This is a genomic window from Microbacterium sp. Soil_C_42 (genome assembly GCF_057656735.1).
Map to the genome: position 1 here is coordinate 5,001 of NZ_JBDGJU010000003.1, position 55,815 is coordinate 60,815.

Below are 55,815 nucleotides of genomic sequence, written 5' to 3' on the forward strand. Positions count from 1 at the left end.
TCCACAGCGTCCTGCGCACGGCATCGGGAACATCACGCCATCGCCGGATGCCCCCCGACCGCACGCTGCTGTCCGGGTCGGCGGCCAGCCGCGCCACGAGCTCCGGCGGCAGATGGTCGTTCATGGTGAGGAACTGCCGCACCAGAGGATCCGGGTCCGCAGCCAAGCGGGCCAGCACCCCGGGCGGCTCGTCCCTGATGTGCGCGGCGACCGCGCACCGGACGGGCGGCTCCGGGTGCTCGACGAAGCGAGCACTCACCCGGGCCGGCAAGGAGCTGTTGGCTGCGAGCGTGCGTGCGGAGCCGAGCGCGATGATCTCCTCGACCATCTCCTCGGTCAGGTCCCGGCGCAGCAGCGCCGCCGAACTGCGAGCCCCCTGGTGCTGCAGCAAGCGGCGCAGCACATCGGGCGGAAGATCCTGCTGAGTTGCCAGAGCGCTGAGTTCGGCATCCAGTTCCATGGACGGCAGGTTGGGCCGCGGAATGGACGTCCGGGAGGCGCTACGGCATCGGGAGCAGCCGGACCAGCCGGAAGGCGGTCTCCGCGTTCGGCCGGACCGATGCGGCCCCGGACCGCGTACCGTCCGGGCGTCAGCTCCACCCCTGTGTGGTTGTCGGGCTCCGCCTCCGACTCGGCGGCCACCCACCGTACGAAGTCCCCGTGCTCCGGTAGGAACGTCGTGGACGAGGGCTCGTCTCCCGGCACCAACGCGCGGGACGGGCCCACCGTGAGCAGTCCGGTGCAACCGACCACCGCGCAAGCCGGTCGTGGTCGGACTCCGGGCCTTCGCCGTCCGCACCCTCCCACCGGTCGAGCACCTCGGCGGGGACCACCACCAGCGGCCCTCCGCCGGACTCCACCCGGTCGACCGGTCCTGGATCCGGATATCTCGCCATGCGGCGAGATGAGAGGTCGGCCGCTCCCTCAGGAGACCAGAACGATCTTGCCGAGGTTCCGGCGCTGCTCGATGAGCGCGTGGGCGCGGGCGGCCTCGGCGAGGGGGATCTCCATGTGCACGGCCGTGCGCAGGGTGCCCGCGGCCCGCAGCTGCCAGAGCTCGCGCAGCCGGCGCTCGTACAGGTCGGACTTGCCCGTGGCGATGGCCCGCATCTGGAAGCCGATCACCGAGGCACCGCGGACCAGGAGTTCGTACGCCTCCACCGTGCCGCCGCCGGAGCTGAAGGCCACCAGGCGGCCGCCCGTCGCCAGGGCTCGTACGGCGGGGCCGAGCAGATCGCCGCCGACGCCGCCGACGCCGACCCCGACTACACCCCGTACGCGGCCACCGGCGCCGCGGCGGCACCCGAGGGCGAGACGCTCGAATCCGCCGTGCCCGAGACCCAGGCGAACGACGACTTCGCCACGACCGTGATCCCGCTGGACGAGCAGGACGCCCCGACGGTCGAGGAGCCGGCACCGGTCGCCCCGAACGAGCCCGCTCAGGCGCGCGAGTCCTTCGAGCACGTCGAGAACCCGACGTCGACCGTGGAGCCCGCTGCGGCCACCGCGCCGCAGCACCAGGCCTTCTGGGCTCTCGTGCCGGAGGAGCGCGACATCGTCGACGAGATCGGCATCCCCGTGTTCCGCATCAGCCCGAGCGCGTGGGCTCTCGTCATCGAGGACCGCGGCGAGGTGTTCGTGGTTCGTCACGAGGACGGGCGCATCGGCTACCTGCACGACGTCTCGGGCGTCACGCGCGGCTGACCGCGATCCACCTCGCGATACCGTAGAAGGATGCTCCGGACGATCGACCTGCGCGGGCGTGCGCTGACGCCCGCGGAACTCCTCGCGACCGTTCCCCGTGCCGAAGCGGCGCGCTCAGAGGCCCTCGCGACGGCCGCGCACATCGTGGACGACGTGGCCGCGCGTGGCGAGATCGCCCTCCGCGAGCAGGCGTCGGACTTCGACGGCGTGGCCGAGCACGACATCCGCGTCCCCGCCGCCCACCTCGATGAAGCGCTCGAGACGCTCGACCCTGCCGTGCGCGCCGCGCTCGAGACGGCCATCGAGCGCGTGCGCGAGGCATCCGCCGCCCAAGTCCCCGCGCCGACGGTGACCGAGCTCGGTCCCGGCGCGCGGGTGACGCAGCGGTGGCAGCCGGTGCGCCGCGTCGGCCTGTACGTCCCGGGCGGCAAGGCCGTCTACCCGTCGAGTGTCGTCATGAACGTGGTGCCGGCGCAGGTCGCGGGAGTGGCCGAGATCGCTCTGGCCTCTCCGCCGCAGCGCGCGTTCGGTGGCCGCGTGCACCCCGTGATCCTCGGCGCCGCGAAGCTCCTCGGCGTGACCGAGGTGTACGCGATGGGCGGCGCCGGCGCGATCGGTGCGCTCGCCCACGGCGTGGCGTCGCTCGGCCTCGAGCCGGTCGACGTCGTCACCGGCCCGGGCAACAACTTCGTCGCGGCCGCCAAACGCGCCGTGGCAGGCCTCGTCGGTACAGATGCCGAGGCCGGCGCGACCGAGATCCTCGTGGTCGCCGACGACAGCGCCGACGCGCGCCTGGTCGCCGTCGACCTCATCAGCCAGGCCGAGCACGACGAGCAGGCCTCTGCCGTCCTCGTCACCACGTCGGAGCAGCTCGCGGCCGACGTGGTCAAGGCGATCGCGCCCCGCGCCGCGGCGACCCGCCACGCCGAGCGCGTCGCCGCCGCCCTTGCGGGCCCGCAGTCGGCGATCGTGCTGGTCGACGACCTCGCCGCGGCGACGGCGTTCAGCAACGCCTACGCGCCGGAGCACCTCGAACTGCACCTCGCCGACCCGCACCCGGAAGAATTCGTGCACGCGGGCGCCGTGTTCGTCGGCGCCGACTCGCCGGTGAGCCTCGGCGACTACCTCGCCGGCAGCAACCACGTCCTGCCCACCGGGGGACAGGCGCGCTACTCCGCGGGGCTCTCCGCCGCCACGTTCCTGCGCCCGCAGCAGGTCATCGAGTACGACCGCGACGCCCTCGCCGCCGTCCACGACGCGATCGTGACGCTGGCCGAGGCCGAGGCGCTCCCCGCCCACGGCGAGGCCATCACGGCCCGCTTCGAGGACTGAGTCCGGAATCCCGGCGTAGGCTGTCCCTGCCATGCACTGCCCGTTCTGCCGCCACGCCGATTCGCGCGTCATCGACTCGCGCACCAGCGACGACGGTCTCAGCATCCGTCGACGCCGTCAGTGCCCGCAGTGCGGAGGCCGTTTCACCACGATCGAGACCGCGAGCCTGAACGTCATCAAGCGCTCGGGTGTGATCGAGCCCTTCAGCCGCGAGAAGGTCATGTCCGGCGTGCGCAAGGCATGTCAGGGGCGGCCCGTGACCGATGCCGACCTCGCCGTGCTCGCGCAGACCGTGGAGGAGAGCATCCGCCAGACGGGCGCCTCGCAGCTCGACGCGAACGAGATCGGTCTCGCGATCCTCGGTCCGCTGCGCGACCTCGACGAGGTCGCCTACCTCCGCTTCGCGAGCGTGTACCAGGCGTTCGACTCGCTCGAGGACTTCGAGGCCGCGATCGAGCAGCTGCGTGTCGACCACGGCCGCGCCCGCGCACATGATGAGACCGCGCAGGCCGCCACGGAGTGACCGGATAGCCTAGGAGGGATGTATCCCCTCCTCTTCCGCACCGTCCTGTCGCGCATCGACCCCGAGTCCGCCCACCACTCGGCGATGGTCGTGATACGGATGCTGGGGGTCCCGCCGTTCTCGTGGGCCACGCGTGCGATCACCCGCCCCGCACCGGAGCTCCGGACCACCGCCCTGGGGCTCACCTTCGACTCGCCCTTCGGCGTCGCGGCCGGGTTCGACAAGGATGTGAAGGGGGCGTCGGGACTGCACGCCCTGGGTTTCGGTCACGTCGAGGTGGGCACCGTCACCGCGATCCCGCAGGACGGCAACCCGCGCCCGCGGCTGTTCCGGCTCATCCCGGACCGCGCCGTGGTGAACCGGATGGGATTCAACAACCACGGCGCCGAGGCCGCGGCCGCGCGCCTGCGCACGCTCCGCAAGCGCTCACGCCGCACGGTGCTCGGCGTCAACATCGGCAAGAGCCGGGTCGTCGACGTCGCGGATGCGACCGCCGACTACGTCCGCAGCGCAACGCTGCTCGCGCCGCTCGCCGACTACCTCGTGGTGAACGTGTCGTCGCCGAACACGCCGGGGCTGCGCGGTCTGCAGGCCGTCGAGACGCTGCGTCCGCTGCTGGACGCCGTGCGCGACGCCGCGGGCGCGACGCCGCTGCTGGTGAAGATCGCGCCGGACCTCCCCGACGACGAGATCGTCGCGATCGCGCAGCTCGCGGTCGACGCCGGTCTGTCCGGGATCATTGCGACGAACACCACGATCTCGCGCGACGGTCTCGTGACCGACGCGGCGACGGTGGCCGCCGCCGGCGACGGCGGGCTGTCCGGTGCGCCGTTGAAGGCGCGCGCGCTCGAGGTGCTGCGACTGCTGCGCCGGACGGTTCCCATCGAGTTCGCGGTGATCTCGGTCGGCGGTGTCGAGACGGCAGTCGACGTGCAGGAGCGGTTGGATGCCGGAGCCACCCTGGTGCAGGGCTACACGGGCTTCCTCTACCGCGGCCCGCTGTGGGCGCGGCAGATCAACCGGGGCCTGGTGAAGCTCAGGCCGGCTTCTGGCCGCGCTTGACCTGGGGCTTCGGGAGGCGGAGGAAGCGCATCTGGACGGTGCGCATGGCGGCGTACCAGCCCAGGCCCTTCTCGACCTTGCCCTCGCCGAACTTCTTACGGACGGCGCGCTTGACGGTGATCGACGTGATGACCATGTCGCCGATGACGAAGAAGATGAAGATCCACAGGCCGACGAACGCGTAGTACTGCAGGGCCGCGATCGGCAGGAATGTCGCGAGGATGACGAGCACCATCGCGGGCATGACCGCCTCGCCCAGATGCCACCCGGCGTCGACCCAGTCGCGCACGAACTTGCGCTGCGCACCCTGGTCGCGCGCGGGGAGGTAGCGCTGCTCGCCGTTGGCCATGCCGACGCGGGCCTTCTCGCGCTGCGCCGCGAGATCCGCCTTGGCGCGGGCCTTCGCCTCCTTGGTGTCGGGCACGAGGGGGCGCTTGCGGGCGGCCTCCTGCTCGGCGCGCGAGGGAGTGGGGCGCCCCTTGTTCGAGGGGCCGGTGGGGACGCCGTTGAGCACGGTGCCCTCCGACGGTGCGTCGTTGGACGAAGGAGCTGCAGGTGTCTTGGCCACGGGTGATCCTCGAAGTGCGGAGAAGGGGTGCACTTAAGATTACCCGCATGACCACTGAGCTCTCCCGACAGGATGCTGTGCGCGAAGCCGCGGCTTCCGGCATCCCTTCCGCCCTCGCCGATCTCGGCACTCTCGTGCGCATCCCGTCTGTCGCCTTCCCCGGTTTCGACACTGCTCAGGTGCAGCGCAGCGCGGAGGCGGTCGCCGAGCTCGTGCGGGAGACGGAGCTGTTCGAGACGGTGGAGATCCTCACCGCGGTCATCCCCGAGACGGGGGAGCGGGGCAACCCCGCCGTGCTCGCGACGCGCGCCGCCCGCAACGGCCGCCCGACGATCCTGCTCTACGCGCACCACGACGTGCAGCCGGTCGGCGACGAGTCGCTCTGGGAGTCGTCGCCGTTCGAGCCCACCGTCCGCGGCGGCCGGCTCTACGGCCGGGGTGCCGCCGACGACAAGGCCGGCATCATGGCCCACCTGGCCGCGCTGCGCGCGCTCAAGGAGGGGGTCGGCGACGACTTCGACCTCGGTGTCGCGCTGTTCTTCGAGGGAGAGGAGGAAGCGGGGTCTCGGTCGTTCGCGCAGTTCCTCTCCGACAACGCCGACGCGCTGCGCGCCGACGTGATCGTCGTCGCCGACTCCGGCAACTGGGACGACAAGACCCCCGCGCTCACGGTGTCGCTGCGCGGCAACACGCGCTTCACGCTCCGCGTGCGCACCCTCGAGCACGCCTCGCACTCCGGCATGTTCGGGGGCGCGGTGCCCGACGCGATGATGGCGACCGTCACCCTGCTGGCGACCCTGTGGGACCAGGACGGCGCCGTCGCCGTGGCGGGACTCACGGAACGGGATGCCGAGACCCCTGAGTACACCGAGGAGACGCTGCGCGACGAGGCCGGGCTGCCTGCCGGGGTCTCGCCTGTCGGCCGCGGCACGATCCTCAGCCGCATCTGGAACAAGCCCTCGATCACCGTGACGGGCATCGACGCGCCGAGCGTGGTGAACGCCTCGAACACGCTGAGCCCTGAGATCTCCGTCGTGATCAGCGCCCGCATCGCACCCGGCCAGCCGGCCCGCGAGGCCTATGCCGCCATCGAGGCGCACCTGCGCGAGCACGCGCCGTTCGGTGCGCAGCTGACGTTCAGCGATCAGGACTACGGCGACGCCTTCCTCGTCGACACCTCGGGCTGGGCCGTGGAGGCTGCCCGAGAGGCGCTCCACGAGGGCTACGGCGTCGAGTCTGTCGACATCGGCGTGGGCGGGTCGATCCCGTTCATCGCCGACCTCGTGCGGGAGTTCCCGGGCGCCCAGATCCTCGTGACCGGCGTCGAGGACCCGCACGCCAAGGCCCACAGCCCCAACGAGTCGCTGCACCTCGAGACGTTCCGCAACGCGGTGCTCTCCGAGGCGCTCCTGCTCGAGAAGCTCGACGCGCGTACGTCGCAGGCGTGACGCGACGGCTCCGGGATCGGCGCGAATGCGCCGGTCCCGGAGCCTTCTGCCAGCGGGCACGCGTAGAATCGTCGCATCCCGCCGCCTGAGTGGATGATCGATCCGGGGCGGCCCTTCCGGAGGAGTGCCATGACCGACACCGCACTGACGACCGAGCAGACCGCCCGCGAACACGGTGTGCTGCTGACCGACGCCGCCGCCGGCAAGGTCAAGAACCTGCTGGAGCAGGAGGGACGCGACGACCTGCGTCTGCGCGTGGCCGTGCAGCCGGGCGGGTGCAGCGGCCTGATCTACCAGCTCTACTTCGACGAGCGCTACCTCGACGGCGACAAGACGGTCGACTTCGACGGCGTCGAGGTGATCGTCGACGACATGAGCGTCCCGTACCTCGACGGCGCCACGATCGACTTCAAGGACACCATCTCGGAGCAGGGCTTCACGATCGACAACCCCAACGCGGCCGGGTCGTGCGCGTGCGGCGACAGCTTTCACTGATCGCTAACGATCCGATACTTTTCCGGCGGGTCCGGTGCGCTCCGATTAGCGCCCGGGCCCGCCTTTTTCCGTCTCTGCGACACGATCAAACCTGAGCGGATGGCCTGAATCGCCTGGGCGGTTGCCCTAGACTGACGTGAGTCCTGTTCGTGATCGGAAAGGTGCACCGTGCCTTCGAAACGCCGTATCCGCTGGGCCGTTCTCCCACTCGGGATCGCAGCGGCTGCAGTCCTCGCCGGATGCACCCCGACCGAGCTGCACGGCTTCCTCCCCGGATTCACCGAAGACGGCCAGCCGGCCACCAACCACGTCGACATGGTCGCGGGTCTCTGGGTGAACTCGTGGATCGTCCTGCTCGTCGTCGGCGTCATCACGTGGGGCCTGATGGGATGGGCGGCGATCGCCTACCGGCGTCGCAAGGGCCAGATGGGTCTTCCCGTCCAGCTGCGCTACAACATGCCGATCGAGATCTTCTACACGATCGTCCCGCTCATCCTCGTGGTCGGCTTCTTCGCCTTCACCGCGCGCGACCAGGCGATCCTCGAGACGCAGTACGACGAGCCCGATGTCGCGATCACCGCGATCGGCAAGCAGTGGTCGTGGGACTTCCAGTACGACGGCGCGAGTGACGACGAGACCGTGTGGACCATGGGCGTCCAGGCGCAGACCGACGAGCGCGGCGACGTCATCAGCGAACTGCCCACACTGGTGCTCCCCGTCGACCAGACGGTGAAGATCAAGCTCCAGTCGCGCGACGTCATCCACTCCTTCTGGATCATCGACTTCCTTTACAAGAAGGACATGTACATCGGCAAGGACAACTACTGGTCCTTCACGCCGACCCGCGAGGGCGAGTACGCCGGCAAATGCGCCGAGCTCTGCGGCGAGTACCACTCGATGATGCTTTTCAACGTCAAGGTCGTCAGCGAAGCCGAGTACGAGGACTACCTCGCGACGCTGCGCGAGGCCGGCCAGACCGGCGACATCAACGACGCCTACGACCGTCTGCAGAATGCGCCCGGGACAGGCGCTCAGGGCGAGGGATCCGAAGAGGGAGACAACTGATCATGGCGACGACGCTTCCGCTCCAGGAGACGACGCAGGGTCGCCCCACCACCCTGCCGCCGCGTCAGGCCGCACTGCTCAGCGCATCGCGCGTCGAGCAGAAGGGCAACATCATCGTCAAGTGGATCACCTCCACCGACCACAAGACGATCGGGTACCTGTACCTCATCTCCTCCGTCATCTTCTTCCTCCTGGGTGGAGTGATGGCGCTGATCATCCGTGCGGAGCTCTTCGAGCCCGGGATGCAGATCATCCCGACCAAGGAGCAGTACAACCAGCTGTTCACGATGCACGGCACGATCATGCTGCTGATGTTCGCGACGCCGCTGTTCGCGGGCTTCGCGAACGCGATCCTGCCGCTGCAGATCGGCGCCCCTGACGTCGCCTTCCCGCGTCTGAACGCCTTCGCCTTCTGGCTGTTCCTCTTCGGCTCGACGATCGCCGTCTCCGGCTTCCTCACCCCGCAGGGCGCCGCCGCGTTCGGATGGTTCGCGTATCAGCCGCTCGCGAACGCCTCGTTCTCCCCTGGCGTGGGCGGCAACCTCTGGATGCTCGGCCTCGGCATGAGCGGTTTCGGCACCATCCTCGGTGCCGTGAACTTCATCACGACGATCATCACGATGCGCGCGCCCGGCATGACCATGTGGCGCATGCCGATCTTCTCGTGGAACACGCTGATCACCAGCATCCTCGTGCTGATGGCGTTCCCGGTTCTCGCCGCCGCCATCCTCGCCGCCGCCGCTGACCGCGTGCTCGGCGCCCATATCTACGACCCCGCCAACGGTGGTGTGCTCCTCTGGCAGCACCTCTTCTGGTTCTTCGGTCACCCCGAGGTGTACATCATCGCGCTGCCGTTCTTTGGCATCGTGTCGGAGATCTTCCCGGTCTTCAGCCGCAAGCCGATCTTCGGCTACAAGACGCTCGTCTACGCGACGATCGCGATCGCCGCCCTGTCGGTCGCGGTGTGGGCCCACCACATGTACGTCACCGGCGCGGTCCTGCTGCCCTTCTTCGCCCTGATGACGATGCTGATCGCGGTGCCGACGGGTGTGAAGATCTTCAACTGGATCGGCACGCTCTGGCGAGGCTCGGTGACCTTCGAGACCCCGATGGTCTTCGCGCTCGGCTTCCTGGTGTCGTTCGTGTTCGGTGGTCTCACCGGCGTGATCCTCGCGTCGCCGCCGCTCGACTTCGCCCTGTCCGACTCGTACTTCGTCGTGGCGCACTTCCACTACGTCGTCTTCGGCACGGTCGTTTTCGCGATGTTCGCCGGCTTCTACTTCTGGTGGCCGAAGTGGACCGGGCGCATGCTCAACGAGCGCCTCGGCTACGTCCATTTCTGGATGCTGTTCATCGGCTTCCACATGACCTTCCTCATCCAGCACTGGCTGGGCGTCGACGGCATGGTGCGTCGCTACGCGGACTACTCGGAGGCTGACGGCTGGACCTGGCAGAACCAGGTGTCGACGATCGGCGCCATCATCCTCGGCGCCTCGATGATCCCGTTCCTGTTCAACGTCTGGATCACGTCGCGCAAGGCGCCGAAGGTCACCGTCAACGACCCGTGGGGCTACGGCGCATCGCTCGAGTGGGCGACTTCGTGCCCGCCCCCGCGTCACAACTTCACGTCGATCCCGCGCATCCGCAGCGAGCGGCCCGCGTTCGACCTGAACCACCCCGAGGCGGGTATCCCGGTCGGCGTCGGTCCCGCGAAGGACGCCCCCGAAGCCCCGGTCTCCGACCTTGCCGATGGAGAGGTGAAGTAAGGTGCGCACGAACACCGGACTCTGGTGGCTGCTGACCGTCTTCTTCCTGGTGGTGGCGGTCGCCTACACCGCGTGGAACATCATCGCCCACCCCGACGTGCCGTGGTACAACGGCATCGAGTGGGTCGGCAGCGTCGCGCTGCTGTTCACCGCCCTGATGGGCGCGCTGATCGCGTTCTACATCGGCAAGGTGCACAAGGCCCAGGGCGGCGAGCTGCCCGAGGACGTCCTCACGTCCGACATCGACGACGGCGACCCCGAGCTGGGCGAGTTCAGCCCGTGGTCGTGGTGGCCCATCGTCCTCGCGTTCTCGGCCGCACTCGGCATGATCGGGCTCGCGGTCGGCGCCTGGATGATGCCCATCGGCATCGCCGTCTTCGTCGTCGCGATCGTCGGCTGGGTGTACGAGTACTACCGCGGCTACTTCGCCCGCTGAGCCGGCAACGGCCGGCGCGCATGACATATCGCCTGATGCGCACGGGGACCCGTCTGTGACGGGTCCCCGTGTGTTTCTGCGGGCGGCTGCCTGCTCCGACATCGGCCCGCACCGCACGACCAATCAGGACGCTGCGTTCACGGCCTCCTGGGGTGCCGCGGTGGCGGATGGTGTCGGGGGAGGACCCGCGGGTGACCTCGCCTCCGCGGCACTCATCCATCGGCTGGCGGCAGGCCGTCTGGACGGCCTCGGGGCCGTGCAGCTCGCCGACGCCGTCCGGTCGGCCAACTGGGACCTCCGCGCCCATGTCGAGCGCGATCCTTCGCTGAGCGGCATGGCCACGACGTTCACGGGACTCTTCGCGGCGCGCGACGGCGGGCTTCTGCTGGCCCATACCGGAGACTCGCGGGCGTACCGCCTGCGAGGCGGCGAACTCGCGCAGGCGAGCAGGGACGATTCGCTCGTGCAGGCTCTGGTCGACCGCGGGATCGTGTCGATCACGGATGCCGCGTCCCACCCTCGTCGCAACATCATCACCGCCTCGCTGAGCGGCGCCGAACGCGATGCTGCGACGGTGACCGCGCACGATGCGCAGGCGGGTGACAGGTGGCTGCTGTGCAGCGACGGTCTCACCGATTACGTCCCCGATGACGAGATCCGCAATCTTCTTCTGGAGTTCCCGCACGCGGGAACGGCGGCCGAGGCGTGTGTGGCGGTGGCTCTGGAATCCGGCTCCTCTGACAACGTCACCGTGGTGGTGTGCGACGTCGTCCCGGACACCGGCGAGATCGGCGGCACGCCCGCGCAGACGGCGTTCTACGGGGCGGCCGCCGATCGGTTCATGGAAGGGCTGGAATCGGCCTGAGGCGGGGGCTCAGCCCGCGACGGGCGCGCGCACGACCATCACCTGCGCGTCGAACACGCGGGGGAGTGCTCCCTCGTCGTTCTCGGTCGGCTGTCCTTCGCGCACCCAGTACTCGTAGCCACCGATCATCTCTTTCACGGAGTATCCGAGCTTGGCGAACTCGATGGCGCCCTTCGCACCCGCGTTGCAGCCGGGACTCCAGCAGTAGACGACGACGGGGGTCGAGCTGTCGATCTCGCGCGGTGCGCGATCGGCGATCTCGCGGTACGGCATGTGGATCGCACCACGGATGCGTCCCTGCGCCCACGCCTCATCGCCGCGGACATCGACGAGGACGAACTGCTCGCCGGCCTTCTGTGCGGCGTACACATCAGAGGGGTCGGTCTCGAGGGAGAGCTTGGCGGAGAAGTACGAGAGGGCGTCGGTCATGCCTCCACGCTAAGCCAGCATCCGTGGCGGGACCGTCGAAAGCGCGGTCAGAAGTCGTCTGATTCCTGCCGATCGCGACGCGGGGCACGTATCGCTGCACGGAACGACGGATGCCCCGGCACGATCGTCGAGATCGTGCCGGGGCATCCGTCTGCGAAATGCGGCGACCCTACTGGTCGGATTCCTTCTCGCGGTTGCGCGGAGACTTCGTGCCCGGCTCGGGCTCGGGAACGATGACGTTCGAGGGGCGCACAGGCACCTCTCCGTGCTTCCCGTCGTCGAGCGGCTTGTGCGGTGCATCGGGAACGCCGGCGCGCTCGTGAGCCGCCTGGATCTCGAGGTCTTCCTCGGCCGCGATGTGGTCGAGGTCGTGGTGCTGGTGAGCCAGCGCCGCGTCGAGCTCGGCCTGCGTGACGGGGGTGAGGCGGTCCTCGAAGAACCAGCGTGAGATGGACGCGCGGAGGTTCTCGTGCCACGGGATCTGGCCCTTGGCGTTCGGACGCACCACGAGCGGCTCGTACGTGTCGAAGTCGGCCAGCTTGAAGCGCTCGTAGTCGTCGACGGGCTGGTGCACCTCGATGTACTCGCCACCGGGGAGGCGGACGATGCGACCCGACTCGTAGCCGTGCAGCGCGATCTCGCGGTCCTTCTTCTGCAGCGCGATGCAGATGCGCTTGGTGACGAAGTACGCGATCACCGGGCCCAGGATCAGCAGGGCCTGAAGCGTGTGGATCACGCCCTCCATCGTCAGCCAGAAGTGCGTGGCGATGATGTCGGAGGCTGCCGCGGCCCACAGCACCGCGTAGAACGTGACGCCTGCCGCGCCGATCGCGGTGCGGGTCGCCGAGTTGCGCGGACGCTGGGCGATGTGGTGCTCGCGCTTGTCGCCGGTGACCCACGCCTCGATGAAGGGGTAGATCAGGACGAGCACGATGAACAGGCCGAGCACGACGAGCGGCACGATGATGTTGAACGACCACGTGCGGTCGAGGAACACGATCTCCCAGCCCGGCGGAACCAGGCGCAGGGCGCCGTCCGCGAAGCCGATGTACCAGTCGGGCTGGGTGCCGGCGGAGACGGGGGACGGGTCGTAGGGGCCGTAGTTCCAGATCGGGTTGATCGTGAACAGCGAGGCGATGAGCACGATCACGCCGAACGTGATGAACAGGAAGCCGCCCATCTTCGACATGTACACCGGCATCATCGGGTAGCCGACCACGACGCTGTTCGTGCGGCCGGCACCGGCGAACTGCGTGTGCTTGTTGATCACCATGAGCATGAGGTGGAGCACCAGCAGGCCGACGAGGATCGCGGGCAGCAGCAGGATGTGCAGCGTGTAGAGGCGGCCGACGATCGCGTCGCCCGGGAACTGTCCGCCGAACAGGAGGAACGAGGTCCACGTTCCGATGATCGGGATGCCCTTGACCATGCCGTCGATGATGCGCAGACCGTTGCCCGACAGCACATCGTCGGGAAGCGAGTAGCCGGTGAAGCCCTCGCCCATCGCGAGGATGAACAGGATGAAGCCGATCACCCAGTTGAGCTCGCGAGGCTTGCGGAACGCGCCCGTGAAGAACACGCGCAGCATGTGCACGCCGATTCCGGCGACGAACACCAGCGCGGCCCAGTGGTGCATCTGCCGGACGAGCAGACCGCCGCGAAGATCGAACGAGATCTCGAGGGTCGACGCCATGGCGGCCGACATCTCGATACCGCGCATCGGCAGGTAGGCGCCGTTGTAGTGCGTCTCGACCATCGACGCCTGGAAGAAGAACGTCAGGAACGTTCCCGAGAGGAGCACGACGACGAACGCCCACAGGGCGATCTCGCCGAGCATGAACGACCAGTGGTCGGGGAAGATCTTGCGGCCGAGCTCCTTGACGAAGCCGGAGAGGCTCGTGCGCTCGTCGATGTAGTTCGCGGTGGCGCCGATGAAGCGGCCGCCCAGCGGACGGTCGCCGTTTCGTGAGGCGGGAGCCACAGGAGCCGCAGGCTGCTCAGTGACGGTTGAGGTGCTCAATGACGCTCCCAGAAGCTCGGGCCGACGGGTTCGAGGAAGTCGCTGCGGGCTACGAGGTAGCCCTCGTCGTCGACGGTGATGGGCAGCTGCGGCAGCGGGCGCGCCGCCGGGCCGAAGATGACCTTCGCGTGGTCGGTCACATCGAACTGCGACTGGTGGCACGGGCACAGCAGGTGGTGGGTCTGCTGCTCGTACAGCGCGACCGGGCAGCCGACGTGGGTGCACACCTTCGAGTACGCGACGATGCCGTTGTACGACCACTCCTTGCGGTCCTCGGCCTCGGTCAGCTGCTCGGGGAGCAGACGCACCAGGAGCACGAGCGCCTTCGCCTTCTCGTCGAGGTAGCCCTCGCTGTGCGACACCTCGGCGAGGGCCTCGGGGATGACGTGCACCGCGGAGCCGAGGGTGAGGTCGGCCGCCTTGATGGGCTCGCCCGACGGGTCGTGCGCGAGGCGCATGCCCTCCTTCCACATGGTGTGCTCGAGGAGGTACACGGGGTCGCCGGCGTGCGGCTTCTCCGGCGAGTTGAACGGCGCGAGACCGCGGAACAGCACGACGCCGGGCACGACCGATGCCACGAGGGCAGCGATCAGCGAGTTGCGGACCATCGCACGGCGGCCGAAGCCCGACTCGGCGTCCGCGTCGGCGAAGGCCTTGATAGCGGCCTCACGCGTTGTGTCGCGGCCGCGCGTCGCGTGACGGGGCTCGACGAACTCCCTGTCGGACATGACGGCCTTCGACCAGTGGATCGCGCCCACGCCGATGGCCAGCAGCGCGAAGGCGATGCCGAGTCCGATGAAGAGGTTGTTGTTGCGGATGTCGACGATCCGCCCGCTCTCGATCGGGAAGAGCATGTAGGCGGCGATCGCCCAGATGCTGCCGGCGATCGACAGGTAGAAGAGCGTGTAGATGGCACGGACCGCGCGCTTCATCGAAGCGGGGTCCTTGTCGGTCATCCGCTCGCGGTGCGGGGGGAGGCCAGGGTTGTGCACCGGGTCGGTGACCGCCACAGCGAGCCCGGGGGAGGGCTTCCAGGAAGCCCTCTCGTGCTCTAGCGGGTCGTCCTCGTGGGCCATGCTGCTCCTCGTCAAGTCTTACGTGTGTCGTTCGTCGATCAGTTGGACTTCGCCGTGATCCACACGGTGATGGCGATCAGCGAGCCGATGCCGAAGATCCAGATGAAGAGGCCCTCCGAGACGGGGCCGAGCGAGCCGAGCGAGAATCCGCCCGCAGACTCGTTGTCCTGCAGGTACAGCAGGTAGGTGATGATGTCGCGCTTCTCTTCGGTGGTCAGCGTCATGTCGTTGAACACCGGCATGTTCTGCGGACCCGTGACCATCGCCGCGTACATGTTCAGCGGAGTGGTGGTGTGCAGGTTGGGGGCGTACTTGCCCTCGGTGAGCGCACCACCGGCGCCGGCGACGTTGTGGCACATGGCGCAGTTGATGCGGAAGAGCTCGCCACCCTCGGATGCGCTGCCTTCGCCGTCGAGGACCTCGTCCTCGGGATAGCTCGGGCCGGGCGCGATCGACTGGATGTAGGCGCCGATCGCGGTGATCTGCTCCTCGGTGAACTGCGCCGGCTTCTGCGGAGCCTGCGGGCCCTGCATCTGCAGCGGCATGCGGCCGGTGCTCATCTGGAAGTGCACGGCGAGCTCGCCGACGCCGTAGAGCGACGGGCCGTCCTCGGTGCCCTGCACGTCCAGGCCGTGGCACGTGGCGCAGTTGGCCTGGAACAGCTTCTTGCCGTCTTCGACGGTGAGCGCGGAGTTCGTGACGGTCTCGGGGGTCGTGGCCGCCATCGCCGCGGATGCCCCGGCGTAGGCGCCGCCCGTGATGAGCAGGCCGATGCCGATCAGTGCGGCTGCGGCCCAGGGGCTGCGGCGGCCTTTCGAGCGGCGCGTGGTCTGTCGTGCCATGTCGGGTTTCAGCTCCGCTCTCACTTGAGGAAGTAGATGACGAGGAAGAGGGCGATCCAGACGACGTCGACGAAGTGCCAGTAGTACGACACGACGATCGAGGACGTCATCTCTTTGCGCCCGAAGTTCTTGACGGCGTACGCGCGCCCGATGACGAGGAGGAAGGCGATGAGACCGCCCGTCACGTGCAGGGCGTGGAAGCCGGTGGTGAGGTAGAACGCCGACGCGTAGGAGTTCGCGCTGATCGGCATGCCCTCGGCGACGAGCTGGGCGTACTCCCACACCTGGCCCGAGACGAAGATCGCGCCGAGCGCGAAGGTCAGCCAGAACCACTCGACCATGCCCCAGCCGAGCCAGCCGCGCTTCTTCGTCGAGTAGGGCTGGAAGCGCTCCGCGGCGAACACGCCCATCTGGCACGTGACCGAGGACAGCACGAGGATGATCGTGTTGACGGTCGCGTACGGGATGTTCAGCAGCTGCGTCTCCTGCGCCCACAGTTCGGGCGAGGTGTTGCGCAGGGTGAAGTAGATCGCGAAGAGGCCCGCGAAGAACATCACCTCGCTGCCGAGCCACACGATGGTTCCGACAGCGACCGGATCCGGCCGCTTGACGGACCGCATGGCCTGGGAGTAGGTCGCTGTGGAGGTCGTCACGCTCCCCATTATGGCCGATTCGGGGCGTCGATTTTCGCATCGGAGGGCATGTCTTCACCTCCTCCGGAACTTAGGGGAGCCTAAGAGGACCCTGCGACTTCGCCGTGAACCCGTGGTGAAGACGCAGAATCCCGCCGCCCGGGACGCCGTGTCACGAAACGGTTCCGATTCCCGAGCCCGGCTAGGCTTCTCGGTTATGGCGGAGCTGTACACCTGGCCGGGAATCCTCACCACGCTGCTCGAGCGGCGCGACCTCACCGTCTCGGAGTCGACGTGGGCGATGCGCCAGATCATGTCGGGCACCGCCACCCCCTCCCAGCTGGCGGGTTTCCTCGTCGCGCTGCGCGCCAAGGGCGAGACGGTGGACGAGATCGTCGGCTTCCGCGACGCGATCCTCGAGGCCGCGCTCCCGCTGCCCGTCGACGCCGCCGTCCTCGACATCGTGGGCACCGGCGGCGACCGCTTCGGCACCGTCAACGTCTCGACGATGTCGGCCCTCGTGGCCGCAGCATCCGGGATCCCCGTCGTCAAGCACGGCAACAAGGCGGCCAGTTCCTCGTCGGGGTCCTCCGACGTGCTGGGCGCGCTCGGGGTCGACCTCGCGCTGTCGCCGGACGCCGTGGCCGAGACGCTCTCGCGCACCGGCATCACGTTCGCGTTCGCGGGCGCCTTCCACCCCGGGTTCAAGAACGCGGCGGCGACGCGCAGCGAGCTCGGCGTCCCGACGGTCTTCAACTTCCTGGGGCCGCTGTGCAACCCGGCGCGCGCCGAGGCGAACGCCGTCGGCGTCGCCCACCTCGACCGGGTGCCGCTCATCACGGGCGTGTTCCGGACGCGTGGTGCGACGGCGCTGGTCTTCCGCGGCGACGACGGCCTCGACGAGCTCACGACGACCGGTCACAGCCGGCTGTGGGAGGTCAGTCGCGGCGACATCCACGAGCACGACCTGGACCCACGCGACCTCGGCATCCCGCTCGCCGACATCGACGACCTGCTGGGCGGGGACCCTGCCCACAACGCCGCCGTGGTGCGTCGGGTGCTCGGCGGCGAGCAGGGCGCGGTCCGCGACATCGTGCTGCTGAACGCGGCCGCGGGCATGGTCGCCTACCGCCTGTTCCGCGACGCGGCACAGGTGCAGCGGCCGATCCTCGAACGCCTCGCCGAGGCCCGTGACGACGCCGCCGCCGCGATCGACAGCGGTGCGGCGACGGCCACGCTGGACCGCTGGGTCGAGGCGACGCGCGCACTCGCCTCCTGAGTCGGGCGCTGGGTCGGGTTTTCCCCGGCGCGCGCTCTTCCGTCCCGATGCATGGCGCCGCTAGCGTGTGGCTCAACGACCCGCATCCGAGGAGGACGCATGAGCGAGGAAGAGCCCCGCAGCACCACCGACGTGATCGAGCCCCCCGAGAAGAAGGTCGGCCTCGTGAAGGCCGTCGGCATCCTCGGGATCATCGGCGGTGTGCTGCTGATCCTGGTCGGCATCATCGCCTGGATCGGCGTCACGAATCAGCTCACGGCGGAGAACATCACCATCCCCGACGACGCGGCAGCCTTCCAGGGCCAGCAGGTCACCGGCCCCCTCACGGCCTACGTGCAGGCCGACATCATCAACACCCACGCCCTCGAGGCGTCCGGTGGCAAGACGTATGCGGAACTCGACCAGGATGACCCGGTGCGGGCCACCGTGATGCAGGCGTCGTTCCTGCGCGCCTCGCTCTTCACCTCGGTCGTCGCCTACGGCGTCGCGCTGTTCGCCGCGGGCATGGGCGTGCTCGCGATCCTGTTCGGCTGGGCCATCCACCGGCTGGCGAGCGTGCCGGTGGTGATCCGGCGCTCCAACGTCGCCTGATCCGACGCCCGTCGCCCGTCGCACGTGAACCCCTTCGATGCGCTCACCGAGATCGCCACGCTCCTCGAGCGTGAGCGCTCGTCCCGGTACAAGTCGAAGGCGTTCCGTGCGGCGGCCGACGCGATCGAGGGCCTGAGCGACGCGGAACTGCGGGACACCGCCGCCCTGCGCCGCCGCAAGGGGATCGGCGACTCCACGTTCGCCGTGATCCAGCAGGCGCTGGCGGGCGAGGTTCCGGGGTACCTCGTCGACCTTCGCGAACGCGCCGGCGTGCAGCGCACGTCGTCCCTGCGGCCACTGCTGCGGGGCGACCTGCACTCGCACAGCGACTGGTCCGACGGCCTCACCTCCATCGACCTCATGGTCGACGCGGCGAGAGCACTCGGCCACGAGTACCTCGCCCTCACGGATCATTCGCCGCGGCTGCGCGTCGCGAACGGGCTGTCGCCCGAGCGCCTGCGCTCCCAGCTCGAGGTGGTCGCGGGCATGAGCGGCGACGGGTTCACCCTGCTGTCGGGCATCGAGGTCGACATCCTCGAGGGCGGCGCCCTCGATCAGGAACCCGACCTCCTCGCCGAGCTCGACGTCGTGGTCGCGTCCGCCCACTCCAAGCTGCGCATGGAGCGCGGCCCGATGACACGGCGTCTGGTGGCGGCGGTGTCGAGTCCCCACATCGACGTCCTCGGACACGTCACCGGCCGCCTCGTCGAAGGATCGCGCGGAACGCGGCCGCCCTCGACCTTCGACGCGCGGGTCGTGTTCGAGGCCTGCGAGGCCCACGGCGTCGCGGTCGAGATCAACTCCCGTCCGGAGCGTCAGGACCCTCCCGACGACCTCATGGCGCTGGCGCTCGAGATCGGATGCCTCTTCTCGATCGATTCCGACGCCCATGCGCCCGGCCAGCTCTCGCTGCTGGACTACGGCGCCGAGCGTGCCGAGCGCATCGGCGTTCCGCCCGAGCGCATCGTCACGACCTGGTCGCTGGACAAGCTACGCGAGTGGACCGGCCGCGACCGCGGCGCCTGAATCCGCCGCGGTACTCGGTCTCGTCGACGACGCCCTTCGCGAAGCGCTCCGCGAGCGGGGCCTCGCCCCGGCGGAACCGGATCAGACGGTGTCGAGCGCGTCGATGATGCGGTTCATCGACGCGCCCAGCGCCCACTGCTCGGCGAGGGACGCCGCATCTGTCTTCGCCTGCTCGGTGAGCGGTCGCAGGCGCGGGTCGGGCACGTCCAGCGGGAGGTCGCGCACGACGGCGACCACCCGTGGCGCGACGGCGAGATAGGGCAGGCCCGCGAGCACCTTGGAGCGCACGCCCGCGGACATGCCCTCTCCGAGCTCGGCCGCGGCGACGATTCCGGCGAGGTCGCCGTGGGTCGCGAGAAGCCCGGCCGCGGTCTTCTCGCCGATGCCGGCGACGCCGGGCAGACCGTCGGACGAGTCGCCGCGGAGCGTGGCGAAGTCGGCGTACTGCGAAGGAAGGACGCCGTACTTGGCGACCACGGACGCATCGGTGAGCACCTCGAGGTTGCTCATGCCCCGTGCGGTGTAGACGACGCGGACATCGCGCTCGTCGTCGACGAGCTGGAAGAGGTCGCGGTCGCCGGTGACGATGTCGACCGGCATGGTCGCAGTGGAGGCGAGGGTGCCGATGACGTCGTCGGCTTCGTGGGCGGCGGCGCCGACGATGCGGATCCCGAGGGCGTCCAGCGCCTCGCGGATGACTGGCACCTGCACCTCGAGGGGATCGGGCACCTCCTCGACGTCGGGCGCGCCCGCGACGACCTCGGCGACGCGATGCGTCTTATAGGTCGGGATGAGGTCGACGCGCCACTGCGGTCGCCAGTCGTCGTCCCAGCACGCGACGAGGTGCGTGGGGCGGTACGTCGTGACGAGCCGCGTGATGATGTCGAGGAACCCTCGGACGGCGTTGACGGGGGTGCCGTCCGCAGCGCGCACCGTGTCGGGAACCCCGTAGAACGCGCGGAAGTACAGGGACGCGGAGTCGAGCAGCATGAGGCGGTCGGTCACGCGTTCATCCTGGCATGCACCGCCGACGCGCACCGCCTGAACGCCGCAGCAGGGCACGCGGGCGCCGCGGTCGCGGCATCGCGCACTTCGCCACCCGCCGTTCACCTGCCGGACCGGTCGCGGTCGCACGGAAGGACCCATCGCGTTCACATCCGGCGCTCACCGTGGGGAGACAGCGCCGAGCCCGATCGTGAGGGCCGGCCGGGAGGAGGCGCCGCATGGGTCGCGAGGATGTGCTGGCGTGGGTCGAGTCGCCGCTGCAGCTCGTCGGCGCCGCGGAGTGGGCGGCTGCCCACCACACCACTGTTCCCGTCGCCGGACGCCTGACGCCGCAGATCTCGGCCACCGCCGACGAGCTGCTGTCGCGCGGCGCGCGCTTCGGCGAGCTCGAGCCCTACCTCGGCATCCCGTGGAGCCTGCTCGCCCGCCACGGCCACTGGCTCGTCGGCGACGGCTTCTCGGGCCAGTTCCGGCTCGCCGCGTCCGTACTGCGCCCGCACCGCATCACCTTCCTCGATGACGGCGCCCACGCGATCGCCTACGCCGACACGCTGCTCGGTCGCCGTCCGTACGCCCGCCCGAACATCGCGGAGCGCGGACTCACCACGGTCGCCGCTCCGTTCGCTGCCGAGCTCGTGCACCGCCGCGCCGGCGCGCGCCGCGCGGGGATGTTCACCGCGTTCGACCTCGGCGCCGAGCGCGTCGACGCGCTTGCGGACCACGGGTTCGGCATCCGCCGCCACGACTTCTCGTGGACGCGCCAGAGCGCGCCCGCGGCGCCCGAGCTCGGCCGTCGGGTCGTGCTCGGAAGCGCGCTGCCGGTGGACGGACGGATGCTGCTGCTCGACTATGTGCGGTGGGTGCGGGATGCCGCGGCCGCAGGCGCGGTGTACCTCCCGCACCGTCGCGAGTCGGCGGAGCAGCTGGACGCCGTCTCGACCGTGCCGGGGCTGCGGATCCACCAGAGCGGACTGCCCGTCGAGCTCGTGCTCGCCGGCGCCCGTGGCGCGCTCGACGTGCACACGCTGCCGTCGAGCACCACGACGACGCTCCCTCTGGTTCTCGCTGGCACGAGAGCGACCGTGCACACCGGACGCGCCCGGCGCTCGACCCGGACGGCGGCGGCATGAGCGAGGCCGTCGCCATCATCCCCGCGCGCGGAGGCTCGAAGGGCGTCCCCCGCAAGAACCTGCAGCGCGTCGGCGGCGTGCCGCTGATCGCACGCGCGGTCGACGCGGCGCGGCGCTGCCCGGCGATCGACCGGGTCGTCGTGACGACCGACGACGCCGACATCGCGGCCGTCGCGGCCGAGTGGGGCGCGGAGGTCGTCGAGCGGCCGGCAGACCTGTCGGGCGACCTCGCGAGCAGCGAGAGCGCGCTCGTCCACGCTCTGGAGACTCTGGAGGCCGGCAGGGTCGACGTGGGAGTCCTCGCCTTCCTGCAGGCGACGTCGCCGTTCATCGACGTCGACGCGCTCACCTCGGCCGTGCAGCTCGTGCGCTCGCGCCGACGCGACAGCGTCTTCTCGGCCGTCGAGACGTACGGCTTCCTGTGGGAGAAGGGCATCGGAAGCGCGGCTGAGCCGGTCAATCACGATATCGACGTGCGCCCGCGTCGCCAGGACCGCGAACCGCACTACCTCGAGACCGGCGGCTTCTACGTGATGCGGGCGGCGGGCTTCCGCGCGGCGAACCACCGCTTCTTCGGCAGCGTCGGCATCGCCGAGGTCGCGCCGCGGACCGCGATCGAGATCGACACCCTCGACGAGCTCGAACTCGCACGCACGCTCGCGCCCCTGGTCGACCGCGACGCGTGGGGCGCCCACGCGGGTGCGATCCCCGTCGACGCCGTCGTGACCGACTTCGACGGCGTGCACACCGACGACACCGTGCACGTCGACCAGAACGGCGTCGAATCCGTCACCGTGAGCCGATCCGACGGCATGGGGGTCGGGATGCTGCGAGCCGCCGGCATCCCGTTCCTCATCCTCTCGACCGAATCGAACCCCGTCGTGACCGCCCGCGCGCGCAAGCTCGGCGTGGATGTGCGACAGGCCGCGTCCGACAAGGCGGCGGTGCTGCGCGAGTGGGTCGGCCAGCAGGGCATCCCGCTGTCGCGGATCGCCTACCTCGGCAACGACGTCAACGATCTGCAGTGCCTCGAACTGGTCGGCTGGCCCATCGCGGTCCCCGACGCACACCCCCTCGTCCTCTCCACCGCGCGCGTCGTGCTCGACCGCCCCGGCGGCGCCGGCGCCGTGCGCGACCTCGCCGAGCGCGTGCTCACCGGCAGGTCGGCGACGGTCGTCGCCGACGCGCTCCGGCCGGCCGTCGGGTCGGCGCGAGCCTCAGCATCCGATCACCCCACCGCACCACAGGAGGCCTCATGACCGTCACCATCGGATCCCGCGTCGTCGGGGGCGGACGCCCCGCGTACGTCATCGCCGAGATCGGACTGAACCACAACGGAGACGTCGACCTCGCGAAGCGTCTCATCGACGTGGCGGCCGACGCCGGCGCGGACGCGGTCAAGTTCCAGAAACGCACGCCCGAGATCGCCACGCCCGAGCACATGCGCGACATGCCGCGCGACACGCCCTGGGGCCGCATGACGTACCTCGACTACCGCCGCCGCGTCGAGTTCGACCGCGACCAGTACATCGAGGTCTCCGATCACGCGCTGCTGCGCGGTCTCGAGTGGTTCGCCTCGCCGTGGGACGTGCCGAGCGTCGCCTTCCTCGAAGACCTGGGCGTCGTCGCGCACAAGGTCGCCTCCGCGTCGCTCACCGACGTCGAGCTGCTCGAGGCGCTGCGCGACACCGGCAAGCCGATCATCCTGTCGACCGGCATGTCGACGATCGAGCAGATCGACGCTGCGATCGACATCCTCGGCACCGACCGCCTCGTACTCCTGCACGCCACCTCGACGTACCCGATGGAGCCGGAGGAGGCCAACCTCCGCATGATCCCCGCGCTGCGCGACCGCTTCCCGGGCGTGCCGGTCGGCTATTCGGGCCACGAGCGCGGCCTGCAGATCTCGCTTGCGGCCGTCGCGCTCGGCGCCGTCGCGGTGGAGCGGCACATCACGCTCGACCGCACCATGTGGGGCTCCGACCATGCCGCCTCGCTCGAGCCGGCGGGCCTGCAGCACCTGGTGCGCGACATCCGCGTCATCGAGGCGGCGCTCGGCGACGGTGTGAAGCGCGTCTACCCCGGCGAGCTCGCGCCCATGGCGAAGCTGCGTCGCGTTCCCGCGTGAGTCCGGGCACGTCGGGCGGCGGGCGGCCGCGCATCGTCGCGATCGCCGACACCGACTCCTACGTGAAGTGGGCGGCGGCCCTCCTCGGCGGGGTCGACGAGCGATGGGATGTCTCGCTCCTGGTGCTCGAGACGCCGCTCGTCGTCAGCGACGCCCAGCTCGCCTCCGCGCTCAGCGGGAGCGCGCTGGGGGAGGACCGTGTCGAGCGGATCGTGTATGCCCGCCTGGCGGCCCGGCTCGCCGAGCTGCGGGCGGACGCCGTCGTGCTCGGCGCGCGCGGTCCGCTCGTGCGCGTGCTCGCGCGCGATCTCGCGGCGCTCGATCCGCGGCCGGTCGTGGTGACCGGGCTTCCGGGCATCTCGATCCCCGCGACACGCAAGGCCGTCGTGTACCGGCTGCAGTCCGACCTGTTCGTCGTGCACTCGCGCCGCGAGGTGCGGGAGTTCGCTGCGCTGTCGGCGCGCACCGGGTACGCCCACCGCTACGCCCTCGCGACGCTGCCGTTCGCGCGCGGTGCCGTGACGGCCGGCGGCGGCACCCGCCCGCATGCCGAGGGCACCGACCTCGTGTTCGCCACCCAGGCGAAGGTCCCCGCCGAGAGGGAGGACCGGCTGCGCGTCGCGCGCACGCTCGTGCGGGCGGCCGAGGCGGATCCGACGCGGCGCGTCGTGGTGAAGCTCCGAGCCGCGTCGGGTGAGCACCAGACGCACGCCGAGCTCGACGGCTACCCCGAGCTGCTCGCCTCGCTCGGGCCGCTGCCGGCGAACCTCGTCACCTCGACGGGGTCGATGGGCTCAGCTCTCGCGACGGCGGAAGGACTCGTCACCGTGAGCTCCACGGCGGCGATCGAGGCGATCGCGCGCGGCATCCCGGTCATCGCACTCGACACGTTCGGCGTCTCGGCGCGCCTCATCAATGAGACGCTCGCCGACGCCGACCTGCTCGCGAGCGAGGAGGACGTCGTGGCGCGGCGTTTCCGGCATCCGGATCCCGAGTGGCTCGACGAGAACTACTTCCACGCACCCGAGGCCGACGACTGGACCGCGCACGTCGACGCGCTGCTCGCGCAGCGGGCCGCGGGGCGGCTTCCGGCGCGCGCGTCGGTGCTCCGCCGGGGAGGTGCGCTGCGCGACGCGTGGGAGCGCAAGGTCGCCCTCGGCCGCAGCGACACGTCCGCCTCGGGCGCCGTGGCCTACGCCGTCGGCGTGCCGCTGCGCGGGGTGGTGCGGCTGGCCAAGCGCGCCCGCCGTTCGGTCGTCGGAGCTGTTCAGCAGCCGGGGCCGGTCGGATCCTCGACGCAGGTGCGGTCCACGAGCGCGGTGCGCACCTCGATGACGCGCACGCCGTAGCCGGCCGCCTCGGCCCGGACCACACCGGGAACCGTCCGCCACGTGCCGCTTCCGAAATCGACGGATGCCTCGTACTCGACCGTCACCGACACCGGATACGTCCCGCGGGCCCGGTACGCGTGGCTGGTCGCGGTCGGCGTGAACTGCCCCTGCCCGAGCGCCGTCCACGACGCGCCGCCCGTGCTCGCGCGCGTCGTCGTGCCGTCGCCGTTGTCGAACACGTAGGCGACCGGGACGAAGCGCACGGTCACGTCCCAGCCGAGCACCGTGCCCGGGATGCGCTGCTCGGACGCCGAAGCCAGCAGGTTCGTCGGCATGCCGACCACGCCGAAGCCCGCCGGTTCGCCGCCGAGCGTGGGCTGCGCCGGCCGGAAGGAGGCGAGATCGGCCAGGGTCACCTCCGGCGGCCCGGCGACGACATAGTTCTCGCACCGGTTGAGGGGGCCGCAGTCCTCCGGCTCCGCGGTGGCTTCGGACCTGGGGGCGGCACCTGAGCTCGAGTGGGGCTCTCTGTCGGAGGCTTTGCCAGGATGGGACTCACCTGCGCCGACGCTGACGCTCGAACCGCTGTTGTCTACAGTGCAATAGGTCCAAGCGCTCGACCCTGAGCAATCAGAGCTTGGCGAGCTGTGCACCGGCCCCATGAAGGCAAGCGCAACGAGGGTTGCAGCTACGAGTTGCACCGGGAGTCTTCCACGGCATTGCTGGTGTTGATGCCGAGCCCCGTCGGCGTCGACGCTTTGACGAAGGTCACCTCCAGGGCGTACTCGGTTGGGCGGTCCGGAGATACCACTGACTGGCCAGCCGCGTTCGTCACACTGACTGCGCTCACATCACTGCACACGACCGCGTCGACGGTTCCTTTCGCAAAGGTACCTGGGTGAAAGCCCCCAACTGCCGTATCGCCATTGACAACCCAACCGTCGGCGTGCATTCGAGAGAGTGATTTCCGCTCGTTCGCATTAGCTTCCCCAGTCGTCCAGTCGTAAACCGCTTCGAACGTCTCCGGGTCGCTCAGGTCCACCTGGTTCAGTGCCTCCACATATGCCCGGTACGTCTCCTCAGCCGCCGCGAACGCCTCTTCGTCGCTCGAGAACAGCGGGGTCGGTGTGGGCTCCGCGGGCCCGGGCGTGGTGCACCCCGCGAGCCCTAGTACGAGCAGGCCGCTGAGCACCGCCGCTGTCGCCCGAGTCCTCACGCCCCCCACGGTAGCCGCCGGCGTCGACGCTCCGACCGAGTTATCCACAGTGCAGCCGAAGAGGCCGGCGGCTGCCCCGCCCCTCGGGGCATCCGGACGTCGGGGTCGAGGGGCTCGCCGAGTCAACGACGAAGGCGGTGCTGTCGAACGAGGACCGCGGCATCCAGGACGTCATCTTCGCCGTGGGGCTGATCCGGCACGGCTGCGGCCGGGATGCGGCATCCGGGCGTAGTCTCATGCGATGACCTCCGCCGCGAGCCGGACCGAGCTTCGTGGGCTCCTGGACGAGCTGCACGACGCGGCCATGGTGCGCATCGCGGCGATCGACGAGACCCTCGAGGAGCTGCGCGCCGATCGCGGCTCCGACGTCGCAGACGACGAGCACGACCCCGACGGCGTGACGCTGTCGGGGGAGTGGTCGCGCGCCGTCGCCCTCGAAGAGGCCGCACGCCGCGAGATCGCCGAGATCGACGAGGCCGTCAAGCGCTGGGAGGCCGGCACCTACGGCGTCTGCGTCGACTGCGGTCGCGGCATCCCGATCGCGCGTCTTCGCGTGCGTCCCTTCGCGACCCGCTGCGTGTCGTGCGCCGAGAAAGCCGGCGTCTGACGTGTCGTTCGGCGCCGCGGCATCCCGGGCCGCCCCTGACGGCTTCCCGCGCGTCGCGGACGCGGACCCCTGCCCGTGCGGCAGCGGCGATCGCTTCGACGGATGCTGCGCCCCCGCGCTGCGCGGAACACCGGCGCCGACCGCCGAGCGACTGATGCGCTCGCGGTACACGGCGTTCGTGGTCGGCGACGCGGTGTATCTGCACGACACCTGGCACCCGGGCACGCGCCCCGCGGAGCTCACGCTCGACCCGGATCAGCGCTGGACGGCGCTCGAGATCGTCGACGCAGCGCAGGGGGGCGAAGGCGACCGGCGCGGTGTCGTCGAGTTCCGCGCCGCCTGGCGCCACGGCCGCGACCGCGGCGTGCTGCACGAGCGCAGCCGCTTCGTGCGGCAGGGTGAGCGCTGGTGGTACCTCGACGGTCAGATCGATCCGTCCTGACCGGTCCCGAGGGTGCCCAGCGCCGATAGCGTGGCAACCATGACCACTCAGGCAGAGAAAGCACAGAACCTCGCCCGACTGCACGCCGCCCCCGAGATCCTGCGCGTGGTGAACGTGTGGGACGCCGTGTCGGCCCGCACGATCGCCGCCCTCCCCGAGACCCGCGCCATCGCGACGGCCGGCCACTCGATCGCCGCGACCTTCGGCTACCCCGATGGGGAGATCCCGCTCGAGACGACGCTCGACATGGTCGGCCGCATCGTCGAGGCCGTGGGCGACCTGCCGGTGAGCACCGATCTCGACGCCGGATACGGCGATCCCGGCGAGACCGTGCGCCGCGCCATCGGCAAGGGCGTCGTCGGCGCCAACGTCGAGGACCGCCTCGTGCCGCTCGCCGAAGCCGTCGCCAGCGTCGAGGCGATCGTCGCGGCCGGTGCGGCGGAGGGCGTGCCCTTCGTCCTGAACGCCCGCACCGACGCGTTCGTGCGCGCGGGCAAGCGCCCGCTCGAGGAGTCGATCGCCGACGCGATCGAGCGCGGCCGCGCCTACCTCGCCGCAGGTGCCGACCTGGTGTTCGTTCCCGGCATCCTCGACGCCGACACCACCCGGCAGCTGGTCGAGGGGATCGGCGAGCGCAAGATCAGCGTGATCGGCCTGCCCGGCGCCCTGTCGGCGGGGGACTACGAGGCGCTGGGTGTCGCCCGCATCTCTTACGGCCCCATGACGCAGCGCGTCGCCCTGACGGCGCTGCAGGACGTCGCCGCCGAGCTCTACGCGGACGGCGTCATCCCCGCTTCCACGCGTGCGCTGAACTGACGCGCACGTCGTCCGATCAGCCCGCGGGAATCCTCGCGGGCTGATCGTCGTTGTGCCGGGCATGGAGCCTGTACCGGTCGACGTCGTCGTGATCGGTGCCGGGCAGGCCGGTCTCTCGGCCGCGTATCACCTGCAGCGCCGCGGATTCGTCCCGCTCGAGCGTGCGGACGCGGCGGATCGGACGTTCCTCGTGGTCGACGCGAACCCGCAACCCGGGGGAGCGTGGCAGCACCGCTGGCCGTCTCTGCGCATGGCGACGGTGAACGGGATCCACGAGCTGCCCGGGTTCGCGGTGCCGCCGGCGGATCCGGCGGCGGCGAGCCGCGACATCCTTCCCGCGTACTTCGCCGAGTACGAGCAGCGCTTCGCTCTCGACGTGCTGCGGCCCGTGCGGGTGAAGGCGGTGCGCCGCGCCGACGACGACCCCCGCGGCCGGCTGGCGGTCGAGACCGACCGCGGCGCGTGGGCCGCGCGCTTCGTGATCAACGCCACGGGCACGTGGACGCGTCCGTTCTGGCCGCGGTACCCGGGCCAGGAGCGCTTCCGCGGACGCCAGCTGCACGTCGGCGATTACGTCTCGGCCGAGGAGTTCCGCGGCACGCGCGTCGTCATCGTCGGCGCAGGGGTTTCGGCGGTGCAGCTGCTGGACGAGATCTCCCACGTCGCCGACACCTTCTGGGTGACGCGTCGCGAACCGGAGTGGGCCGAGGAGGACTTCGACATCCCGGCCAGGGTCGCCGCCATCGCCGGCGTCGAGGATCGCGTCCGCCGCGGCCTCCCGCCCGGCAGCGTCATCTCGGTGACCGGGATGCACTGGACGCCGTGGGCGCGGGCCGCCGAGGCCCGCGGCGTGCTGGTGCGGAATCCGATGTTCGCCTCGATCGAGGAGGACGGGGTCCGCATGCCCGACGGCACGTTCGAGCGCGCCGACGTCATCCTGTGGGCGACGGGCTTCCGGCCCGCCCTCGACCATCTCGCGCCGCTGCGCCTGCGCACGCCCGAAGGCGGGTTCCGTGTCGACAACGGGCGCTCCATCGACGAGCCGCGCCTGTTCCTGATCGGCTACGGTCCGTCGCAGTCGACGGTGGGCGCGAACCGCGCGGGCCGCGACGCCGTCCGCGCGATCGTCGCCGACCCCGTCGCGCTCGCCGCTTAGGCTCGAACGTGTGACGCTGCTCGCCGTACTGCTGTTCCTGAACGCCGCCTTCAACGTCCTGGTCTGGCCGACGTTCTACCGCCGGGTCGCGAAGGACCCCCGCGCCCATGATGCGCAGGGCAAGGCGACCCGCTTCCTGGTCGTGCACACGGTGCTCATCGCCACCGCGCTGACGCTGGCGGCGGCATCCGTCATCGCGGGCATCGCCGCGCTCGTCGCGTGATGCGCGGCGCACCTGCCCCGGCGTAGCGTGGAGGGCACGACGAAGGGGGACTCATGGCCCGCATACTGATCTTCGGCGGCCACGGCAAGGTCGCGCTGCTGCTCGAGCCGCTGCTCGTGGCACACGGGCACACCGTGACGGCCGTCATCCGCAGCGCCGAGCACGAGGCGGAGGTCGCGGCCACCGGTGCGCAGCCGCTCGTCGCCGACATCGAGACGCTCGACCTCGAGCAGCTCGAGAACGTCATCGCGGGCAACGACGTCGTCGTCTGGTCGGCGGGGGCCGGAGGCGGCGACCCGTCGCGCACGTACGCGGTCGATCGCGATGCCGCCATCCGCTCCATGGAGGCCGCTCTGGCCGCCGACGTGCTGCGCTACGTGATGGTGTCGTGGATCGGGTCGCGTGCCGACCACGGCATCGAGCCCGGCGCGTCGTTCTTCCCGTACGCCGACGCCAAGTGGGCGGCCGACGCGCATCTCGCCGCGAGCGCGCTCGACTGGACGATCCTTGCGCCGGGCACGCTCACGCTGGATCCGCCCACCGGGCGCATCGCGCTCGATCCGGAGGACGGCGGCGCTGTCGCGCGCGCCGACGTGGCCGCGGTGATCGCTGCGACCATCGCGGACGACACCACCATCGGCCGCACCATCCGCTTCGGCGGGGGCGACGAGGTCATCGGGCACGCGATCGCGGGCTGAATCAGTCCTCGCTGGAGTGCAGGCCGCGGCGCGCCGACAGCAGGGTCACCTCGGGATGACCGGCGACGAGGCGCTCGGCGTGGTCGAGCACGTCGCGGACGTGCGACGACCCCGACGCCACGAGGGAGACGCCGATCCTTGCACGGCGATGCAGGTCGTGCTCGCCGACCTCGGCGGCGGCCGCCTCGGTGCGCCTGCTCAGCTCGGCGATGAGGGGCCGCAGCACGCTGCGCTTCTCTTTGAGGGAGCGGACGTCACCCAGCAGCAGGTCGAACTCGATCCACCCGATCCACATGGCTCCATCGTGCCAGCGACCTTCGGCACGCGCCCGCCGCTTTAGGCTCGTGTCATGCGCGCCACCGTCATCCACGCCGCCCGCGACATCCGTGTCGAGAACGTCCCCGACCCCGTGCTGTCCACCGGCGCCGATGCGATCGTGCGCGTCGTGGCCGCGTGCGTATGCGGCTCCGACCTCTGGCCGTACCGCGGCGTCACACCCACGAACGAGCCGCACCGCATCGGCCACGAGTTCGTCGGCATCGTCGAGGAGGTCGGCGACGAGGTGCGGGACGTGCGTCCCGGCGACTTCGTGATCGCCCCGTTCTACGTGTGTGACGGCACCTGCGCGAACTGCCGCAACGGCGTGAGCACGTCGTGCCTCACGGGCGGCTGGTGGGGCAGTGACGACCGCTTCGGCGGATTCGCCGACGGCGGCCAGGGCGAGCGCGTGCGCGTCCCGCTCGCCGACGGCACCCTCGCCGTCGTCCCCGGGCCGGTGGCGGATGACGAGATCCCCGGTCTGTTGACCCTCAGCGACGTCATGGGCACCGGCCACCACGCCGCCGTGTCGGCGGGCGTCGGCTCCGGCGATTCCGTCGCGGTCGTGGGAGACGGCGCCGTGGGACTGTGCGCGATCATCGCGGCCCGGCGCCTCGGCGCGACCACGATCATCGCGATGTCGCGGCACCCGCAGCGGCAGGCGCTGGCGCGCGAGTTCGGCGCGACGCACATCGTCGAGGAGCGGGGAGACGCCGGCGTCGAGGCGGTGCGCGCGCTCACCGGCGGGATCGGCGCCGACCGCGTGCTCGAGTGCGTCGGCACCAAGGAGTCGATGGACCAGGCGCTGCGCTCGACGCGCCCCGGCGGGATGGTCGGCTACGTGGGCGTGCCCAACGGCGGGCCCGAGCTGCCGGTGCGGCAGATGTTCAGCCGCAACGTGGGCGTCAACGGCGGCGTCGCGCCGGTGCGCGGCTACATCGAAGAGCTGCTCCCCGACGTCCGCTCGGGCGCGATCGAGCCGGGCCGCGTGTTCGACCTCGAGCTTGCGCTCGAGGACGCCGCCGAGGCCTATGCTGCGATGGACGAGCGCCGCGCGACGAAGGTGCTGCTGCGGCCCTGAGCGCGTCGCGCGGCATTCCGGAACACCGAGCCGCGATCCGCGACGCGCCCGCGCGCCTGCGTGTGAGAGGTCGTCGGTGCGGTAGAACAGCAGGAAGTCGAAGGGAACCCGGACCGTGAAGCTGATCAAGCGCATCGTTGTGGTGCTCGTCATCGCGTTCGCGGCGTTCTACCTCATCACCCGCCCGCAGGACGCGGCGAACGCGGTGCAGGGCGCGGTCGGCGCCGTCTGGGGCGCCGGTGTCGCTGTGGTCGACTTCCTGACGGCTCTCGCACAGGGCTGAGCATGTTCGATCCGCGGATCGAGAAGCACCTGATCTCGGATCAGGGAGAGCACGTCGTCGACGAGGTTCGCAAGCACTGGGCCGCCACGGTCTCGGCGGCGCTCGAGCTGTTCGGCGGCATCGTGGTGCTCCTGCTCACGTTCTTCGTGCCGGCGCAGGCCTGGTGGGTGCCGGCGCTGCTGGGCGGCGCGGTGACCGTGCACGCGATCTGGCGGGTCTTCGAGCAGCACACCGACCGATTCGTGATCACCAACATGCGGGTCTTCCGCGTGCACGGCATCCTGTCGCAGCGCATCGCGACCATGCCCCTCGCGCGCATCCTCGACATCTCCGTCTACAAGCCCCTCATCGGCCGCATCTTCGGCTACGGCCACTTCGTCTTCGAGTCGGCCGCGCAGGAACAGGGCCTTCGCGAGATCAAATACGTCGGAAACCCCGACCAGCGCGGGCTCACGATCCAGCGCGTGATCCAGCAGGCGGGCCTGCGCGGCGCGGCCGGGCGAGGCGACCAGTTCGCCGGAGCGCCGTTCGCGGCGCCCGCCCCGCCGCAGCCGGAGCCCGCGGCATCCGTCACCGTCGTGCCGGTCTCCGACGACCGCAATGCGACTGCCCCGGTCCCCGATGTGCGGCGCGGCTCGACGACATCGGGGTGGGACTGGCTCGCCGACGCGCAGCGCCGCGAGGACGAGCGGCTGGCTCAGCTTCGCGGAGAGGGCACCGCGTCGCCGACGCCTTTCGACCCCGATCGCACGAACACTGCGCCGATCGAGCTTCCCCGCTGATCCGAACGGGATGCTGCGGCCCCGCGTGGCCGCGCATTTCAGGGCGATCGGGAACATCGCGTGCGACCCGGTCGTTCTGATACCCTGGAGCGTCACTCGTGTGGCTGTTTCGCCACGCCTGAGTGCCGGTTCGCGCCGGTGACCGGATCCGCAAGGGTCCGAGTGGCATCGCAAGAAAATCCGCTTCGCCTCGGTTCGAGGCATCCGTTCGCGCTCGCGCGGGGGAGCCGCTGAAAGCCGGGGCCCGACACCCAACCCCAACAAGGACAACCCACTACATGACTACCGCAACGACCGCCCCGGCCACCAAGCAGGTCGCGATCAACGACATCGGATCTGCCGAGGACTTCCTGGCCGCGGTCGAGAAGACCCTGAAGTTCTTCAACGACGGCGACCTCATCGAGGGCACCGTGGTGAAGATCGACCGCGACGAGGTGCTCCTCGACGTCGGTTACAAGACCGAGGGCGTCATCCCCTCGCGTGAGCTTTCCATCAAGCACGACGTCGACCCCAACGAGGTCGTCAAGGTCGGCGACGAGGTCGAAGCCCTCGTTCTCCAGAAGGAGGACAAGGAAGGCCGCCTCATCCTCTCGAAGAAGCGCGCGCAGTACGAGCGTGCGTGGGGCGACGTCGAGAAGATCAAGGAGAACGACGGTGTTGTCACCGGCTCCGTGATCGAGGTCGTCAAGGGTGGTCTGATCGTCGACATCGGCCTGCGTGGCTTCCTCCCTGCCTCGCTCATCGAGCTCCGCCGCGTCCGCGACCTCACGCCGTACCTCGGCCAGGAGATCGAGGCGAAGATCCTCGAGCTCGACAAGAACCGCAACAACGTCGTGCTGTCGCGCCGCGCCCTGCTCGAGCAGACGCAGTCCGAGTCGCGCACCACGTTCCTCAACAACCTCCACAAGGGCCAGGTCCGCAAGGGCACGGTCTCGTCGATCGTCAACTTCGGTGCGTTCGTCGACCTCGGTGGCGTCGACGGTCTCGTCCACGTCTCGGAGCTCTCGTGGAAGCACATCGAGCATGCGTCCGAGGTCGTCGAGGTCGGCCAGGAGGTCACCGTCGAGATCCTCGAGGTGGACCTCGACCGCGAGCGCGTCTCGCTGTCGCTCAAGGCGACGCAGGAGGACCCCTGGCAGGTCTTCGCCCGCACCCACGCGATCGGTCAGGTCGCGCCGGGCAAGGTCACCAAGCTCGTTCCGTTCGGTGCGTTCGTGCGCGTCGCGGACGGCATCGAGGGCCTCGTGCACATCTCGGAGCTGTCGGGCAAGCACGTCGAGCTCGCCGAGCAGGTCGTGTCGGTCGGCGAAGAGGTCTTCGTCAAGATCATCGACATCGACCTCGAGCGTCGCCGCATCTCGCTCTCGCTCAAGCAGGCGAACGAGTCGGTCGACCCCAACGGCACCGAGTTCGACCCGGCCCTCTACGGCATGGTCACCGAGTACGACGAGCACGGCGAGTACAAGTACCCGGAGGGCTTCGACCCCGAGACCAACGCGTGGCTCGAAGGCTTCGACGAGCAGCGCGAGAAGTGGGAGCAGGAGTACGCTGCAGCCCACGCTCGCTGGGAGGCCCACAAGGCTGCCGTCATCAAGGCCCTCGAGGCCGAGGCGAACGCTCCCGTCGAGACTGGCTCGTCCAGCTTCTCGTCCGACAGCAGCCCCGTGGGCACGCTGGCTGACGACGAGGCCCTCGCGGCCCTCCGCGAGAAGCTCTCGGGTCGCTGATCCTGAGCTGAGCCGCCTGGTTCGCTGAACCGCCTGGTTCGAAAGGCCGTCACCACCGCTTCGGCGGGGTGGCGGCCTTTCGCGTCTCCCGGGCGTCGGAGGTCGCCGGTACGGTCGCCGTGTGCCCGTGATTCCTCCCGCCTCCCGATGTCTTGTGGACGACGACGGATGCCGCGGCCCCGTGCCCGCCGGTGCGCCGCTCGCGCTGTGCGAGATGCACCTCGCGGCGGCAGGGGAGTGGGCGGACGCCCAGTGCGGCGTCACCGACGTGCTGCCCGCGCCGTGCCGCCTGTGCGGCTCGCGGCTGGGGGTCCGCTACCCATCGGGCTGGCTGTGCGCGGTGTGCGAGTGGCGCTACGGCGACCTCCCTGACGACGACATCGCGCCGCCGCGCGTCGACGTCGTGTACTACCTGCGCTATGACGACCGCGTGAAGATCGGGACGAGCGGGAACCCGCGGCAGCGCTTCGGCGCCATCTGGCATGACGAGCTGCTGGCGTTCGAGCGCGGTGGGCGCGCGCTCGAGCAGCGTCGGCACGCGCAGTTCGCGGCCGACCGGTTCCCGGGCACGGAGTGGTTCCGCCGCTCCGACACGCTGACCGCGCACATCGCCGTGCTCGCCGCCGGGGTCGACGATCCGTGGCAGCTCCACGCGCGGTGGCTGAGCGAGGCGCTCGCGGCGCGCGGGTGACGCTGTACGCTCTGCGAGAACCGCGGCGGATCCTCCAGCGCCTTCCGAGGAAGCGCGCCTAGCGTGAGGATCCATTCGCACTCGCAGACGACGGAGCAGCACATGGGATTCCTCGACAGACTGTTCGGAAGCACGGATGACGCGCGCCAGGCGCCGCCCGTCCCGCAGAACCGCTACGGCGCCCAGGGGCCGGGCGTGCAGCCGCCCCGGAGCGAGGACGAGATCGCGATCGAGCGCTACCGCTACCTGCTCAAGACCGCGCCGCCCGAGACGATCGAGCAGGTGCACGCCGAGGCTTTCGCGAGGCTCACCGAGCCGCAGCGCCAGCAGGTGCTGGCCGAGCTCTCGGCGGGACTGGCTCCGCAGGAGCAGCCGCGCTCGACCGATCCGCAGGCGATGGCCCGCGCGGCGACCCGCGCCGAGTACACCAACCCCGGGTTCATGGAGCGCACGCTCGGCCCCCAGCGCCAAGGCCCCTCCTTCGGCTCGATGCTCGGCTCGTCGATCCTCGGCACGGTCGTCGGCTACGTCATCGGCTCGGCCCTCGTGAGCTCCTTCCTCGCCCCAGGCTTCGCCTCCGACCAGGGCTACGAGGACGGCTCCAGCGCCGACGGCGGCTCCGGCGAGACCGGCGCCGCGGACGCCGGCGCGGACTCGGGGGCCGGGTGGGGCGGCGACCCGGGTTCGGGGTGGGGCGGCGACGCCGCCGCCGGCGACATGGGCGGATTCGGGGACTTCGGCGACATGGGGTTCTGACCCGGCGCCTGGCGACCGGACCCGGCGCTCGCACGCCTGGTGGGCGCCGGCGAGCGCGCCGTCCGGGCACAGGGGCGCGGCATCCGTTAGCGTCGCGGTATGACCGCCGCGACGCCGGGCGAGCCGGGTGCGCCTGCGGCGCGATCCCGCACGGGCGGGACCGCGCCGGAGGGCGCCGACCGCACCCGCGGCCGCACCGCGATTCTCAACCAGCTGCTGCTGACCGCTGTGGTGTTCGTGCTCGGTGTGCTCGTGGCGATCGGGCCGTTCGGCGGCGAGCCGGTGCTGTTCTTCCTCGGGGTGGTTCTCGTCGTCGTGGTGACGGCTGCCACGCTCGTGGTGCCCTGGGGCCGACTGCGGTACGGGTGGGTCGCGGTGGTCCCCGCCATCGACATCGTCGCGATCACCCTCATGCAGGTCGCCGCGCCCGACACGGTGCTGGGTCTGCTGTGGATCTTCCCCGCGACCTGGCTCGCCGGCGGGTTCGGGCTCCTGGGCCTCTTCGGCGTGATCGTGGCCATCGCGGGCATCGTCAGCGTGCTCACGGCGCTCAGCGCCACCGAGGTCACGTACCGGACGTTCCTGCTGCCGCTGGTGATCGTCGCGGTCGCCGCCACCAGCCACCTCAACGCGCGCCGGTCGGATGCGCAGCGGATGCTGCTGGCCAAGCAGTCGGCACTGCTGGCGAGCGTGCTCGCGCGCACCCGGCGCCAGGAGCAGGTCGTCACGGAGGTGCTGGACGCCGTCGACTTCGGCGTGGTCCGCATGGGAACGAGCGGCCGGGTCGCGGTCACCAACGAGGCCCACGGCAAGCTCCTGCAGCGATTCGAGCTCGACCCCGACGGCACCGAGGTGCCGGCATTCCGTGACGACGGCACCTCGCCGCTGCCGCCCGACGAGTTCCCCCTCGAGCGCGCGCGCCGCGGGGAGGCCTTCGACGATCAGGTGGTGTGGTTCGGGGCGGAGCCCGGACCGCGCCGCGCGCTCACGATCACGGCGCGACGTCTCATCGACCCCGACGGCGGCGACGCGGGTGCGGTGGTCGTCTCGCGCGACGTGACCGCCGAGCTCAGCGCCCTTCGCGCGCGCGACGACCTCGTGGCCTCGGTGTCGCACGAGCTGCGCACCCCGCTCACCTCGATCCTCGGCTACCTCGACCTCGCGATCGAGGATCCCGACACCCCCGACGCGGTGCGCGCCAGCCTCTACGTGGCCGAGCGCAACGCCGAAAGGCTGCTCCGCATCGTCGCCGACATCCTCGCGGCGTCGAGTTCGTCGCCGTCGTCGGTCGAGGCATCCCTCGCCCCTCAGCTCCTCGATGCGCGAGACCTCGTGCGCGGCGCGGCGGCCGACGCCCTCCCGCGGGCCGCCGGACGGGCGATCACGATCGACGAGACCGGCCTCGAACCGGCGACCGCGTGGGCCGACCCGCTGCGGCTGCGGCAGGTCGTCGACAATCTCGTGTCGAACGCCATCGCCTACAACAAGGACGGCGGCACGGTGTTCGTCGGCACGACGACGGACGGCACGTCGAGCTGGATCCTGGTGCGGGACACCGGCGTCGGCATCTCGGATGCCGACCGCTCGCGGCTCTTCCAGCGCTACTACAAGGCGGGCGGCGAGCGCAGGTCGGGCACCGGCCTCGGCCTCGCCATCACCCGTGACATCGTGCGCGCGCACGGCGGCGAGCTCGCGCTGCACAGCGCGCCGGGCGTCGGGTCGACCTTCATCGTGAAGCTGCCCGCGAACGGCCCGGAAGGAGATGAAGGATGACCCTCGATCTGGCGAGCGTGCTCATCATGACCGCGCTGGTCGTCAACGTCAGCGGCCTGCTGTTCATCCTCGAGACGCTGCTGCGACGGGACGAGGGCGCGGGGCGAGTCTGGTCGATCGCGTTCCTCGCGGGGATGCTCACCACCCTCGCGTACACGATCTGGGTGCAGTCGGAAGGCGCGTGGTGGGCTGTCGCCGTCGGCAACGCGGCGTTCGTCGCGGGCACGGGCTGCATGTGGCTGGGATGCCGCCGCTTCAACCGCCGCGACATGCGCTGGTCCTCGATCCTCGTCGCCGCGGCGGTGATCGCGGCGGCCGCGGCGGTCGCCGCAGAGGGCGAGGCGGGCGGCGATTGGGCGGGTGCGCTGTGGATGTTCGTGCCGCTGCTCGCCTTCGCCGGTGCGGGGGCCGTGGAGTGCCTCCGCGGCGACATGCGGGAGTCTCGCACGGCGTGGGTGCTCGGGGCGGTCCTCGGGCTCGAGTCGCTGTACTACGTGTCGCGCACCACGGCCTTCGTGACCTCCGGCCCCGACAGCGCGCTGTTCCAGACCGCGTTCGGCACGATCAGCACGAGCTACCTCACCGTGACACTCACGATCGTGGCCGTCGTCGTGACCTCGGTGCTGCGGGCGAGCCGTGCCCCGATGCGCGGCTACCTGCGTGAGACCCAGGCTGTGGACGAGGAGCAGGGCATCCTCGCCGAGGGCTCCTTCGCCGTCGTGCTCGAGGGCATGTGCCGGCGCGCCGAGCGCCGCTTCGAGCCGATCGCGGTGACCGCTGTGCGCCTGGACGACCTCGACCAGATCTCCACCGCGTTCGGCAGCGACGTCGCCGGGGCGCTGGCGGCGACGTGGCGCACGGGCGTCCGCCACCACGCACCGACGAACGCCGTCGTGGGCAAGGACGGCCATACCGGGCTGGTGGTCGGTCTGGCGGTCTCTTCCGCGCAGGAGGCGCGCCGGCAGGCGGGCGCGATCTACCGAGGTCTCTTCGACGACCTCGGCAAGGTCGGCGGGGGAGTGATCCCTGTGGTCGGCGTCGGCGTCGCGCTGAGCGAGACGGCCGGGTACGAACCCGCCGAGCTCATCCGTGTCGCCCGCGAGGCGGCGAGCCGCGCAGCCGCCAACGTCGAGACGTCTGTGCTCGTCGACGAGGGCGAGTAGCGGCATCCACCCGCCGTCGCGTCGCGTGCGTCAGGCGGTGAGTCGATAGCCCACGCCGCGCACGGTCTCGATCCACCGCGGCTGAGCGGGCGACTCGCCGAGCTTGCGCCGGAGGTTCGCCATGTGCACCTCGATCGCGCGGGCGTCGCTGTCGGAGACGAAGTCGCTCACCGCGTACTGGTCGCCGCGGAGCATCAGGGCGAGATCGGACTTCGCACGCACGCGCCGGCCCGCCACGAGCAGGTCGGCGAGGATGTCGAACTCGCTGCGCGTCAGCTCGATGTCCTGACCGTCGACGGTGACGAGGTGCGTCGAGGCGTTCAGGCGCAGCCCGTGGTGCTCGAGCCACACGCCGTCGGGCGTCCCGTTCTCGCTCACGGCGTCGAGGTCGGCGGGTGCGACATGCCGCGGCCGGCGCAGCATGGCGTCGATCCGGGCACGCAGCTCACGAGGGCGGAAGGGCTTGGCGACGTAGTCGTCGGCTCCCGCCTCGAGGCCCTGGAGGGCGTCGATCTCCTCGGTGCGGGCGCTGAGCATGACGATGTACGTGGAGCTGATCGCCCGGATGCGCTTGGCGGTCTCGAAGCCGTCCATTCCGGGCATGTTGACGTCGAGCGTCGTCACGAGCGGCCGGTGCTCGCGCACGAGTTCGACGCCGTCCGCACCGTTGGCCGCGCCGTGCACCTCGAAGCCCGCCTGGGCGAGCACGGTCGTCAGGAGAGAACGGATGTCCGCTTCATCCTCGATCACGACCGCGACGCGCGCTTCTTCCACCGATGCACCCTCCGGGTCCGGTGCTGTCGACGGACCCTGGACGTCGGTCATGATATCCCAGAACGCGACGCGGAACGGGTGCGGCAGGCCGTCGATCACAGGACGCGACCGTGTGCGGGGCGGGCCGTGGAGCTCTGCTCGCGCGCGCCGGCCACCCCGCCGGTCAGGCGGACCGCGCGTAGGGCGGGAGATATCCCCATTTCCCGCCCTGCGCGCGTCCTCCGTGCACGGACTCGGGCCGCTGTCGTCCCCACGCGTGCGGCCCGTCCGTACCTCAGGATGATCGGGCTGGTGCAGCGGGGCGGAGTCACGTCGGTCGCCACGATGTCGCGTCCGGCGCTCATCTCCCGCCCTCCCCAGTGCCACACGGGTTGATCTGTCCTTCGGGTGCCCCGAGGCTACCTCCGGTGCCTCAACGCCTGCTCAGCCCCGCCTCAGGAACCGCGCAGGCTTGCCGGCTCCCGCGAGCATCCGTTCCGGCTCGGCGTGGCATGCTCGAACCATGCCGCTCGTCGCCCTCACCGGAGGCATCGCCTCCGGAAAGTCCACGATCGCCCGCCGCCTGGCCGAGCACGGCGCGGTCGTCGTCGACGCGGATCAGCTGGTCCGCGAGGTGCAGCAGCCCGGCTCGCCCGTGCTGGCCGCGATCGCCGAGACCTTCGGGGAACGGATGCTGCGCCCCGACGGATCCCTGGACCGCGCCGCCCTCGGCAGCCGGGTGTTCGGCGACGACGCGGCGATCGCACAGCTCAACCGGATCGTGCACCCCGCCGTCCGCGCCGAGTCCGCGCGTCGCTTCGAGGAGGCGTTCGCCGCGGATCCGGACGCGGTCGTCGTCTACGACGTGCCGCTGCTCGTCGAGGCGCGCGTCGACGACCCCTGGCAGCTCATCGTCGTCGCGCACGCGCCCGAGGACGTCCGCCTCCGGCGCCTCGTCGAGCTGCGCGGCATGACCGAGGCCGACGCGGCAGCCCGCCTCGCGTCGCAGGTGCCCGACGAGGCCCGCCTGCGGATCGCCGATGTCGTCATCGACACCGCGGGCTCGCTCGAGAGCACTCGGCGCCAGGTCGACGAGCTGTGGGAGTCGCTCGACGCGCACGTCGCGCAGCGCGCCGCGCACTCGTAGTCTGGAGACGGATCGAGGAGGTTCCGATGGCCGTGTTCTCGAGGTTCCGCCGTCGTCGCAAGACGCCCTACGGTGCGACGACCGAGGAGGAGCGCATCGCGCGCTACGTCTATCTCCTCAACACACTGCCGGCGTCCGTGATCGAGAGCGCCCACGCGTCGGCCTTCGCGGACGTGCCGCCGGCGCGCCGGCGCGAGATGTTCGAACAGCTGCGGCCGTTCCTCGCGGACTCCGAGCGCGACGCGGCCACGGACGACCCGACCGTGATCGCCCGGCTCGTCCGCCGTGCCGAGGAGCACAAGGCGCGCCGGGCCGAGAGCCGGGGAGCGGACGCCGCGACCCAGGCCGCGACCGACCCCGCCCGCACGGCGGTCGGCGCCCTCGACCGCGACCCGCGCGACGACGTCGACGTGCGCGCGATGCTCGTGAACGTCGGCGCGCTGACCATCGTGGCGAACCAGTTCCTGCTGTCGAGCTCGGTGGCCGCCTACTACACCGTCGGCGCCGGATCCCTGCAGCTGGGCGACGGCCCCGCCTGGATCGGCGACACGTACGACCCCGGCTCGGGCGGCTATGACGGCGGCGGCGGCGGGTACGACGGCGGCGGGTACGACGGGGGCGGTTTCGGCGGCGGAATCGACGCCGGCGGCTTCGGCGGAGGATTCGACGGCGGCGGGGGCTTCGGCGGCTGAATCCCGCACGAACCGGGGGCCGAGGCATCCGCTTTCCGCGAACGCCGCCCCGATGCGATGCAGTGAGCCTGCCGGAATGTCGGAGGTCGCGCCTACGCTGGATTGGTGCAGACCACTCGATCCGTGCGGCCGTTCGAGGTCGTGAGCGAATACTCGCCGTCGGGCGACCAGCCCCAGGCGATCGCCGAGCTGGCGGCGCGCATCAACGCCGGCGAGACCGACGTCGTGCTGCTCGGCGCGACGGGCACCGGCAAATCGGCGACGACGGCGTGGCTCGTCGAGGCCGTCCAGCGGCCCACGCTCGTGCTCGCCCACAACAAGACCCTGGCCGCGCAGCTGGCGAACGAGTTCCGCGAGCTCATGCCGCACAACGCAGTGGAGTACTTCGTCAGCTACTACGACTACTACCAGCCCGAGGCGTACGTGCCGCAGACCGACACCTTCATCGAGAAGGACTCGTCGGTCAACGCCGAGGTCGAGCGGCTGCGGCACTCGACGACCAACTCGCTGCTCAGCCGCCGCGATGTCATCGTGGTGAGCACCGTCTCGTGCATCTACGGCCTCGGTGCACCCGACGAGTATCTGCGGGCGATGGTGGCGCTGCAGGTGGGCGAGGTCTACGACCGCGACGCGCTCATCCGCAAGTTCATCGCGATGCAGTACAACCGCAACGACGTGGACTTCTCGCGCGGCAACTTCCGCGTGCGTGGCGACACCATCGAGATCATCCCGGTCTACGAGGAGTACGCGATCCGCATCGAGATGTTCGGCGATGAGATCGAGGCGCTCTTCATGCTCCACCCGCTCACGGGCGACGTCGTGCAGCGGCTCGACAGCGTGCCGATCTTCCCGGCGTCGCACTATGTCGCGGGCACCGAGACGGTGCAGCGTGCGATCGGCACGATCGAGGACGAGCTCGCCGATCGTTTGAAAGAGCTCGAGTCGCAGAACAAGCTGCTCGAGGCCCAGCGCCTGCGCATGCGCACGACCTTCGACCTCGAGATGCTGCAGCAGCTCGGGTTCTGCTCGGGCATCGAGAACTACTCGCGCCACATGGACGGGCGTGCGCCCGGCGAGCCGCCGCACACGCTGCTCGACTTCTTCCCCGACGACTTCCTCATGGTGATCGACGAGTCCCACGTCACCGTCCCGCAGATCGGGGCGATGTACGAGGGGGACGCGTCGCGCAAGCGCACCCTCGTCGAGCACGGCTTCCGGCTGCCGAGCGCGCTCGACAACCGGCCGCTGCGGTGGGACGAGTTCAAGGACCGCGTCGGGCAGACGGTGTACCTGTCGGCGACCCCGGGCCGGTACGAGATGGGCATCGCCGACGGCGTGGTCGAGCAGATCATCCGCCCGACGGGCCTCGTCGACCCCGAGATCGTGGTGAAGCCGTCGAAGGGGCAGATCGACGACCTGCTCGAAGAGATCCGGCTCCGCGTCGAGCGCGACGAGCGCGTCCTCGTGACGACGCTCACGAAGAAGATGGCGGAAGAGCTCACCGACTTCCTCGGCGAGCACGGCGTGCGGGTGCGCTACCTGCACTCCGACGTCGACACGCTGCGCCGCGTGGAGCTGCTCAGCGAGCTGAGGGCCGGCGTCTATGACGTGCTGGTCGGCATCAACCTGCTGCGCGAGGGCCTCGACCTGCCCGAGGTCTCGCTGGTGTCGATCCTCGACGCCGACAAGGAGGGGTTCCTGCGCAGCGGCACCTCGCTCATCCAGACGATCGGTCGCGCGGCCCGCAACGTCTCGGGTCAGGTGCACATGTACGCCGACACGGTGACCGACTCGATGGCCAAGGCCATCGAAGAGACCGATCGGCGGCGCGAGAAGCAGATCGCGTACAACACCGCCCACGGCATCGAACCGCAGGCGCTGCGCAAGCGCATCGCCGACATCACCGAGGTGCTCGCACGCGAGGCGTCCGACACGGATCGGATGCTGCGGGGCAAGGCGGCGGCGAAGACCAAGTCCGGTGTCGGCAAGAGCCCGACCCCGCAGCTGCGGCGCGAGGGCATCGCCGCCGAGGGGGCGGAGCAGCTCGAGGCGACCATCGCCGACCTCAGCCAGCAGATGCTGGCTGCGGCAGGGGAGCTGAAGTTCGAGCTCGCCGCGCGCCTGCGCGACGAGGTGCAGGACCTCAAGAAGGAGCTGCGCGCCATGGAGCGCGCGGGCCACGCCTGACCCTGGGACGTTGCTACGGGCAGTGCATGAGGGGCTTGGGTCCCGAGCGGTCGAACGTGTGCTGCGTGATCGGCGCGCCGCAGAGCGGGCACGCGCGCTCTGCACGTTCCGCTTGGCTCGGCGGGGGAGTCGTCTCGTAGGGGCCGACGGCGGCCGGACCGGCGACGCGGATGAGGTTCGCGTTGAGGAACGCGTACCAGCCTCCGGCTTCGCGCACGCGCTCGCGGAGCGGGCGACGGTCGGGGGTCGGGGCATCCATGTCTGGCATGTTGCTTAGTGTACTAACGATTAGTGAGCGATAGGATCAGGCCGTGACAGATGTCGAACTCAGCCCCGACGACCTGCTCAAGCTCGACAACCAAGTGTGCTTCGCGCTGGTGACCGCGGCGCGCAACGTCGTCGGGCTCTACCGGCCGATCCTCGAGCCGCTCGGCCTGACCCATCCGCAGTACCTCGTGATGCTCGCGCTGTGGGAGCGATCGCCCCGCTCGCTGCGCGAGCTCGCCGCCGAGCTCGCCCTGGAGCCGGCGACGCTCTCGCCCCTGGTGAAGCGCCTCGAGGCGCAGGACCTCGTCACCCGGTCGCGTCGCGACGACGATGAGCGGGTGCTCGATGTCCGCCTGACGGAGGCCGGCCGGCGTCTGCGCGGGCAGGCGCTGGAGGTTCCCGGCAAGGTGATGGCGAGCGTGGGGACGGATGCCGCGGCGCTCCTGGCGCTCCGAGACGCGCTGCAGCCCTTCGCCGGCGCCCGCTGATCCGGGCGGCTCGGTAGCGCGTCTTCGCCCACGGCGAACGGCTCCCAGCCCTCGTGTCGGAGGCCCCACCTAGACTTGTCGGGTGCCCATCGTCCCTGTCGCCCTGCCCGCAAACCTGCCCGGAAACTCCGTCGGCGGCACCAGCGGAAAGCTCAGCGTCCGCGGTGCCCGCGTGCACAACCTCAAGGATGTCGACCTCGACATCCCGCGCGATTCGCTCGTCGTCTTCACCGGCCTCTCGGGGTCGGGCAAGTCCAGCCTGGCGTTCGACACGATCTTCGCCGAGGGCCAGCGCCGCTATGTCGAGTCGCTGAGCGCGTACGCGCGGCAGTTCCTGGGGCAGGTCGATCGCCCCGACGTCGACTTCATCGAGGGCCTGAGTCCCGCCGTGTCGATCGACCAGAAGTCCACGAACCGCAACCCGCGCTCGACGGTCGGCACGATCACCGAGATCCACGACTACATGCGTCTGCTGTGGGCGCGCATCGGCGTGCCCCACTGTCCCGAGTGCGGCGCTGTCATTCAACGCCAGACGGTGCAGCAGATCGCCGACCAGCTCGTGGAGCTGCCCGAGCGCACGCGCTACCAGATCGTCGCCCCCGTCGTCACCCAGAAGAAGGGCGAGTTCGTCGACCTCTTCAAGGAGCTCGGCGCGAAGGGGTATGCCCGGGCCATCGTCGACGGCGAGCTCATCCAGCTCGCCGAGCCGCCGGCGCTCAAGAAGAGCTACAAGCACGACATCGCCGTCGTGGTCGACCGTCTCGTCGCGGCTCCCGGCATCCTGGACCGCGTCACCGACTCGGTCGAGACCGCGCTCTCGCTCGCGGGCGGCGTCGTGCAGGTCAACTTCGTCGATGAAGAGGGGGATGCCGCGTGGCAGTCCTTCTCCGAGAAGCTCGCATGCCCGAACGGCCACCCGCTGCAGCTCACCGAGATCGAGCCGCGCACGTTCTCGTTCAACGCGCCGTTCGGCGCGTGCCCCGCGTGCTCCGGCCTCGGGACGCGCATGTCCGTCGACGTCGAGCTCATGCTCGGCGACGAGGATCTGTCGATCCGCGAGGGCGTCCTCATCCCGTGGACGACGCAGGGCAAGGGGCTCTTCCAGTACTACGAGCGCCTGCTCGAAGGACTCGCGGCCGACCTCGCCTTCTCGCTCGACACGCCGTGGAAGCGCCTCCCGTCCGAGGTGCGCGAGGCGGTGCTGCGCGGTGAGAACTACAAGGTCACGGTCAAGTGGAAGAACCGCTACGGCCGCGAGATGCGGTACTCGTCGGGCTTCGAGGGCGTCGTGCCCTACATCGAGCGGCAGTACACGCAGGCAGAGTCCGACACGCAGCGCCAGCGCTGGTCGGAGTACCTGCGCGAGGTGCCGTGCCCGGTGTGCGACGGCGCCCGGCTCAAGCCCGAGGTGCTGGCCGTGCAGGTGCACGGGCATTCCATCGCGGATGCCTCGCGCCTGAGCCTCGGCGAGGCGCGCGAGTACTTCGCCCAGCTGACGCTCACCGAGCGCGAGGCGACGATCGCCGCGCAGGTGCTGCGCGAGATCCGCCTCCGGCTGGACTTCCTCATCCGCGTCGGCCTCGACTACCTGAGCCTGAGCCGCGCCGCGGCGACGCTCTCGGGCGGCGAGGCGCAGCGCATCCGGCTCGCGACCCAGATCGGCTCGGGCCTCACCGGCGTGCTGTACGTGCTCGACGAACCGTCGATCGGCCTGCACCAGCGCGACAACCGCCGCCTCATCGAGACGCTCGTGGCGCTGCGCGACCTCGGCAACACGCTCATCGTCGTCGAGCACGACGAGGAGACGATCCACGCCGCCGACTGGGTGGTCGACATCGGCCCCGGCGCGGGCGTCAACGGCGGTGAGGTCGTGCACTCCGGCCCGATCGGCGAGCTCCTCGCCGATCCCGACTCGATCACCGGCGACTACCTGTCGGGCCGCCGCTCCATCCCCACTCCGAAGAAGCGCCGCAAGATCGACAAGAAGCGTCAGGTGACGGTGGTCGGCGCGCGCGAGAACAACCTCAAGAACGTCACGGTCGACTTCCCGCTCGGCGTGCTCACCGCGGTCACCGGGGTCAGCGGCTCGGGCAAGTCCTCGCTGGTCAACGGCATCCTGTACCAGGTCCTCGCGACGCGTCTCAACGGCGCCCGCCGGGTCGCCGGCAAGCACACGCGCGTGACGGGGCTCGACAACCTCGACAAGGTCGTGCACGTCGACCAGGCGCCGATCGGCCGCACGCCGCGGTCGAACCCGGCGACCTACACCGGGGTGTTCGACCGGATCCGCACGCTGTTCAGCGAGACCCCCGAGGCCAAGGTGCGCGGCTACCAGCCGGGCCGGTTCAGCTTCAACGTCAAGGGCGGCCGCTGCGAGGCATGCTCGGGCGACGGCACGATCAAGATCGAGATGAACTTCCTGCCCGACGTGTACGTCGACTGCGAGGTCTGCCACGGCAAGCGGTACAACCGCGACACCCTGGCAGTGCACTACAAGGGCAAGAACATCGCCGAGGTGCTCGAGATGCCGATCGCCGAGGCGGCGGAGTTCTTCGAGCCGATCCAGGCGATCCACCGCTACCTGAAGACGCTGGTCGACGTGGGTCTCGGCTACGTACGGCTCGGCCAGTCCGCGACGACGCTGTCGGGCGGCGAGGCGCAGCGCGTGAAGCTCGCCACCGAGCTGCAGCGGCGTACGAACGGCCGGTCGATCTACGTGCTCGACGAGCCCACGACGGGTCTGCACTTCGAAGACGTGCGCAAGCTCCTCGAGGTGCTCAACGGCCTCGTCGACAAGGGCAACACCGTCATCGTCATCGAGCACAACCTCGACGTCATCAAGTCCTCCGACTGGGTGATCGACCTCGGTCCCGAGGGCGGCTCGGGCGGCGGGCAGGTCATCGCGACGGGCACGCCCGAGCAGGTCGCGCGTGCCGAGGGCAGCCACACCGGCGCGTTCCTCGCCGAGGTGCTGGGGCTTCGCGCCCCGACGCACGCGGTCACCGAGCTCGTCGAGGCCCGCAAGGCCGGCTGAGCCGCATGGCGCGCTCCGCTCCCACCGTCCCGTACAAGCCGAAGCCGGGCGAGATCCCGACGAATCCCGGGGTCTACCGCTTCCGCGACCGCGACGGACGTGTGCTGTACGTCGGCAAGGCGAAGAACCTGCGCGCCCGGCTGTCGAACTACTTCGCGCCGCTGCACACGCTCCACGAGCGCACGCGGCGGATGGTGACGACCGCGGCGTCCGTCGAATGGACCGTCGTCGCGACCGACGTCGACTCGCTGCAGCTCGAGTACCAGTGGATCAAGGAGTTCGATCCGCCGTTCAACGTCCGCTACAAGGACGACAAGTCGTACCCGTTCATGGCGATCACGCTCGCCGACGAGGCGCCGCGCGTGATCGTGACACGCAACCGCCGCATCCCGGGGGCCAAGTACTTCGGCCCGTACCCGAAGGTGTGGGCCGTGCACGACACGATCGACCTGATGATCAGGGTGTTCCCGATCCGCACCTGCAGCGATTCGTCGTACAAGAAGGCGATGGCCACCGGGAGGCCGTGCTTCCCCGGGCAGATCGGCCGCTGCGGCGGGCCGTGCTCGATGAAGGTCACCATCGAGGAGCACCGGGCGATCGTCGACGACTTCATCGCGTTCATGTCGGGGGGCGATCAGCGCTTCACCCGTGAGCTCACCGCGCGCATGCGCGAGGCGTCCGCCGCGATGGACTACGAGGCGGCCGCCGTCTATCGCGACAGGCTGCAGTCGATCGACGCCGTGCTGAACCGCAGCGCGCTCGTGCTCGCCGAAGACACCGACGCCGACCTCTTCGGCATCGCCGAGGACGAGCTGGCCGCCACGGTGCAGCACTTCGTGATCCGCGGCGGCCGCGTGCGTGGTGTGCGCGCGACGACGATCGAGAAGGAGCTCGACATCACCGGCGGCGAACTCGTCGACCAGGTGCTGCAGCGCACGTACGGCAACGCCGCAGGCGCCGACATCCCGAAGCAGGTGCTCGTGCCGGCGATGCCCGACGACGCCGCCGACCTCGAGGAGTGGCTGCGCGGGCGCCGTGGCAAGGCCGTGACGATCCAGATCGCCCAGCGCGGCCGCAAGGCCGACCTCATGCGCACCGCCACGCTCAACGCCCAGCAGGCGCTGATGCTCCACAAGACCCGCCGCACCAGCGACTACGTCGCCCGCAGCCAGGCGCTCACCGACCTGCAGGAGGCCCTCGACCTCGTCGAGGCGCCGCTGCGCATCGAATGCTTCGATGTGTCGCACCTGAGCGGCACGAACGTCGTGGCGTCGATGGTCGTCTTCGAAGACGGCCTGCCCCGCAAGGACCAGTACCGCTCGTTCGGCGTCGCCGAGACCACCGACGACACCGACTCGCTCTACCAGGTGCTCACACGCCGGCTCGCGTACCTCGATCGCCCGGAGGAGAACGAGCCGGAGGCTGCGCCCGACCCGACCGCGGACGGCGAGGTCGTGACCGAGCGGCGCCGGCCGCGCTTCGCCTACCGGCCGCAGCTGCTGGTGGTCGACGGCGGCAAGCCACAGGTCGAGGCGGCGGCGCGGGCGCTCCGCGATGCCGGCCATGAGGAGATCGCGCTGTGCGGCATCGCCAAGCGCCTCGAGGAGGTGTGGCTGCCGGGGGAGGAGTACCCCGTCATCCTGCCCCGCACATCGGAGGCGCTGTACCTGCTGCAGCGGCTGCGCGACGAGGCCCACCGCTTCGCGATCACGCATCAGCGCAGGCGTCGCCGCCGCGACATCCAGAGTGTGCTCGCGGAGGTGCCGGGCCTCGGAGAGGCGCGCATCAAGGCGCTGCTGCGCCACTTCGGGTCGGTGTCGGCGCTGAAGAAGGCGACGCCGGAGGAGATCGCCGAGCTTCCGGGCGTCGGTCCGAAGCTCGCGTCGGCCATCCACACCCACCTCGCCCAGCCGGCCGCCGCGCTTTCCGACGCGTCATAGGGCCCGTCACGCCGACGAGTGGCCGTCCGGTATGACTAGGCTTGTCGGGACGGGGGTGGTCATGGGCGAGGCGGCGCGTCAGGACGTCGGAGAAGTGCTGATCGTCACGGGGATGTCGGGCGCCGGGCGGTCGACGGCGGCGAACGCTCTGGAGGATCTCGACTGGTACGTCGTCGACAACCTCCCCCCGCAGATGCTCAAGCCGCTGCTCGATCTCACCGAGCTCGCCGGGGGAGTGCTGCCCCGGGTCGCGGTCGTGGTCGACGTACGCGGCCGGGACCTCTTCTCGGACCTTCCCGACGCGATGCGCGCGCTCCGCGAGCGCCGCCAGATCCGCGTGCTGTTCCTGGATGCCTCGAACGAGGTGCTCGTGCGGCGCTTCGAGGCGGTGCGACGCCCGCATCCGCTGCAGGAGGACGGCACGATCCTCGACGGCATCCGTCGCGAGCGTGCGCGCCTCGCGGCCGTCCGGGAGAGCGCCGACGTCATCATCGACACGTCGTCGTACAACATCCACCAGCTGGCCACCAAGGTCGCCGACCTCTTCAGCGAGGAGGGCGCGGCACGGCACACGCTGACGCTCCAGAGCTTCGGCTTCAAGTACGGACTGCCACCGGACGCCGACATCGTGGCCGACATGCGGTTCCTCCCGAATCCGTTCTGGGACGAGCGGCTCCGCCCGTTCACGGGGGAGGACGAGGAGGTCCGCGAGTACGTCCTCGGCCAGGAGGGCGCGGAGGAGTTCCTCGACGCGTACAGCGCCGCGCTGCGTCCCGTGCTCGAGGGGTACCAGCGCGAGAACAAGAGCCATTCGGTCGTCGCGATCGGCTGCACCGGCGGGAAGCACCGCTCGGTCGTGATGGTGCGCGAACTCGCGCAGCGCCTCGCCAGCGTTCCCGGCGTCGCCGTCCGCGTGACGCATCGCGATCTCGGACGCGAGTGACGAGCCCGCCCGGCCGGAGCGGCCGGGTAGGCTTGACGGTCGTTCCCGCAAGACCCATGAAGGAGACCCGTGTCGCTGACCGCTGACGTGAAGGCCGAGCTGATCACCGTGCGAGACCCGCGCCCTACGGCACGGGTGGCGGAGCTCACGTCGCTGCTGCGATTCTCGGGAGGCCTGCACTCGATCGCCAACCGCGTCGCGGTCGAGGCCGAGCTGGACTCCGACATCCTCGCTCGCCGCACCGCCCGCGACCTCATGGAGCTCTACGGCGTGCGCCCCGAGCTCGTTCACGTGCAGGGATCGGGTGCGCGCACGGGCAGCCACTACGCCGTCCGCGTGATCGAGGGCGGCGAGACGCTCGCCCGTCAGACCGGCCTGCTCGACCAGCGCCGCCGCCCGGTCCGCGGCCTGCCCAACAAGCTCACCACCGGGTCGCGCGGCGACCTCGCCGCCATCTGGCGCGGCGCGTTCCTCGCCGCCGGAACGCTCAGCGACCCCGGCCGCTCGGCTGCGCTGGAGATCACCTGCCCCTCGTCCGAGGCCGCGATGGCGCTCGTCGGCGCCGCCCACCGGCTCGGCATCGCCGGCAAGGCGCGCGAGGTGCGCGGCATCCCGCGCGTCGTCGTGCGCGAGGGCGAGGCGATCCGCGCCGCCCTCGCCGCGATGGGCGCCGTGCGCGCCGCCGGCGAGTGGGACCAGATGCGCCAGCGCCGCGAGGTGCGCGCGGGCGTCAACCGGCTCGTGAACTTCGACGACGCCAACCTGCGCCGCTCGGCGCAGGCCGCCGTCGCCGCCTGCGCGCGGGTCGAGCGCGCACTCGAGATCCTCGGCGACGAGGTGCCCGACCATCTCCGTCAGGCGGGCGACCTGCGTCTGGCGCACCGCGACGCGAGCCTCGACGAGCTCGGCCACCACGCCGACCCGCCGCTCACGAAGGACGCCGTCGCAGGCCGCATCCGCCGCCTCCTCGCGATGGCCGACAAGAAGGCCGAGGCCGAAGGGCTTCCGGGCACCGAATCGGCCGTTCCCGCCGGCATCGAGGACTGACAGCGTCTGCCGTCTTCCACACGTCACAGACGGAAGCAACCCCGCCTCGCGGGTGTTGCCGCTCAGTAGGATGAAATCCGTCACCCTCGCTGCGCCGGGGATTTCGGCGCGCGCCGACAGGAAGAAGAGAACATGGCGAAGTACACCTTGCCCGACCTCCCTTACGACTACGCCGCACTCGAGCCGCACATCAGCGGCAAGATCATGGAGCTGCACCACAGCAAGCACCACCAGGCGTATGTGACCGGCGCGAACACCGCGCTGGAGCAGCTGGCCGAGGCACGCGAGTCCGGCAACCTCGCGAACGTGAACAAGCTCGAGAAGGACCTCGCGTTCCACCTCGGCGGTCACGTCAACCACTCGATCTTCTGGACCAACCTCTCGCCCGAGGGCGGCGGCGAGCCCGAGGGCGAGCTGCGTGCGGCCATCGACGAGTTCTTCGGCGGCTTCGACAAGTTCCAGGCGCATTTCACCGCCGTGGCCAACGGGATCCAGGGTTCCGGCTGGGCCGTCCTCAGCTGGGACCCGATCGGCGAGCAGCTCATCATCCAGCAGCTGTTCGACCAGCAGGGCAACACCGCGCAGGGCACGATCCCGATCTTCCAGCTCGACATGTGGGAGCACGCCTTCTACCTCGACTACCTCAACGTGAAGGCCGACTACGTCAAGGCCGTCTGGAACATCGCGAACTGGCAGAACGTCGCCCAGCGCCTCGACGCCGCCCGCCAGAAGACCTCCGGCCTGCTGGTACTGTCCTAGTTAGCGCGGCCGTCCCGGCGGGGCAGCCCGCCGGGACGCCGTTGTCCTCGTTCGCATCGCAACAACCGCGCACTCGCGCACGACACATCTCAGGAGAAACTCCGTGACTGTCAAGATCGGCATCAACGGCTTCGGCCGAATCGGACGCAACTACCTTCGCGCGGCTCTCGCGCAGGGCGCGGACCTCGACATCGTGGCGGTGAACGACCTCACCGACAACAAGACGCTGGCGCACCTGCTCAAGTACGACTCGGTGGGCGGCGTGCTCGACGCCGAGGTCTCGTACGACGCGGACTCGATCACCGTCGGCGACAAGAAGATCAAGGTCTTCGAAGAGCGCGACCCCGCGAACCTGCCCTGGGGCGAGCTGGGCGTCGACATCGTCATCGAGTCCACGGGCCGTTTCACGAAGGCGGCTGACGCCAAGAAGCACGTCGAGGGTGGCGCGAAGAAGGTCCTCATCTCCGCTCCCGCGACAGGTGACGACGTCACCGTCGTGATGGGCGTGAACGAGGGCGACTACGACCCCGCGAACCATGTCATCATCTCGAACGCCTCGTGCACCACGAACTGCCTCGCACCCCTCGCGAAGGTCTTCAACGACGCCTTCGGCATCGAGCGCGGCTTCATGATGACGGCGCACGCCTACACCGCCGACCAGAACCTGCAGGACGGACCGCACAGCGACCTGCGTCGTGCGCGCGGCGCGGCGATCAACATCGTCCCCGCCTCGACCGGTGCCGCCAAGGCGATCGGCCACGTGCTGCCCGAGCTCAACGGCAAGCTGAGCGGCTCGTCGTACCGTGTCCCGGTTCCCACCGGCTCGATCGTCGACCTCACCATCGTCACGCCGACCGAGGGCCTCACGGTCGAGCAGGTCAACGCCGCCTACAAGGCTGCGGCCGCCGACGGCCGCCTCGCCGGGTACCTGCAGTACACCGAGGACCCGATCGTCTCGAGCGACATCCAGGGCAACCCGCACTCGTCGATCTTCGATGCGGAGCTCACGAACGTCAGCGGCAACCTGGTCAAGGTCTCGGCCTGGTACGACAACGAGTGGGGCTACTCCAACCGCCTCGTCGACCTCACCGAGTACGTCGCCGAGAGCCTGTAACCACCGCCATGGCTCTGCGCACCCTCGATTCGCTGGGTTCGCTGGCCGGCAAGCGCGTCATCGTCCGTGCTGACCTCAACGTCCCCCTCAAGGACGCGGTCATCACGGACGATGGCCGTGTGCGGGCCACGCTCCCCACGCTGAACTCCCTGATCAACCAGGGCGCCCGCGTCATCGTCTGCTCGCACCTCGGCCGCCCGGACGGCGCTCCCGACTCGAAGTACAGCCTCGAGCCGGTCGCCCAGCGCCTCTCGGAGCTCCTCGGAAAGCCTGTCGCGTTCGCGCGCGACACGGTGGGGGAGTCGGCCCGCGAGGCGGTCGCCGCCCTCGAGGACGGCGACGTCGCGATCATCGAGAACCTCCGCTTCAACCCGGGTGAGACCGCCAAGGACGACGCGACCCGTCGCGCGTTCGCGGAGGAGCTCGCCACGCTCGGCGACGTCCTCGTCTCCGACGGGTTCGGCGTCGTGCACCGCAAGCAGGCGTCGGTGTACGACCTCGCCGAACTGCTCCCGTCGGCGGCCGGCTTCCTCATCGAGAAGGAGGTCGACGTCCTCGACCGCCTGACCGAGAACCCCGAGCGGCCGTACACCGTCGTTCTCGGCGGCTCGAAGGTCAGCGACAAGCTGGGCGTCATCGACCACCTGCTGCCGCGCGTCGACCGTCTGCTCGTCGGCGGCGGCATGCTGTTCACCTTCCTCGCGGCGCAGGGCCACAAGGTCGGCTCGAGCCTGCTCGAGGCCGACCAGCTCGACACCGTGCGCGAGTACATGCGGCGTGCCGAGGAGTCGGGCGTCGAGCTCGTGCTCCCGACCGACGTCGTCGTCGCCTCGAAGTTCGGCGCCGACGCGGAGCACGTGGTGACGCCCGCCGACGGCATCGAAGACACGGCGTTCGGGGCAGCGGGCCTCGGACTCGACATCGGTCCCGACACCGCCGGGCGGTTCGCGGCGCTCGTGCGCGACTCGAAGACGGTGTTCTGGAACGGCCCGATGGGCGTGTTCGAGCTCGCGCCGTTCGCGGCGGGTACCCAGGCGGTCGCGCAGGCTCTCACCGAGGTCGACGGCCTGTCGGTCGTCGGCGGCGGCGACTCCGCCGCGGCCGTCCGCCAGCTCGGATTCGCCGACGACGCCTTCGGTCACATCTCGACCGGCGGCGGCGCCAGCCTCGAGTTCCTCGAGGGAAAGAAGCTCCCCGGACTGGAGGTCCTCGGATGGCAGTAGCAGGCCGCACCCCGCTCATCGCGGGAAACTGGAAGATGAACCTCGACCACCTTCAGGCGGTCGCGTTCGTGCAGAAGCTGCATTGGACCCTGAAGGACGCCAAGCACGAGGACGGATCGGTCGAGGTCGCGGTGTTCCCGCCCTTCACCGACCTGCGCACCGTGCAGACGCTGCTCGACGCCGACAAGATCCCGTTCGCCCTCGGCGCGCAGGACCTGTCGGCGCACGACTCGGGCGCGTTCACCGGCGAGATCTCGGGTGCGTTCCTGGCGAAGCTCGACGCGAAGTACGTCATCATCGGCCACTCCGAGCGTCGGCAGTATCACGACGAGACCGACGAGGTCGTGGGCTCGAAGGTCAAGGCTGCGCTCAAGCACGGCCTCGTGCCCGTGATCTGCGTCGGCGAGACCAGCGAGGACCTGGAGAAGTTCGGCGCGAGCGCCGTGCCGGTCAGCCAGCTGTCGGTCGCACTCGAAGGGCTGAAGGCCGACGCCGACATCGTCGTCGCCTACGAGCCCGTCTGGGCGATCGGATCGGGCCAGGCCGCCACGCCGGAACAGGCGCAGGACGTGTGCGCGAAGCTCCGCGAGGTCATCGGCGAGAAGCTCGGCGCGGACGCGGCAGCGCGCACGCGCGTGCTCTACGGCGGGTCGGTGAAGTCCGCGAACATCGCGAGCTTCATGCGCGAACCCGACGTGGACGGCGCGCTGGTCGGCGGTGCGAGCCTCGTCGTCGACGAGTTCGCCGCGATCATCCGCTACCAGAAGCACGTCGGGGTCTGACCCCGCGACCGGCGGGCGGTGAGGATTCCTCACCGCCCGCCGGCCTACACGTATACTTGACCCTTGTGCGATCGGCGAACGATCGCAGCGAAAGGCTTCAACGACTGTGCAGATCCTCGAGTTCGTCCTGCAGGTGCTTCTCGGCATCACGAGTCTCCTGCTGACTCTCCTCATCCTGCTCCACAAGGGGCGCGGCGGCGGCCTGTCCGACATGTTCGGCGGCGGCATGACGTCGGCGCTCGGCTCCTCGGGACTCGCAGAGCGCAACCTCAACCGGTTCACGGTGGTCCTCGCGCTCGTGTGGTTCGCCTCGATCGTCGCCCTCGGCCTGATCACGAAGTTCCAGGCCCTCTGATGGCCACCGGAGGCAACGCGATCCGCGGCACCCGCGTCGGCGCCGGACCGATGGGCGAGCAGGACCACGGCTTCCACGCCGAGCGCGTGGCCGTCTCCTACTGGGACGCCCTCGGCAACGAGACCGTGCGCTACTTCGCGGCGGGCATCCCCGAGGAGGAGATCCCCGACACGATCGACTCGCCGCACTCCGGCCTGCCGGCCGGTCGCGACAAGGAGAACCCTCCGGCCGTCGCCAAGACCGAGCCGTACAAGACGCACCTCGCGTACGTGAAGGAGCGCCGCACCGAGGAAGAGGCCGAGACCCTCCTCGACGACGCGCTGAAGCAGCTGCGCGAGCGCCGCGGTCAGGACTGAGTCGCACGCAGACATATGAGAAGAGCGGATGCCGAGGCATCCGCTCTTCTCGTATGTCCGGGGTCAATACTCCCGGTCGATGAGATCCGGCGGCACCTGGGCGGCGGCGGCCTGGTCGACGAAGAACGTCGTGCGCTTGCGACCCTTCGCGCCGGCGGCCGGCACGCTGGCGTAGCTGGCGCCCGCGAGGGCGAGGCCGAGCGCCGCCGCCTTGTCGGCGCCGGCCAGCACGAGCCACACGCG

General features: G+C 70.3%; 59 protein-coding genes and 1 pseudogene (1 of these 60 cut by a window edge). 45 read left to right on the plus strand and 15 right to left on the minus strand.

Annotated elements, in window-relative coordinates:
• Positions 1-336: 336 nt before the first annotated feature.
• Together AC3A46_RS02790 and AC3A46_RS02795 are read right to left on the minus strand one after the other, a co-directional pair.
• Positions 337-896, minus strand: a pseudogene (locus tag AC3A46_RS02790) (Imm21 family immunity protein).
• Positions 897-924: 28 nt separating this feature from the next.
• Positions 925-1,188, minus strand: coding sequence for a zinc-binding dehydrogenase (locus tag AC3A46_RS02795; protein WP_487663706.1), 264 nt, complete (start codon positions 1,186-1,188; stop codon positions 925-927).
• Between the two features lie 141 nt (positions 1,189-1,329).
• Here AC3A46_RS02795 and AC3A46_RS02800 point away from each other — a divergent pair, with 141 nt between their 5' ends.
• Genes AC3A46_RS02800 through AC3A46_RS02815 form a run of 4 tightly spaced genes read left to right on the plus strand, consistent with a single transcriptional unit; the run spans position 1,330 to position 4,621 of the window.
• Entirely contained in the window at positions 1,330-1,704 is a 375-nt protein-coding gene (locus AC3A46_RS02800) for a hypothetical protein (protein ID WP_487663707.1), read from the plus strand.
• Positions 1,705-1,734: 30 nt separating this feature from the next.
• Complete coding sequence (gene hisD, locus AC3A46_RS02805; protein WP_487663708.1) at positions 1,735-3,036, plus strand: histidinol dehydrogenase; 1,302 nt, start codon at positions 1,735-1,737, stop codon at positions 3,034-3,036.
• 31 nt (positions 3,037-3,067) lie between these two features.
• The gene (nrdR, locus tag AC3A46_RS02810) at positions 3,068-3,559 is read left to right on the plus strand and encodes a transcriptional regulator NrdR (RefSeq protein WP_487663709.1); all 492 of its coding nucleotides are present in this window, start codon (positions 3,068-3,070) and stop codon (positions 3,557-3,559) included.
• Between the two features lie 18 nt (positions 3,560-3,577).
• On the plus strand, positions 3,578-4,621 hold the full coding sequence (locus AC3A46_RS02815; RefSeq protein ID WP_487663710.1) for a quinone-dependent dihydroorotate dehydrogenase: 1,044 nt from the start codon (positions 3,578-3,580) through the stop codon (positions 4,619-4,621).
• Here the strand turns inward: AC3A46_RS02815 and AC3A46_RS02820 are convergent.
• Positions 4,596-5,189, minus strand: coding sequence for a DUF3043 domain-containing protein (locus AC3A46_RS02820; RefSeq protein WP_487663711.1), 594 nt, complete (start codon positions 5,187-5,189; stop codon positions 4,596-4,598). The genes AC3A46_RS02815 and AC3A46_RS02820 overlap by 26 nt on opposite strands.
• A 47-nt stretch (positions 5,190-5,236) precedes the next feature.
• Between AC3A46_RS02820 and AC3A46_RS02825 the strand changes: the two genes are divergently transcribed.
• The 6 genes from AC3A46_RS02825 to AC3A46_RS02850 all read left to right on the plus strand — a co-directional run bounded on the left by AC3A46_RS02825 (position 5,237) and on the right by AC3A46_RS02850 (position 11,264).
• Positions 5,237-6,637, plus strand: a complete 1,401-nt coding sequence (locus AC3A46_RS02825; RefSeq protein ID WP_487663712.1) for a M20/M25/M40 family metallo-hydrolase — start codon at positions 5,237-5,239, stop codon at positions 6,635-6,637.
• A 129-nt stretch (positions 6,638-6,766) separates the two neighbouring features.
• Positions 6,767-7,132 (plus strand): iron-sulfur cluster insertion protein ErpA, encoded by a 366-nt coding sequence (gene erpA / locus AC3A46_RS02830; protein WP_045298933.1) that lies wholly within the window; start codon positions 6,767-6,769, stop codon positions 7,130-7,132.
• 168 nt (positions 7,133-7,300) lie between these two features.
• Positions 7,301-8,197 (plus strand): aa3-type cytochrome oxidase subunit II, encoded by an 897-nt coding sequence (ctaC, locus tag AC3A46_RS02835; protein WP_487663713.1) that lies wholly within the window; start codon positions 7,301-7,303, stop codon positions 8,195-8,197.
• A gap of 2 nt (positions 8,198-8,199) precedes the next feature.
• Positions 8,200-9,963 (plus strand): aa3-type cytochrome oxidase subunit I, encoded by a 1,764-nt coding sequence (gene ctaD, locus AC3A46_RS02840; protein WP_045298929.1) that lies wholly within the window; start codon positions 8,200-8,202, stop codon positions 9,961-9,963.
• A gap of 1 nt (position 9,964) precedes the next feature.
• Entirely contained in the window at positions 9,965-10,399 is a 435-nt protein-coding gene (locus tag AC3A46_RS02845) for a cytochrome c oxidase subunit 4 (protein ID WP_487663714.1), read from the plus strand.
• Positions 10,400-10,454: 55 nt separating this feature from the next.
• Complete coding sequence (locus AC3A46_RS02850; RefSeq protein WP_487663715.1) at positions 10,455-11,264, plus strand: PP2C family protein-serine/threonine phosphatase; 810 nt, start codon at positions 10,455-10,457, stop codon at positions 11,262-11,264.
• Between the two features lie 9 nt (positions 11,265-11,273).
• Here the strand turns inward: AC3A46_RS02850 and AC3A46_RS02855 are convergent, their stop codons facing one another.
• The 5 genes from AC3A46_RS02855 to ctaE form a co-directional block, all read right to left on the minus strand.
• Positions 11,274-11,693, minus strand: coding sequence for a rhodanese-like domain-containing protein (locus tag AC3A46_RS02855; RefSeq protein ID WP_487663716.1), 420 nt, complete (start codon positions 11,691-11,693; stop codon positions 11,274-11,276).
• A gap of 169 nt (positions 11,694-11,862) precedes the next feature.
• Complete coding sequence (gene qcrB, locus AC3A46_RS02860; RefSeq protein ID WP_487663717.1) at positions 11,863-13,713, minus strand: cytochrome bc1 complex cytochrome b subunit; 1,851 nt, start codon at positions 13,711-13,713, stop codon at positions 11,863-11,865.
• Entirely contained in the window at positions 13,710-14,789 is a 1,080-nt protein-coding gene (qcrA, locus tag AC3A46_RS02865) for a cytochrome bc1 complex Rieske iron-sulfur subunit (protein ID WP_487663718.1), read from the minus strand. Before qcrA ends, qcrB begins: the two co-directional genes overlap by 4 nt.
• A gap of 38 nt (positions 14,790-14,827) precedes the next feature.
• Complete coding sequence (gene qcrC / locus AC3A46_RS02870) at positions 14,828-15,631, minus strand: cytochrome bc1 complex diheme cytochrome c subunit (RefSeq protein WP_487663719.1); 804 nt, start codon at positions 15,629-15,631, stop codon at positions 14,828-14,830.
• 20 nt (positions 15,632-15,651) lie between these two features.
• Positions 15,652-16,293: an aa3-type cytochrome oxidase subunit III gene (gene ctaE / locus AC3A46_RS02875; protein ID WP_056367122.1), complete on the minus strand. Its 642-nt coding sequence runs from the start codon at positions 16,291-16,293 to the stop codon at positions 15,652-15,654.
• A 187-nt stretch (positions 16,294-16,480) separates the two neighbouring features.
• Between ctaE and trpD the strand changes: the two genes are divergently transcribed.
• From trpD to AC3A46_RS02890, 3 genes are all read left to right on the plus strand, one after another.
• Positions 16,481-17,542, plus strand: coding sequence for an anthranilate phosphoribosyltransferase (trpD, locus tag AC3A46_RS02880; protein WP_487663720.1), 1,062 nt, complete (start codon positions 16,481-16,483; stop codon positions 17,540-17,542).
• Between the two features lie 99 nt (positions 17,543-17,641).
• Positions 17,642-18,133 carry an aromatic ring-opening dioxygenase LigA gene (locus AC3A46_RS02885; protein ID WP_487663721.1) on the plus strand — a complete coding sequence of 164 codons (492 nt, stop codon included), beginning with the start codon at positions 17,642-17,644 and terminating at the stop codon, positions 18,131-18,133.
• A gap of 24 nt (positions 18,134-18,157) precedes the next feature.
• On the plus strand, positions 18,158-19,159 hold the full coding sequence (locus AC3A46_RS02890) for a PHP domain-containing protein (protein WP_487663722.1): 1,002 nt from the start codon (positions 18,158-18,160) through the stop codon (positions 19,157-19,159).
• Between the two features lie 81 nt (positions 19,160-19,240).
• Here AC3A46_RS02890 and AC3A46_RS02895 read toward each other — a convergent pair whose 3' ends face one another.
• Positions 19,241-20,164: a 5'-3' exonuclease gene (locus AC3A46_RS02895; protein WP_487663723.1), complete on the minus strand. Its 924-nt coding sequence runs from the start codon at positions 20,162-20,164 to the stop codon at positions 19,241-19,243.
• Positions 20,165-20,382: 218 nt separating this feature from the next.
• On the opposite strand from AC3A46_RS02895, the gene AC3A46_RS02900 reads away from it, so the two are divergent.
• Genes AC3A46_RS02900 through AC3A46_RS02915 form a run of 4 tightly spaced genes read left to right on the plus strand, consistent with a single transcriptional unit; the run spans position 20,383 to position 24,771 of the window.
• Complete coding sequence (locus tag AC3A46_RS02900) at positions 20,383-21,294, plus strand: hypothetical protein (RefSeq protein WP_487663724.1); 912 nt, start codon at positions 20,383-20,385, stop codon at positions 21,292-21,294.
• Positions 21,291-22,553 carry a cytidylyltransferase domain-containing protein gene (locus AC3A46_RS02905; protein ID WP_487663725.1) on the plus strand — a complete coding sequence of 421 codons (1,263 nt, stop codon included), beginning with the start codon at positions 21,291-21,293 and terminating at the stop codon, positions 22,551-22,553. Before AC3A46_RS02900 ends, AC3A46_RS02905 begins: the two co-directional genes overlap by 4 nt.
• A complete protein-coding gene (locus AC3A46_RS02910; RefSeq protein ID WP_487663726.1) occupies positions 22,550-23,422 on the plus strand; it encodes an N-acetylneuraminate synthase family protein in 873 nt (290 codons plus the stop codon). Before AC3A46_RS02905 ends, AC3A46_RS02910 begins: the two co-directional genes overlap by 4 nt.
• The gene (locus tag AC3A46_RS02915) at positions 23,419-24,771 is read left to right on the plus strand and encodes a DUF6716 putative glycosyltransferase (protein WP_487663727.1); all 1,353 of its coding nucleotides are present in this window, start codon (positions 23,419-23,421) and stop codon (positions 24,769-24,771) included. Before AC3A46_RS02910 ends, AC3A46_RS02915 begins: the two co-directional genes overlap by 4 nt.
• Here AC3A46_RS02915 and AC3A46_RS02920 read toward each other — a convergent pair.
• Positions 24,690-25,169, minus strand: a complete 480-nt coding sequence (locus AC3A46_RS02920) for a hypothetical protein (RefSeq protein WP_487663728.1) — start codon at positions 25,167-25,169, stop codon at positions 24,690-24,692. The two genes, AC3A46_RS02915 and AC3A46_RS02920, sit on opposite strands and share 82 nt — an antisense overlap.
• Positions 25,170-25,441: 272 nt before the next feature.
• Positions 25,442-25,969 (minus strand): hypothetical protein, encoded by a 528-nt coding sequence (locus AC3A46_RS02925; RefSeq protein ID WP_487663729.1) that lies wholly within the window; start codon positions 25,967-25,969, stop codon positions 25,442-25,444.
• 241 nt (positions 25,970-26,210) lie between these two features.
• On the opposite strand from AC3A46_RS02925, the gene AC3A46_RS02930 reads away from it, so the two are divergent.
• From AC3A46_RS02930 to AC3A46_RS02955, 6 genes are all read left to right on the plus strand, one after another.
• Positions 26,211-26,576 carry a TraR/DksA family transcriptional regulator gene (locus tag AC3A46_RS02930; protein WP_487663730.1) on the plus strand — a complete coding sequence of 122 codons (366 nt, stop codon included), beginning with the start codon at positions 26,211-26,213 and terminating at the stop codon, positions 26,574-26,576.
• 1 nt (position 26,577) lies between these two features.
• Positions 26,578-27,018, plus strand: coding sequence for a YchJ family protein (locus AC3A46_RS02935; RefSeq protein ID WP_487663731.1), 441 nt, complete (start codon positions 26,578-26,580; stop codon positions 27,016-27,018).
• A gap of 39 nt (positions 27,019-27,057) precedes the next feature.
• Positions 27,058-27,834, plus strand: coding sequence for an isocitrate lyase/PEP mutase family protein (locus AC3A46_RS02940; RefSeq protein WP_487663732.1), 777 nt, complete (start codon positions 27,058-27,060; stop codon positions 27,832-27,834).
• A gap of 61 nt (positions 27,835-27,895) precedes the next feature.
• Positions 27,896-28,990, plus strand: coding sequence for an NAD(P)-binding domain-containing protein (locus AC3A46_RS02945; RefSeq protein ID WP_487663733.1), 1,095 nt, complete (start codon positions 27,896-27,898; stop codon positions 28,988-28,990).
• Positions 28,991-29,000: 10 nt separating this feature from the next.
• Positions 29,001-29,213: an SCO4848 family membrane protein gene (locus AC3A46_RS02950; protein WP_487663734.1), complete on the plus strand. Its 213-nt coding sequence runs from the start codon at positions 29,001-29,003 to the stop codon at positions 29,211-29,213.
• Positions 29,214-29,266: 53 nt separating this feature from the next.
• A complete protein-coding gene (locus AC3A46_RS02955) occupies positions 29,267-29,911 on the plus strand; it encodes an NAD(P)H-binding protein (RefSeq protein WP_487663735.1) in 645 nt (214 codons plus the stop codon).
• Position 29,912: 1 nt separating this feature from the next.
• Here the strand turns inward: AC3A46_RS02955 and AC3A46_RS02960 are convergent, their stop codons facing one another.
• Positions 29,913-30,206: a DUF503 domain-containing protein gene (locus AC3A46_RS02960; RefSeq protein WP_487663736.1), complete on the minus strand. Its 294-nt coding sequence runs from the start codon at positions 30,204-30,206 to the stop codon at positions 29,913-29,915.
• Between the two features lie 54 nt (positions 30,207-30,260).
• On the opposite strand from AC3A46_RS02960, the gene AC3A46_RS02965 reads away from it, so the two are divergent.
• From AC3A46_RS02965 to AC3A46_RS03000, 8 genes are all read left to right on the plus strand, one after another.
• Positions 30,261-31,310 carry a zinc-dependent alcohol dehydrogenase family protein gene (locus AC3A46_RS02965; RefSeq protein WP_487663737.1) on the plus strand — a complete coding sequence of 350 codons (1,050 nt, stop codon included), beginning with the start codon at positions 30,261-30,263 and terminating at the stop codon, positions 31,308-31,310.
• Between the two features lie 115 nt (positions 31,311-31,425).
• Positions 31,426-31,593, plus strand: coding sequence for a hypothetical protein (locus AC3A46_RS02970; protein WP_157005503.1), 168 nt, complete (start codon positions 31,426-31,428; stop codon positions 31,591-31,593).
• 2 nt (positions 31,594-31,595) lie between these two features.
• On the plus strand, positions 31,596-32,375 hold the full coding sequence (locus tag AC3A46_RS02975; protein ID WP_487663738.1) for a PH domain-containing protein: 780 nt from the start codon (positions 31,596-31,598) through the stop codon (positions 32,373-32,375).
• Positions 32,376-32,653: 278 nt separating this feature from the next.
• Complete coding sequence (gene rpsA, locus AC3A46_RS02980; RefSeq protein ID WP_056367139.1) at positions 32,654-34,102, plus strand: 30S ribosomal protein S1; 1,449 nt, start codon at positions 32,654-32,656, stop codon at positions 34,100-34,102.
• Between the two features lie 214 nt (positions 34,103-34,316).
• A complete protein-coding gene (locus AC3A46_RS02985; RefSeq protein WP_487663888.1) occupies positions 34,317-34,793 on the plus strand; it encodes a GIY-YIG nuclease family protein in 477 nt (158 codons plus the stop codon).
• 102 nt (positions 34,794-34,895) lie between these two features.
• Positions 34,896-35,549, plus strand: a complete 654-nt coding sequence (locus tag AC3A46_RS02990) for a hypothetical protein (RefSeq protein ID WP_487663739.1) — start codon at positions 34,896-34,898, stop codon at positions 35,547-35,549.
• A gap of 99 nt (positions 35,550-35,648) precedes the next feature.
• Positions 35,649-37,322, plus strand: coding sequence for a sensor histidine kinase (locus AC3A46_RS02995; RefSeq protein ID WP_487663740.1), 1,674 nt, complete (start codon positions 35,649-35,651; stop codon positions 37,320-37,322).
• Positions 37,319-38,485 carry a hypothetical protein gene (locus AC3A46_RS03000; RefSeq protein WP_487663741.1) on the plus strand — a complete coding sequence of 389 codons (1,167 nt, stop codon included), beginning with the start codon at positions 37,319-37,321 and terminating at the stop codon, positions 38,483-38,485. Before AC3A46_RS02995 ends, AC3A46_RS03000 begins: the two co-directional genes overlap by 4 nt.
• Before the next feature lie 30 nt (positions 38,486-38,515).
• Here AC3A46_RS03000 and AC3A46_RS03005 read toward each other — a convergent pair whose 3' ends face one another.
• The gene (locus tag AC3A46_RS03005; RefSeq protein ID WP_487663742.1) at positions 38,516-39,259 is read right to left on the minus strand and encodes a response regulator transcription factor; all 744 of its coding nucleotides are present in this window, start codon (positions 39,257-39,259) and stop codon (positions 38,516-38,518) included.
• A gap of 502 nt (positions 39,260-39,761) precedes the next feature.
• Between AC3A46_RS03005 and coaE the strand changes: the two genes are divergently transcribed.
• The 3 genes from coaE to uvrB all read left to right on the plus strand — a co-directional run bounded on the left by coaE (position 39,762) and on the right by uvrB (position 43,264).
• Entirely contained in the window at positions 39,762-40,385 is a 624-nt protein-coding gene (coaE, locus tag AC3A46_RS03010) for a dephospho-CoA kinase (protein WP_487663743.1), read from the plus strand.
• A 26-nt stretch (positions 40,386-40,411) separates the two neighbouring features.
• Complete coding sequence (locus AC3A46_RS03015) at positions 40,412-41,077, plus strand: hypothetical protein (RefSeq protein WP_487663744.1); 666 nt, start codon at positions 40,412-40,414, stop codon at positions 41,075-41,077.
• A gap of 105 nt (positions 41,078-41,182) precedes the next feature.
• Positions 41,183-43,264 (plus strand): excinuclease ABC subunit UvrB, encoded by a 2,082-nt coding sequence (gene uvrB / locus AC3A46_RS03020; RefSeq protein WP_487663745.1) that lies wholly within the window; start codon positions 41,183-41,185, stop codon positions 43,262-43,264.
• 13 nt (positions 43,265-43,277) lie between these two features.
• Here the strand turns inward: uvrB and AC3A46_RS03025 are convergent, their stop codons facing one another.
• Positions 43,278-43,532 (minus strand): hypothetical protein, encoded by a 255-nt coding sequence (locus AC3A46_RS03025; protein ID WP_487663746.1) that lies wholly within the window; start codon positions 43,530-43,532, stop codon positions 43,278-43,280.
• 43 nt (positions 43,533-43,575) lie between these two features.
• Between AC3A46_RS03025 and AC3A46_RS03030 the strand changes: the two genes are divergently transcribed.
• From AC3A46_RS03030 to AC3A46_RS03080, 11 genes are all read left to right on the plus strand, one after another.
• Complete coding sequence (locus AC3A46_RS03030) at positions 43,576-44,019, plus strand: MarR family winged helix-turn-helix transcriptional regulator (RefSeq protein ID WP_487663747.1); 444 nt, start codon at positions 43,576-43,578, stop codon at positions 44,017-44,019.
• Positions 44,020-44,101: 82 nt separating this feature from the next.
• Positions 44,102-47,053, plus strand: a complete 2,952-nt coding sequence (gene uvrA / locus AC3A46_RS03035) for an excinuclease ABC subunit UvrA (protein WP_487663748.1) — start codon at positions 44,102-44,104, stop codon at positions 47,051-47,053.
• 5 nt (positions 47,054-47,058) lie between these two features.
• Positions 47,059-48,993 (plus strand): excinuclease ABC subunit UvrC, encoded by a 1,935-nt coding sequence (gene uvrC / locus AC3A46_RS03040; protein WP_487663749.1) that lies wholly within the window; start codon positions 47,059-47,061, stop codon positions 48,991-48,993.
• Positions 48,994-49,024: 31 nt separating this feature from the next.
• The gene (gene rapZ / locus AC3A46_RS03045) at positions 49,025-49,936 is read left to right on the plus strand and encodes an RNase adapter RapZ (protein ID WP_487663750.1); all 912 of its coding nucleotides are present in this window, start codon (positions 49,025-49,027) and stop codon (positions 49,934-49,936) included.
• A 69-nt stretch (positions 49,937-50,005) separates the two neighbouring features.
• Positions 50,006-50,983: a DNA-binding protein WhiA gene (gene whiA / locus AC3A46_RS03050; RefSeq protein ID WP_056367151.1), complete on the plus strand. Its 978-nt coding sequence runs from the start codon at positions 50,006-50,008 to the stop codon at positions 50,981-50,983.
• A gap of 132 nt (positions 50,984-51,115) precedes the next feature.
• A complete protein-coding gene (locus AC3A46_RS03055) occupies positions 51,116-51,742 on the plus strand; it encodes a superoxide dismutase (protein WP_310290457.1) in 627 nt (208 codons plus the stop codon).
• A 103-nt stretch (positions 51,743-51,845) separates the two neighbouring features.
• Positions 51,846-52,856, plus strand: a complete 1,011-nt coding sequence (gene gap / locus AC3A46_RS03060; RefSeq protein WP_056367153.1) for a type I glyceraldehyde-3-phosphate dehydrogenase — start codon at positions 51,846-51,848, stop codon at positions 52,854-52,856.
• 8 nt (positions 52,857-52,864) lie between these two features.
• Positions 52,865-54,079 carry a phosphoglycerate kinase gene (locus tag AC3A46_RS03065; RefSeq protein ID WP_487663751.1) on the plus strand — a complete coding sequence of 405 codons (1,215 nt, stop codon included), beginning with the start codon at positions 52,865-52,867 and terminating at the stop codon, positions 54,077-54,079.
• Positions 54,070-54,861, plus strand: coding sequence for a triose-phosphate isomerase (tpiA, locus tag AC3A46_RS03070; RefSeq protein WP_487663752.1), 792 nt, complete (start codon positions 54,070-54,072; stop codon positions 54,859-54,861). The genes AC3A46_RS03065 and tpiA overlap by 10 nt, the downstream gene beginning before the upstream one ends.
• Before the next feature lie 106 nt (positions 54,862-54,967).
• Positions 54,968-55,216 (plus strand): preprotein translocase subunit SecG, encoded by a 249-nt coding sequence (gene secG / locus AC3A46_RS03075; RefSeq protein ID WP_045298839.1) that lies wholly within the window; start codon positions 54,968-54,970, stop codon positions 55,214-55,216.
• A complete protein-coding gene (locus AC3A46_RS03080; protein ID WP_056367156.1) occupies positions 55,216-55,572 on the plus strand; it encodes an RNA polymerase-binding protein RbpA in 357 nt (118 codons plus the stop codon). The genes secG and AC3A46_RS03080 overlap by 1 nt, the downstream gene beginning before the upstream one ends.
• Positions 55,573-55,635: 63 nt before the next feature.
• On the opposite strand, the gene pgl is transcribed toward AC3A46_RS03080, so the two are convergent.
• Positions 55,636-55,815: the 3' end of a 6-phosphogluconolactonase gene (gene pgl, locus AC3A46_RS03085; RefSeq protein WP_487663753.1), read on the minus strand. The gene runs 600 nt beyond the window's last position; 180 of the gene's 780 nt are visible here — the last part of the coding sequence; its start codon lies off the right edge, out of view; the stop codon is at positions 55,636-55,638.

Excerpts from the sequence above, each read along its gene's own strand:
- hisD (WP_487663708.1), top strand. The coding sequence starts at position 1,735 with ATGCTCCGGACGATCGACCTGCGCGGGCGTGCGCTGACGCCCGCGGAA.
- nrdR (WP_487663709.1), top strand. The coding sequence starts at position 3,068 with ATGCACTGCCCGTTCTGCCGCCACGCCGATTCGCGCGTCATCGACTCG.
- AC3A46_RS02815 (WP_487663710.1), top strand. The coding sequence starts at position 3,578 with ATGTATCCCCTCCTCTTCCGCACCGTCCTGTCGCGCATCGACCCCGAG.
- AC3A46_RS02825 (WP_487663712.1), top strand. The coding sequence starts at position 5,237 with ATGACCACTGAGCTCTCCCGACAGGATGCTGTGCGCGAAGCCGCGGCT.
- erpA (WP_045298933.1), top strand. The coding sequence starts at position 6,767 with ATGACCGACACCGCACTGACGACCGAGCAGACCGCCCGCGAACACGGT.
- ctaD (WP_045298929.1), top strand. The coding sequence starts at position 8,200 with ATGGCGACGACGCTTCCGCTCCAGGAGACGACGCAGGGTCGCCCCACC.
- AC3A46_RS02855 (WP_487663716.1), bottom strand. The coding sequence starts at position 11,693 with ATGACCGACGCCCTCTCGTACTTCTCCGCCAAGCTCTCCCTCGAGACC.
- qcrA (WP_487663718.1), bottom strand. The coding sequence starts at position 14,789 with ATGGCCCACGAGGACGACCCGCTAGAGCACGAGAGGGCTTCCTGGAAG.
- qcrC (WP_487663719.1), bottom strand. The coding sequence starts at position 15,631 with ATGGCACGACAGACCACGCGCCGCTCGAAAGGCCGCCGCAGCCCCTGG.
- ctaE (WP_056367122.1), bottom strand. The coding sequence starts at position 16,293 with ATGGGGAGCGTGACGACCTCCACAGCGACCTACTCCCAGGCCATGCGG.
- trpD (WP_487663720.1), top strand. The coding sequence starts at position 16,481 with ATGGCGGAGCTGTACACCTGGCCGGGAATCCTCACCACGCTGCTCGAG.
- AC3A46_RS02885 (WP_487663721.1), top strand. The coding sequence starts at position 17,642 with ATGAGCGAGGAAGAGCCCCGCAGCACCACCGACGTGATCGAGCCCCCC.
- AC3A46_RS02900 (WP_487663724.1), top strand. The coding sequence starts at position 20,383 with ATGGGTCGCGAGGATGTGCTGGCGTGGGTCGAGTCGCCGCTGCAGCTC.
- AC3A46_RS02905 (WP_487663725.1), top strand. The coding sequence starts at position 21,291 with ATGAGCGAGGCCGTCGCCATCATCCCCGCGCGCGGAGGCTCGAAGGGC.
- AC3A46_RS02910 (WP_487663726.1), top strand. The coding sequence starts at position 22,550 with ATGACCGTCACCATCGGATCCCGCGTCGTCGGGGGCGGACGCCCCGCG.
- AC3A46_RS02930 (WP_487663730.1), top strand. The coding sequence starts at position 26,211 with ATGACCTCCGCCGCGAGCCGGACCGAGCTTCGTGGGCTCCTGGACGAG.
- AC3A46_RS02940 (WP_487663732.1), top strand. The coding sequence starts at position 27,058 with ATGACCACTCAGGCAGAGAAAGCACAGAACCTCGCCCGACTGCACGCC.
- AC3A46_RS02945 (WP_487663733.1), top strand. The coding sequence starts at position 27,896 with ATGGAGCCTGTACCGGTCGACGTCGTCGTGATCGGTGCCGGGCAGGCC.
- AC3A46_RS02955 (WP_487663735.1), top strand. The coding sequence starts at position 29,267 with ATGGCCCGCATACTGATCTTCGGCGGCCACGGCAAGGTCGCGCTGCTG.
- AC3A46_RS02960 (WP_487663736.1), bottom strand. The coding sequence starts at position 30,206 with ATGTGGATCGGGTGGATCGAGTTCGACCTGCTGCTGGGTGACGTCCGC.
- AC3A46_RS02965 (WP_487663737.1), top strand. The coding sequence starts at position 30,261 with ATGCGCGCCACCGTCATCCACGCCGCCCGCGACATCCGTGTCGAGAAC.
- AC3A46_RS02975 (WP_487663738.1), top strand. The coding sequence starts at position 31,596 with ATGTTCGATCCGCGGATCGAGAAGCACCTGATCTCGGATCAGGGAGAG.
- rpsA (WP_056367139.1), top strand. The coding sequence starts at position 32,654 with ATGACTACCGCAACGACCGCCCCGGCCACCAAGCAGGTCGCGATCAAC.
- AC3A46_RS02985 (WP_487663888.1), top strand. The coding sequence starts at position 34,317 with ATGCACCTCGCGGCGGCAGGGGAGTGGGCGGACGCCCAGTGCGGCGTC.
- AC3A46_RS02990 (WP_487663739.1), top strand. The coding sequence starts at position 34,896 with ATGGGATTCCTCGACAGACTGTTCGGAAGCACGGATGACGCGCGCCAG.
- AC3A46_RS02995 (WP_487663740.1), top strand. The coding sequence starts at position 35,649 with ATGACCGCCGCGACGCCGGGCGAGCCGGGTGCGCCTGCGGCGCGATCC.
- AC3A46_RS03000 (WP_487663741.1), top strand. The coding sequence starts at position 37,319 with ATGACCCTCGATCTGGCGAGCGTGCTCATCATGACCGCGCTGGTCGTC.
- coaE (WP_487663743.1), top strand. The coding sequence starts at position 39,762 with ATGCCGCTCGTCGCCCTCACCGGAGGCATCGCCTCCGGAAAGTCCACG.
- AC3A46_RS03015 (WP_487663744.1), top strand. The coding sequence starts at position 40,412 with ATGGCCGTGTTCTCGAGGTTCCGCCGTCGTCGCAAGACGCCCTACGGT.
- AC3A46_RS03025 (WP_487663746.1), bottom strand. The coding sequence starts at position 43,532 with ATGCCAGACATGGATGCCCCGACCCCCGACCGTCGCCCGCTCCGCGAG.
- uvrC (WP_487663749.1), top strand. The coding sequence starts at position 47,059 with ATGGCGCGCTCCGCTCCCACCGTCCCGTACAAGCCGAAGCCGGGCGAG.
- rapZ (WP_487663750.1), top strand. The coding sequence starts at position 49,025 with ATGACTAGGCTTGTCGGGACGGGGGTGGTCATGGGCGAGGCGGCGCGT.
- AC3A46_RS03055 (WP_310290457.1), top strand. The coding sequence starts at position 51,116 with ATGGCGAAGTACACCTTGCCCGACCTCCCTTACGACTACGCCGCACTC.
- AC3A46_RS03065 (WP_487663751.1), top strand. The coding sequence starts at position 52,865 with ATGGCTCTGCGCACCCTCGATTCGCTGGGTTCGCTGGCCGGCAAGCGC.
- tpiA (WP_487663752.1), top strand. The coding sequence starts at position 54,070 with ATGGCAGTAGCAGGCCGCACCCCGCTCATCGCGGGAAACTGGAAGATG.
- AC3A46_RS03080 (WP_056367156.1), top strand. The coding sequence starts at position 55,216 with ATGGCCACCGGAGGCAACGCGATCCGCGGCACCCGCGTCGGCGCCGGA.